This is a genomic window from Bacillus halotolerans (assembly GCF_004006435.1).
Classification (GTDB): Bacteria; Bacillota; Bacilli; order Bacillales; family Bacillaceae; genus Bacillus; species Bacillus halotolerans.
The window spans coordinates 1538015-1595228 of sequence record NZ_CP029364.1 but is presented as its reverse complement, the minus strand read 5'-3'; the positions used below and the strand labels follow the sequence as shown (position 1 = coordinate 1595228).

The following is a 57214-nucleotide window of genomic DNA, read 5'->3' as shown; positions in this document are numbered from 1 at the left end:
TGCTCCTGTATCATTGTGGGATGCCATTGACGGTATATATCCGCATGTGAAGAAGGTCATCTTTGAAAAGAGCGGGCACCAGCCGATGCTGGAGGAACCGCAGACCTTCGGGCAAAGCTTAATGGAATGGATAGAAAAATAAAAATCCCGCAGAGCTGATCTGCGGGATTTTCTTTATTATAAGATACCTTTCATCGCACGTTTGATGATCGGTGAGATCAGCAGCAGAATGCCGCCGAGTATGATAGAAATCAAGCCGATGGTACCGAAGTACGTTGTTTCAGGTATTTTATCAAACAACCCGGCTACTTGGGCATTGATCGCTTGGGCTGCTGCGTTAGTCAGAAACCACATACTCATTGTCTGTGCAGAGAATGCAGCTGGCGCCAGTTTTGTTGTCACGGATAAACCGACTGGTGACAGGCACAGCTCTCCAAGCACGACAAGCAGGAAGCTGAGAACGAGCCACAGCGGGCTTACGAGTGCTTCTTTCCCTTGCATAGCCGGGAATACCATAATGATAAATGACAATCCGGCTAAAATAATTCCGATTGAGAATTTAACTGGTGTAGATGGCTGGCGTTTGCCAAGCTTCATCCAAAGCCATGCGAAAATTGGCGCAAAAATGACGATAAACAAGGGGTTTAATGATTGGAACCAAGATGACTGAAGTTCTATTCCGCCCAATGAAAGTCTTATGCGTTCATCAGCGTATACCGCAAGAATGGTCGCTCCTTGTTCCTGAATGGCCCAGAACATGACAGCACCGATAAACAAAGGAACGTAAGCGGCAAGACGAGATTTTTCTGTTTTGTCCGCTTTTTTGCTTGTAAACATGATGATGAAATAAATAACAGGAATCAAAATACCGAGAATACTTACAAGGTCGATGAAACGGTTGATCGTCAGCACGCCTGTTTGTACAGAGATCATCACTGCGATCGCCACAATGATAACACCGATTCCGGTGCCAATTGCAGATTTTTTAGACAGCGGATTCGGCACATTTGAACCTGCAGGTCCGAGGTTTTTCTTTCTTGTCAAAGCAAATACGATAAGTCCAAGAAGCATTCCGACCGCGGCAGCTCCGAAGCCGAGATGATAGTTGTACTTCTGTCCGAGTGTTCCGACAATTAACGGCGCGAGTAAACCGCCGAGGTTAATCCCCATGTAGAAAATACTGAAACCTGAGTCGCGGCGCGGGTCTTCTTTCGTGTAAAGATCTCCAACGACGCTCGAAACGTTTGGTTTTAATAAGCCTGTTCCGATAATGATAAGCACCATGCTGATATAGAATGCTATCGCGCTGCCCGGATAGGCGAGTGCAATGTGGCCGAACATAATAAATATGCCGCCGTAAAACACGGTGTTTGCGGTACCGAATACCCGATCAGCGAGCCATCCGCCAATAATAGTGGACATGTATACGAGTGATCCGTAAATCGACATAATGGCAACCGCAGTGCCTTTGTCAAAGCCAAGCCCTCCGTTTACCGTCTCTGTATACAAATAGTAAAGCAAGATTGCTCTCATTCCATAGTAAGAGAAACGCTCCCAAAATTCGGTGAAAAATAGTGTAAATAGTCCTCGCGGGTGACCAAAGAACCCTTTTTGCGGGACGCTTTTAATGATACTTTCGTTATCAATCGAAGCCATGTCAGCCAAACCCTTTCTTAAAAAAGTGTATTATAAAAATCATATTCTTATATAATACTTGTGTCAATATAAATTATACTCATTTCAAGAAGTTCCAGAATGGAAAAACTATAAAGGTAGAAAGTAGTGAGTTTTTCCTGTTTCTTATGTTTCGTTTTGTTACATTTTCTAACGATAGTATTTCTTTATACTTTTTTAATAAAATTTTAGAGAAATGTACAAGCAGATCGGGCTGCCGCGAATATCATGGTAACAATCATGCGGGAGGAGGTTGGATCATTGGCTGAATTCATCTTGAATGCAGCAGATTTCGGTATTTCAGGGGACGGAAAAACGGATTCGACAGAACTGATTAATCAATGCCTCAGCGCGGCTGTTTCAAAGGGGTACCATACAGTCTGGTTCCCGAAAGGAACATATTTAATTGACGGGACGCTTGGAGGGGATGCGAACCAGGTGTTTCGCAACGCTGGGATTATTGTTCCCGGCAATCTTAATATCGTCATGGACCCTGAGTGTATCATCAAAGTCATTCCGAACAGCTCCTGGGGGTATTCTGCATTTTATGTAGGCAAGCAAGAGAATATAACCATTTCCGGTGGACAAATTATCGGCGAGCGCGACGAGCATACGTATGCGTCCGCGGGGATAAGGTCAACCCATGAATGGGGCTTCGGCATTTGTATTGAAGGGTGTTCGAATGTTGTTATTGATGATGTCAACATTTCTGATTTTACTGGAGATGGGATCATTATCAGTCCGCGGGGCTTAAAGACAAATAACGATTATCGAACATCAGAGCACATTACCATCCGCCGCTGTAAGGTTCGGCGATCGAGGAGAAATAACATTTCGATTACCGGATGTGACACAGTCACGGTGGAGGGCTGCGTGATTGAAGATGCCGGAACGGGAAATGGAACAGCGCCGAAATTCGGAATTGACATTGAAGGATATGGTGAAGGAAATATTGATTATGAGGAACCGCTCAATGTCTCGATTCGAAATAACTATTTTAATGGAAACGTTTCAAGTTCTGTGACTAATTTTAACGGGTACGGCATTTCAATAGAAGGAAACCACTCAGACAATACGATCAGCTATGGGTACGGCACTCAAACGGTCATTAAGGGGAATATTCTCAGAAGGGCGGAAGACGCGGCTGCGGCGCCTAGAGTCGGGATTACCGGATTGGGTGTTTCACAAGGAAAAGAAAGCAGTGATGCAGTGATCGCCGGCAACCTCATTACCGGATTTTCAACCGGAATTGATGTCAGAGGAAAGAGCGTTCTTGTCACGAACAACAAAATCAGCAATTTTGAAAACACAGGGATATTGGTTTATCAGTCTTCCGACGTAAAGGTAGACGGCAACCAGATTCAAAACGGGCTGTCTGAAACAAGGCGCAGTACCGGCCTTCGAGCGGTGCTGTCTGATAATACCGCATTTCTGAATAACTGTCTTATTCAAGTCATCGACGGGGTGAACATTTCAGGAGGCGATATGATCATTAAAGACAATGTGCTGAGAAAATTCAGCCGCGGCATTTGGATCGCTCAAGGAAGCGCGTTGATCGAAGGAAATACGCTTAACCCCGACGCGTTTGAAGCGGCCCTTGAATCGTATGCCGTTTCTGTCACAAACAATGCTGGCGCAATCATTAAAAACAATACATTTAAGAACTTTAAAAATTACCCGATTTACTGTACGACAAGTGCAAAAACCTCTATTATCGGAAACCACTTTGAAAGATCTCCTCTTTTAGTGACCATCTATATCAGCACCGGCGTTCATGACATTTTTGATAACACCCTTTCAGTCAATAGAACAGCCGGCAGACCGATTGTGATTTATCTCAACGGCTCCTCAGGCTCTATCATTTCAGGAAACACCATCAATAATCTCTCCGCAAGCACGGCGGTGGCCATTCAAACGGACACCTCAACCAATTCCACCATCATCGGAAATCGAATCATCAAAGGAACCATCACCAACAACAGCGGAGATAAGGTAAACGGCAATATGATCGTCTGAACAAAAGCGCCTCGCTCTAGGGGCTTTTTTTGTTCGATTTATAGATCACGAATATCTCTCTCACCAATAGCAAAACAAAAAATAAAAGCATCATCCATTCCGCAAACGATGTCATCTTGAAGCTGGACATATTATTATAAATGGCTTTTCCCAAACTGAATCCTTGAAGCATGTCCATGAAAACTGAAATCACCAACAAACAAATTAATAAAACAGCCGTTATGCCTAATATTTTCATCCTTCATCACCCTCCGCTTTTAGTGTCTATCTTTATGAGAGAGTTATACCCGCTCGCCAGTCACATGCATAATCTTAAGGCTGACAGGAAGAATATGAGAAAACGATAAGGAAAGGTATTTTGTGTATGCCGTCATTTTTTAAGCAAAAGAAAAATACCGAAACGAAAGACAGCCAGAAACAAGAAGATAAGAATCAGCAGAAGAAAGAAGAAGGGCCGATTCTGGCTTCTTCAAGTTTGGCGAAAAATGTGGCGGACATGAAGAAGAAAGTCGGAAGCAGCTCTGATGTCATTATTCGGGAAGTGAAAGCAGGGGAACAGGATGAAGTTCACCTGGCCATTATTTATATCGCGGGTTTGGTCGATAATAACACGATACATGAATCGTTAATCGAGCCTTTGATTCAGGATCAAACCATCCAAAATGCCCATGCGCTAAAGCAGATCCTTGAAAAAACGCTTCCGCTGGGCGGAGTAAAAGCTGAAAAGAGCTGGGACAAGCTGTTCACTGAATTGATGCTTGGAAATGCGCTGGTTTTTGCGGACGGTTCTGATGAGGCGCTTATCTGCAGCACCCAGGGGGGAGAGCACCGTTCCATACAAGAGCCGAGCACCCAGGTGTCATTCCGGGGCCCGCGCCAAGGGTTTACAGAGTCTTTGCAAACCAATATTTCCATGATTCGGCGATACATTAAAAATCCCAATGTATGGGTCGAAAAAATGAAAATCGGTTCTGTGACAAATACGGATATCGCGCTGATGTACATTCACGGCATTTGTGATGAAAAGGTGCTGAAGGAAGTGAGGCAGCGCCTGAAAAAAATAGACATTGACAGTATTTTAGAATCCGGATACATCGAGCAGCTGATCGAAGACGAAACGTTTACGACGTTTCCGACCATGTATCACACGGAACGCCCTGACGTCGTCGCAGGAAATCTATTAGAAGGAAGATTTGCAATCGTTGTGGACGGAACACCGTTTGTTCTGATTGCCCCAGCCTTATTTATTCAATTTTTTCAGTCGGTTGAAGATTATTATTCACGCTTTGACATTGCGACAAGTATACGGATTCTGCGGATATTTATCTTTTTTATTTCACTTGTCGCACCGGCTGTTTATGTGGCAGCCACGACGTTTCATCAGGAAATGATTCCGACACAGCTGTTAATCGTCATTGCTGCCCAGCGGGAAATCGTTCCTTTTCCGGCCGTTGTTGAAGCCATCACAATGGAGGTTGCTTTTGAGATTCTCAGGGAAGCTGGGGTCAGACTGCCGAGGGTTGTAGGATCGGCTGTTTCCATTGTAGGCGCGCTTGTTATCGGCCAAGCTGCTGTTCAGGCTGGTATCGTGTCTCCGGCTATGGTCATCATCGTTGCCATAACGGCCATTGCCAGCTTCGCAACGCCGGCGTTTGCCATGGCGATATCTGCCCGCCTCATTCGGTTTATGTTTATCATTGCTTCTGCCGTAATGGGTTTTTACGGGCTGGTATTAGGGATTATTATGATGTTTGTTCATTTATGCAGTCTGCGTTCCTTTGGTGTTCCTTATATGTCGCCGCTTGCGCCCTTTTCTTCACAAGGCGTGAAGGACACGCTGTTCCGTGTTCCTTGGTGGGCCGATCAGAAAAGACCTGAATCCATCAGCAAAAAAGATAAGGTCCGTCAGGGGAAAGACCAGCGTCCTCAGCCGGATGGTTCACGCGGAATGGTGAACAAAGAGTTGAGAGAAGGAGATCAAGATGATACGTAAACGTGTACTAGCCGTTATCATGCTTTTGAGCATCATTGTGCTGCCCGGCTGCTGGGATAAGCGCGAGCTGACAGATCTTGCGATTATATCGGCAATCGGCATTGATCGGACAAATCAAGGGAATTACGTACTGCACTTTCAGATTATCAATCCCGGAAACGTTGCCGGAGGGCTTCAGGGCGGCGGTGCGGGAGACAGGCCGCCTGTATCCGTCTATTCCATAGTAGGCGACAACATGACGGAAGCGCTCAGAAAAGCCTCTATGAAAGTATCCAGGCGGCTTTATTTTGCCCATACCAACCTGGTCGTGATCAGTGAAAAGCTGGCGAGAGAGGAAGGTTTGAATTTTGTGTTAGATAACCTTGACCGCGATACGGAATTCAGGACCACGGCAACGATTGTCATCGCCCATAAAACGAAAGCCGAAAATATCGTCAAAACGCTTACGCCGATTGATAAAATACCATCCAATAAAGTCAATAAAACACTCGACTTCACGCAAGCGCAATATGGGCGGGTGATTAAAACCAATATCCAAGATGTCTTGAAAACACTTGCCCTCACCACAGAAGCGCCGGTGATCCCCGGATACAGGATGATCGGGGATGATAAAAAAGGAGTCAGCCTGGAAAACACACAGGCGACTGACCCGCAAGCCATTCTTCAGGCGGACGGTTTGGCGGTATTCGATAAAAGAGGCCATTTAAAATATTGGATTGAAGATAAGGACAAAGCTGGGGTTGTCTGGCTTAAGAATCAAATCCAGCATACGTTTATTAATGCCGATTGGAAGAAGACAAAAGATGCGGTAAGCTTACAGGTCACGCATCAGACAACAAAGCTTAACCCGGAAATACGAAACGGCCGTCCCCGCATTCATGTTCACGTAACGGTTGAAGGCATAATAGACGCAGTAAAGTATCCATTTCATTTGTCTGACCCAAAGGTGTTAGCCGATATCGAAAAAGCACTCAACAAACAGCTGGAAAAGGAAATCAGCCATGCAGTTGAAAAGATAAAGGAACATAAAATCGACTTTATCGGATTCGGAGACACGATATACAGGAAGTATCCGAAGCAGTGGAAAAAAATGAGGGATACATGGGACAAAGAATATTTGCCTGATCTGCCTGTCGATGTAAAGGCGGAGACGTCTATCAGAAGAACGGGGCTGCGAAATAATCCGCTCAGAAACCAGCTTAATCATAAATAGGTCAAGAAAGGAGTAGTGACAGATGGAAAAAGCCAAAATCAGCATTAGGCAGCTGTTTGTCATGATGATCATTTTTGAGCTGGGCAGCTCCTTATTGATTACACCGGGAACGATGGCGGGCCGGGATGCCTGGATAGCAGTGCTATTAGGCTGTGCAGTTGGTTTATTTCTTTTTTACTTGTATCAGGGGATCTATCAATGCTATCCGGAGTTCTCTCCGAAAGAATACATGGATGATATGCTCGGCAAAAAGCTGAGCTGGTTCTTTTCGTTTCTTTATATCTTGTATTTTGCATATATTGCCGCCCGGGTGCTGCGTGATTTCGGAGAAATGCTGCTGACGTTTGCTTACCATGATACTCCGATTATCATCGTGAATGCTTTACTAATGGTGGTCAGCATATATGCCGTCAGAAAAGGAATTGAAGTGCTGGCGCGGGCGGGTGAGCTTCTCTTCGGGGCAATGTATCTATTGGGTGCGCTCGGTCTCGTGCTGATCATTGTATCGGGTTCCATAGATCTGAAAAATTTAAAACCGGTTTTAGCAGACGGGATTTTCCCTGTTATTCATTCTGTTTTTACACAAACCATGTACGTTCCGTTCGGTGAAATTGTTTTATTTGTAATGATTTTCCCTAATCTCAATGATCGCAAGAATGTCAAAAAAGTGGGGATGCTCGCTATGGTCATCAGCGGATTGGTTGTGGCGCTTACCGTAGCGATTAATATCAGTGTGCTTGATGTTGATCTGACATTGCGATCGCAGTTTCCGCTTTTAAGTACGATTCAGACAATCAAAGTGGAAGAATTTCTGGACCGGCTTGATATCTTTTTTATGCTGGCACTGATTATCGGCGGCTTCTTCAAAGTCAGCCTCTATCTGTATGCGGTGGTGGTGGGTGCGTCCACTCTTTTTAAGGAAAAAAATCCTTCACAGTTGGCATATCCAATGGGACTGGGCATACTCATCCTCTCTATCGCAATTGCCACCAACTTTTCAGAGCATTTAAATGAAGGGCTGAAAGTAGTGCCGCTGTACATTCATTTGCCCTTTCAAGTGCTGTTTCCATTATTTCTGTTTATCCTCGCTGTTTGGAAAAAGAAGAGAAGAGAGAAATCAAAGCAGGCTGAAAAACAGAAACAATAAAAAGAGCGGGGGGATGCAGCCGCCGCTCTTTTTACGTTCACTTCTATATAAAAGGGGGATTTAGGTTGCGCCCCTGTCTGCACTGGCAGAGGCGCGTTTTTGTTATACGACTGCGGCGTTTTCCGTCACAGTAAAGCTTCCTCGTGAAAGTCTGATGGTAATGTCAGATACCTTTGCAATTTGTTCATCATGCGTCACCATGATGATGCATTTATTTTCTTTGTGCGCCAAATCCTGAAAGAGCCGCACAATTTCTTTTGACGTATCCTCGTCAAGGTTTCCGGTCGGTTCATCGGCAACGATCAAGTCCGTGTCACAGCAAAACGCTCTTGTAATGGAAACACGCTGCTGCTGTCCGCCGCTTAATGTCAGCACCTTTTGCCGGGCTTGTTTTTCATTGATGCCGACCTTCTCCAGCATCTCCAAAGCATATGCTTCTTTATTCTTTTCCTTTGAACCTGTGATTTCCATGGCGGTTGTCACATTTTGAAGAGCTGTCATATATGGAAGCAGGTTGTACGCCTGAAAGACAATTGATACGTATTTATTTCTGAAATTCGTCAATCCGATTTTAGAAACAGCTTTTCCGCCATAAAGGATATGTCCTTCTTTAGGTGCGTCAAGTCCGCCTGCCAGAGACAGGAAGGTCGTTTTTCCTGTCCCTGAGGTGCCGACGATTGTATAAAATTTACCTTTTTCAAAGCTGATATTAATATCCTGAAACAAGGGCTGGCTTTTGTCTTTATACCAGTAGCCGACTTGTTGAAATTCTAATAAGCTCATTCGTTTCGCCTCTTTCTATTCCTGTTTTGTCAATATCGTTTTCGGGTGGAGCCGCAGTACTGAAATAGACGGCAGCAGCGTTGCAATGACAGCGATTAACATTCCGATTCCGCCGAGAACAAGCATATCGTTCATCGAAACTGCCACATTCAGTGAATCAATGACGTCCGCGTTTGAAGAGCTTTGGCCGAACATTCCGTGGCCCATGCCGCCCCCGCCGCCGGGCATTTGGGCGCTTGCAGTTTGTGTTGAATCAGTTGATGAACTGATCTGCTGGGATAAGAGCTGATTGCCGAGCTGGTTGGCGACCAGATTTCCAGTCACTGATGCAATGCCGATGGCCACAACTGCCACGATCAGAATCTCAGTTAAGAACTGGCCAATCAGCTTCCACCGTTTTTCACCGATAGCCATTAACACACCCATCTCATATTTGCGCTCTCTGATTGACATCATGACAATGAGGCCAAGAATGACAGCGCCTGCCACTGATACAAGGTACACAACGTTTTTAGAGAAAGAAGCTACATTTTCGATCGGGCCGACCATTTGCTGGTAAAGCTGATCGTTTGTATTTAAAGTAAACGTATCAAAGTCGATTGACGTTTTCTTCGCTGCTGTAACGAATGCATCAATATGTTCAGCATCGTCCATATCATAAACAGCTGAATCAATCGTGTTTTTATAATCGTCACCTTTCAGAGCCGCTGTTGCTGTGTAAGGTGTGTAAAGCTTATTGTAAGGATTTAAGAATGAGAAATTCTGGGCTTGGTCATCGCCTGAAGACGTTGTTTTATAAATACCGACAATCTTCAGTTTGACTGTTGTATCTTCGTCTGTTGCTGATTCTATTGTGATGGAATCCCCAACGATTACATCATTTTCTTCTGCTAATGTTTCATTGATCACTGTGACGTTTTTGCCGACATCAGATTTTGTAATCGCGCGCCCGTCTGTGATTTTTGAATCTCCGTCTGAGAATTCCTCTAACAGCGACGTGCTGATAACACCTTCAATCGAAAGATCGGCTTGAACCATTTGTTTTCCGCCTTGCATTGGAGCGCCTTTTGTATCGCTTGAGCTTGAGTCTGTGCTCGAATCACTAGAGCTTGAGCTTTCAATCGCATCGAAGTTTCCGGCGTTGGCTGAAGCTGACGTAATGAAGTTGTAGCTCTTCACATGATCAAGCGCTGTCAGCTTATTGGCATCAGACACTTTTATCGGTGTAGATTCGAAGCTGCGTTTTTCACCGCTGTCCTGCTGCTTCTCCATTTGTTTTTGGCGGTCAACTTGAAGCGTAACGCTTCCGCCCAGCTCCTGTCTGGCAAGGTCGCTGGATTTTTGAGCTGCTGACTGGATCGTGAGGCCAGACAGAACAAATATACAAATCACTGTAAACACAAATAACTGCAAAAACGTTTTTCCTTTTTTGGCCTTCATGTTCCAAAAAGCCCGTTTGATAAAATTCATTTATGTTCCTCCGTATAGGTATTTTTATAGATAAGACCGCCTGTGAGGCAGGCCCGCTTGTTGATAAATTTATAGTAGTCCAAAGGTATGAAAAAAATATGAACAATCTATTTCTAGTTGATGAAATAAAAACTAACAATTGTGAAACCCAAAATTCTCTGTATAAAATGGTGCTATTATATAGAAAAGCATCAAAACAATCGGAGGATCCAATGAAAATTTTAATGATAGAAGATAACGTAAGTGTTTGTACGATGACAGAGATGTTCTTTTTTAAAGAAGGTTTTGAAGCTGAATTTGTTCATAACGGTTTAGAGGGGTATCAGCGCTTTGCTGAAGAGAATTGGGATTTGGTGATTCTGGATATTATGCTTCCGTCTATGGACGGCGTAACCATCTGCAGAAAAATAAGAGAGACAAGCACGGTTCCGATTATCATGCTGACTGCCAGAGACACCGAATCAGATCAGGTGATCGGCTTTGAGATGGGTGCGGACGATTATGTGACGAAGCCATTCAGCCCGCTGACATTGGTTGCCCGCATCAAAGCCGTGAACAGAAGATATCAGGCGACGGGCAAGGCGGCAGCGGAAGAAGATACGATTGAATCGGAATGCTTTAAAATTAATAAAAAGACGAGAGAAGTATTTTTAAATGGGGAGCCTGTTGAAAACCTCACGCCTAAGGAGTTTGACCTGCTTTATTACCTTGTGCAGAACCCGCGGCAGGTGTTTTCCAGAGAGCAGCTGCTTGAGCAGGTATGGGGCTATCAGTTCTACGGAGACGAACGGACTGTCGATGTTCATATTAAACGGCTGCGGAAAAAGCTTGCAAGTGAGGACAGGCCTTTCCTATATACTGTATGGGGAGTAGGGTATAAATTTGATGAGGATTAAATATTTATATCAGCTGCTGCTGAGCCATGTCAGCATATTAATTTTAGCATTTGTTATCATTATTTCTCTTTTTTCTCACTTTGTGAAAGAGTTTGCCTACCAAAATAAAGTAGAGGAACTGACGTCATATGCGGTGCAGATTGCAAGCGAATTTCAAACCGGCCAGGTTGATATGCGCCGGCTGTACCCATATCAGGATATATTACGCACAAGAAAGACACAGTTTATCATCTTTAATGAAGCACAGCAGCCTTATTTTCACCCTGAAGACTTTCACCCACGGGAAAAGCTGAAGAAAGCGGAGTGGGAGAAGCTGAAAAAAGGGCAGGTGGTCATGAACAGAGCGGATGGCCGTTTTAACGATGAGGTTTCCCTTGTTGCACAGCCGATTTTTGTTAACAATGAATTTAAAGGCGCGGTACTGCTGATTTCTCCAATCAGCGGCGTAGAGCAAATGATTAACCAGGTCAACCTCTATATGTTTTACGCGATAATCAGCACGCTTGTCATTACCATTCTCGTCAGCTGGCTGCTTTCCAAATTCCATGTGAAACGCATTCAAAAGCTGAGAGAAGCAACGGATAAAGTAGCTTCCGGCGACTATGACATCCACTTGGAAAACGGCTACCGGGATGAAATCGGGGTGCTGGCGTCTGACTTTAATATCATGGCGAAAAAATTAAAGCAGTCGAGGGATGAAATCGACCGGCTTGAGAAGCGGAGAAGGCAGTTTATTGCCGATGTATCCCATGAATTAAGAACGCCGCTGACAACCATTAACGGTTTGGTTGAAGGGCTGGACAGCAATACGATTCCAGAGGAGAATAAAGAAAAATGCTTCTCGCTCATCAGTGAGGAAACGAAGCGAATGCTGCGTCTCGTAAAAGAAAATCTCGATTACGAAAAAATCAGATCACAGCAAATCACCCTGAACAAGCTTGACGTTCCGCTGATTGAAGTATTCGAAATCATGAAAGAGCACCTTGAACAGCAGGCGGAAGAAAAGCAAAATAAGCTGATGATTCAGGTGGAGGACAGCGTGATCGTTCATGCCGACTATGACCGGTTAATTCAAATCCTCGTGAACATTACAAAAAACAGCATCCAATTTACGCAGCAAGGTGACATTTGGCTGCGGGGAACAGAAGGATATAAAGAGACCATTATCGAAATTGAAGATACGGGAATCGGCATTTCAAAAGAGGATATCGAGCATATTTGGGAGCGGTTCTACAAAGCTGATATTTCAAGAACGAACACGGCGTACGGAGAATACGGCCTCGGCCTCTCCATCGTCAAGCAGCTTGTTGAAATGCATCAAGGTACAATAGACATTAAGAGTGAACAAGGGAAAGGCACAACATTCATTATCCGCCTTCCTTTACCTGCAAAACAGCAATCAATCATGTAAGGCGGCGGCATATCGTCAGATGCTGCCGCCTTCTTTCTAACAGCGCTTCGGTATTCCTTTTTTTATTGCGTGCTCCCGAAATAAAGATTGCGTGTTTTTCGGGTTAGGACAGTCTGTAAACATGATAAAATATGACATAAACAGTTTTTGATGGGAGAGGGTGAAGGAATGAAGAGCGGGGTAATTCCTTCTTCAGCGGTCGGTCAAAAAATTAACGAGTGGTACAAATATATCCGGACCTTCAGCGTGCCGGATGCCGAGGTGCTAAAAGCTGAAATCCAGCAGGAACTGAAACACATGCAGCATGATTCCAACTTGCTGTTATATTACTCACTAATGGAATTTCGCCACCAGCTTATGCTTGATTATCTCGAGCCGCTGGAGAAATTAAATATCGAAGACCAGCCAAGCCTGTCTGAATTATCACGAAATATAGACAGCAACCAAGCTGATCTGAAAGGGCTTCTCGATTATTATGTGAATTTTTTCCGCGGAATGTATGAGTTTGATAAGCGGGAATTTATTTCTGCCATTACATATTACAAACAGGCGGAGAAAAAACTTTCTTTTGTTTCCGATCATATTGAACGGGCTGAATTTTATTTTAAAATTGCGGAAGCTTATTATTATATGAAGCAAACGTACTTTTCATTGATTCATATCAAAAATGCATATGAAATTTATGTAGAGCAGGAAACCTATAATGTTCGGATAATCCAATGCCATTTCGTGTTCGGGGTTAACCTTATGGATGAGAGAAATTTTGAACAAGCCGCACGGCATTTCAAATTGGCGCTGGAGATGGCGGAAGCGGAACAAAAAGCCCAATTGGTCGGAAGAGCATTTTATAATTTAGGGCTGTGTTATTACAATCAAGACCTCCTCGACCCTGCCATTGAACATTTTGAGAAAGCGGTTTCCACTTTTGAAAACAGCAGAATCACCAATTCTCTGCCTCAAGCATATTTTTTAATAACACTTATTTATTATAAACGCGGAAAACATGAGAAGGCCTCGGAATATCACAAGAGGGGCTATGAATATGCTAAAGAAACAGACGATGCAGATTACGCGGTAAAATTTGAGTTTTTACAATCCCTATATCAGGCACAGCCCAATACAGAAGGAATCGAACGATGTTTCCGATATTTAAAAAATAAAAATATGTATGCTGATATAGAGGATTTAGGCCTAGAAGTAGCAAAATATTACTATGAACAAAAATGGTTTGAACTGTCTGCTTCCTACTTTCTTAGAGTTGAAGAGGCAAGAAAACAAATACAAAGGAGTGAAGGTTTGTATGAAATTGAAATCTAAGTTATTTGTTATTTGTTTGGCTGCAGCAGCTGTTTTTACAGCGGTTGGCGTCTCTGCACATGCTGAAGCATCCGACTTTCATGTCACAGAAAGAGGAATGACGTAAGAACCAGGCCCCTTCTCAATAAGAGAAGGGGTTTTCTTTTAAAGAAACAGCAACGCAGGATATGGACCTTACGGCGCCGCCTGATTCATGGAGATTCCTTTTTCTTAGTAGCCTCCGTTAAAAAACGCAGTTCCCACGATAATTAAGAGGATAAATAACACAACAATCAAAGCAAAAGAGTTTCCGTAACCAGACATCTGTGCCACCTCCTTGTGAGATTACTTTATGATATGCTGCATAAACGCGGCGGACAGGGCTTTCAGGATATAGATTGAAAAATAAAGAAAACAACTAAAAAACGCCGCATGACAATGATATTGTCTTACGGCGCTGTACTGCAGACTTAGAAGCCTCTTGTAAATGCAGTACCTACGATAATCAATAGAATAAACAATACAACGATCAAAGCGAAAGAACCGATGCCGTAACCGCCGCCATTAGAATATCCTGACATAAGGCTTTCACCTCCCTATGATGGATACTACAAAATGTGCGGACATGGCCGGATTGATAGGGATAATAGTGGACAAGGCAAAGAATGAACAATTCGGCTATCAAGGCGGACAATATAAAAAGCGGGCCCTGCCGCCCGCTTTTATGTATAGATTAAGAGACCAGCACACCCGCGAAAAACTCCCGGTATAATGCTTGGACGGCTTTTCTTTCTTCGGCTTCCTTTACGCCGAACATCATGCTCACTTCAGAAGATCCTTGGTTAATCATTTCGATATTTACTTTCGCCTCTGATAAGGCTTTGGCCGCTCTTGCCGTTGTGCCGACATTATGGCGCATTGCTTCTCCTACAACCATAATCAGCGCCAGATTGTGCTCGACAATGACTTCATCGGCATGAAGGTTCTCTTTAATCTGCTTCATTACGCTTCGTTCGGCCGAAGCATCCATTTGGCCCTGTCTTAAGATGATCGTCATGTCATCAATTCCCGATGGAACATGCTCATACGTCAAACCGTGTTCTTCTAGGATTTGAAGGGCTCTGCGGCCAAACCCGATTTCTCTGTTCATTAAATACTTGCTGATATAAATGCTGCAAAAGCCGGTATCGCTGGCAATGCCGACGACAGGGCCGTTAGTGTTATCGCGTTTGCTGACGACGCGTGTTCCGTTCGCCGACGGGTTGTTCGTATTTTTGATCTGTACGGGAATGCCCGCTCTGAAGGCCGGAATGAGCGCTTCATCATGAAACACTGAAAAGCCTGCGTACGACAGCTCGCGCATCTCTCTGTATGTCAGCTCGTGGATTTCCTTCGGGTTCTCAACAATGGAAGGATTAACAGAGTACACGGCATCTACATCAGTAAAGTTTTCGTACAGATCGGCCTGAAGACCGTTGGCCAAAATGGAGCCTGTAATATCAGAACCGCTCCGTGAGAATGTCATCACATCGCCATCCTTGCTGAACCCGAAAAAGCCGGGGAATATGATGAGGCCTTCACGCTCTCTCAGCTGAAAGAGATTTTGATACGATTCAGGCAGCACCTGCGCGTTGCCGGGTTCGTTTGTTACAAAAAGGCCGGCATCCTTCGGGTTCACATATTCCGCTTTCACGCCTTTGTGGCGGAAATAAGCGGCAATCAGCTTAGCGTTGTTATCCTCACCGCTTGCTTTGACTGCGTCCAAATATTGTACGGGATTGCTTTTATCTCCTTCTAAAAGCGTAAACAAATCATCACGGATTTTTTCTATAATACACGGCTCAAGCTGAAGCTCATTTGCGATCAGAGCATACCGTTCAATGACCGCTTCCGCCAGTTCAGGGGCGCTGCCGGATGATAAATACTGTTCAGCACATGCGATTAAGAGATCAGTCACTTTCGTATCCTCTGAATAGCGTTTGCCCGGAGCCGAAACCACTACAGCTTTGCGTGCGGGATCTGAGGTTACGATTTGAAACACCTTTTCAAGCTGTGCGCCTGAAGCGAGTGAGCTGCCTCCGAATTTAACGACCTTCATGTTTACATCTCCTAATGTTTAAAATTTTCACACAAATTTAGTATTTATTATCCCTCTTTCAGTTCTGTAAATCAAGGAGAAATTTCTTTGTGGAATGAACATTTGTATTTATAGAGAGGAATTGTGTCAGGTCTGATGACGAACCTGAAGCATAGTGAAGATAAATATGGTAAACAGACTAACGATTTGTGATGGGAAATGGTTTGAATGATTAGTAAAATTGAATAGATAACGAAGTTAATATTTTTAAAGAATATTGACTAACACTAGAAAAATGGTAATATGTAAATGATAATGATAATCAATTACTATATGGCCATATCGTTTTGAGTCCTTGCGGAGTAGGAGATACGTTCTTTTTGCTGTGAGGATGTAAGGAGGCAGCATGAAGCTACGTTACTTATTTTTTCTACTTATCATATTAGCAGTCACTTCTGTATTTATCGGCGTAGAAGATCTGTCGCCGCTTGATCTCTTTGATTTAAGCAAAGAAGAGGCGTCAACGCTCTTTGCCAGCCGTTTGCCGCGGCTGATCAGTATTCTAATCGCGGGCATGAGCATGAGCATCTGCGGGCTGATTATGCAGCAGATCACCAGAAACAAATTCGTGTCACCGACAACGGCCGGCACGATGGACTGGGCGAGGCTGGGAATCTTAATATCCTTGCTTCTGTTTACATCGGCAAGTCCTTTAATGAAAATGCTGATTGCTTTTGTCTTTGCTTTAGTCGGCAATTTTCTGTTTATGAAAATTCTTGAAAGAATCAAGTTTAACGACACCATCTTTATTCCGCTAGTCGGTTTAATGCTCGGGAATATCGTCAGCTCAATCGCGACGTTTATCGCGTATAAATATGACCTGATCCAGAACGTGTCATCATGGCTTCAGGGGGATTTCTCCTTAGTTGTGAAAGGGAGATACGAGCTTCTCTATCTGAGTATTCCGCTTGTCATCATTGCCTATGTTTATGCGGATAAATTTACAGTGGCGGGTATGGGAGAAAGCTTTTCTGTCAACCTCGGCCTCAAGTATAAACGGGTTGTGAACATCGGGCTCATTATCGTATCCCTGATTACGTCACTTGTTATTTTGACTGTCGGTATGCTTCCGTTTCTCGGTTTAATCATCCCGAACATTGTATCGATCTACAGAGGAGACAACCTGAAAAACAGCCTGCCGCACACTGCGCTGCTGGGAGCGGTTTTTGTTCTGTTTTGCGATATATTGGGCAGAGTCATTATCTTCCCATATGAAATCTCGATTGGTCTGATGGTCGGAATCATCGGCAGCGGCATTTTCCTGTTTATGCTGTTAAGGAGAAAAGCGTATGCGTAACCAGATGAAAATTGCGTTGCTCGTTGGTATAGCCGTTGTATGTATCGGTTTGTTTCTGTTTTATGACTTAGGCAATTGGGATTACACACTGCCGAGAAGAATCAAAAAAGTCGCTGCCATTATGCTGACAGGCGGAGCGATTGCGTTTTCGACGATGATCTTCCAAACCATCTCGAATAACCGCATCCTGACGCCCAGCATTTTAGGCCTTGATTCTCTCTATATGCTGATTCAGACCGTCATCATCTTTTTGTTCGGTTCTATGAATATCGTAATCATGAATAAAAACATCAACTTCATCATCTCTGTTTTGCTGATGGTGCTGTTTTCTTTTGTTCTCTATCAGATCATGTTCAAAGGTGAGGGGAAAAATATCTTCTTTCTTCTGCTCATCGGAATCGTGTTCGGCACGCTGTTCAGCAGTCTGTCTTCCTTTATGCAGATGCTGATTGATCCGAATGAGTTTCAGGTTGTGCAGGACAAAATGTTTGCCAGCTTTAACAACATCAACACTGATTTGTTATGGCTCGCCTTCATCATCTTCCTGCTGACCGGTATCTATGTCTGGCGTTTCACGAAATTTTTTGACGTGCTGTCACTCGGCCGTGAACACGCCGTCAATTTGGGCATTAACTACGACAAAGTTGTCAAACAGATGCTGATCGTGATCGCGATCCTTGTTTCTGTTTCTACAGCGCTTGTCGGCCCGATTATGTTCTTGGGGCTTCTCGTCGTCAACCTGGCGAGAGAATTTCTGAAAACATATCAGCATTCGTACTTAATCGCAGGTTCTGTTTTAATCAGCATTATTGCGTTAGTCGGGGGACAGTTTGTGGTTGAGAAAGTATTCACCTTCTCAACGACGCTGAGCGTTATTATTAATTTTGCCGGCGGGATTTATTTTATCTACTTGCTGTTAAAGGAGAATAAATCATGGTAGAGGTCAAAAATGTAAGCAAACAATATGGAGGGAAAGTTGTCCTTGAAGAGACGTCAGTCACGATTCAAAAAGGCAAAATCACCTCGTTTATCGGTCCTAACGGCGCCGGCAAAAGTACGCTGCTGTCTATTATGAGCCGCCTGATCAAAAAGGATTCCGGTGAGATTTTCATAGACGGAGAAGAGATCGGAACCTGCGACAGCAAAGAGCTTGCCAAAAAAATGAGTATTTTAAAGCAGGCGAACCAAATCAATATCAGACTGACCATCAAAGACCTTGTCAGCTTCGGCAGATTCCCCTATTCACAGGGCCGGCTGACAGAGGAAGACTGGGTTCATATCAACCAGGCGCTCAGTTATATGAAGCTGGAGGAGATTCAGGATAAGTACTTGGATCAGCTGAGCGGGGGACAGTGCCAAAGGGCTTTTATCGCAATGGTCATTGCCCAGGACACGGATTACATTTTTCTGGATGAGCCGCTGAACAACCTGGATATGAAACATTCAGTTGAAATTATGAAGCTTCTGAAGAGGCTGGTAGAGGAGCTTGGAAAAACAATCGTGATCGTAATTCACGATATCAACTTTGCTTCCGTCTACTCCGATCATATCGTTGCTTTGAAAAACGGCCGAATCGTAAAAGAGGGGCCGCCGAAGGAGATGATTGAAACCTCTGTGCTCGAAGAAATCTACGATATGACCATCCCGATTCAGACGATTGATAACCAAAGAATAGGTGTTTATTTTTCTTAATATACAGAAGAGGTGAAGAGCATGAAAAAGTTTGCAATTCTATTCATCGCATTGGTGACGGCTGTTGTCATTTCCGCTTGCGGAAACCAAAGCTCAAGCAGCAAAGGTTCTGACACGAAGAAAGAACAAATGACGGTGAAACACCAGCTGGACAAAAACGGCACAAAAGTGACAAAGAACCCTAAAAAAGTCGTTGTATTTGATTTAGGAAGCTTAGATACATTAGATAAATTAGGTCTTGATGATAAAGTAGCGGGCCTGCCGAAACAAGCCCTTCCTAAATATCTGTCCAAATTCAAAGATGACAAATATGCTGATGTCGGAAGCTTAAAAGAGCCAGACTTTGAAAAAGTAGCGGATTTAGACCCTGACCTGATCATTATCTCTGGCAGACAATCTGAGTCCTACAAAGAATTCTCTAATATTGCACCGACCATTTACCTTGGCGTAGATACAGCGAACTACATGGAATCATTTAAATCAGATGCACAAACAATCGGTAAAATCTTTGATAAAGAAGATGAAGTAAAAGACGAGCTCGCAACAATTGATAACTCAATTGCGGATCTTAAGAAAACAGCTGAAAAGAAAAACAAAAACGGCCTTGTGATGATGGCGAACGACGGAAAAATCAGCGCGTTCGGATCTAAATCAAGATACGGCCTGATCCATGACGTATTCGGGGTGACACCGGCTGATAAAAATATTAAAGCGTCTACTCACGGACAAAGCGTTTCATATGAGTACATTTCAAAAACAAACCCTGATTACCTGTTTGTTATTGACCGCGGTACAGCAATCGGAGAAACATCATCTACAAAACAAGTCGTTGAAAATGACTATGTGAAAAACGTAAACGCCGTGAAAAATAATCATGTCGTTTACCTTGATTCAGCTACTTGGTACTTATCAGGAGGCGGACTTGAGTCAATGACGCAAATGATTAAAGAAGTGAAAGACGGGTTAGAGAAGTAAAACCAAAAAGAGCCTCCGCTCTCAAAGCGGGGCTCTTTTTTTATAGGATCAGCGTGCCGGCTGCTGTTCGGCAGGGCGCTGAGGTTTCTTTAATGTAAAGGATAGAAGTAAGCCGGCAAGCGCGATGCAGGCTGCCACGATAAAAGCGGCGTTCATGCCGTGCAGAGCGGCGTGTTTTACATTTGTGGTTCCTGCATGTGCCGCCTGGTTGCTCATCACGGATACCAGGAGAGCAGTTCCGATGGAGCCGCCGACTTGGCGAACCGTATTGTTCATCGCTGTTCCGTGCGGAATCAGGTGGCGCGGCAGCGCATTGATTCCGGCTGTTGTCACAGGCATCATAATCATCGCTGTCCCTAAGAGACGAACGGTATATAAAACGACAATCCAAGCCAGTGACGTATGGTCAGTCAGCTGCATAAACGGAAGTGATGTCAGGAAGATGATACAGAAACCTGCAATCGCCAGGCCTCTTCCGCCGACACGGTCAAAAATTCTTCCGATAATCGGTGACATGAAGCCCATTACAATGGCTCCCGGAAGAAGCATAAGCCCTGTATCAAAGGCTGTGACGTCTCTGACGTTTTGTGTATACAGCGGCAGAATTGTTTCTGTACCAATTAATAATGCAAAGACAAGGGTTCCCAGCAGGGTTGTTAAGCTGAAGATACCAAACGTAAATACGCGGAATTCCAGCATCGGTTTTTCAAGCTTCATCTGTCTTGTAATAAATAAGAGCAGCGCGATCACGCCCACTAGCAGTGAAATCAGAACCGTTGAGCTGGTCCATCCGTAAGAGCCGACGCTTGAGAAGCCATAGAGCAGCCCGCCAAATCCAAGTGTCGACAGGATAACTGATAAAATATCAATCTGTGTTTTTCTTAATGTCGTCACGTTTTTCATAAGAATGATAGCGAGAAGCAAATCGATCACGGCAAACGGAAGAATGATATAAAACAATGATCTCCATGAGAAAGCTTCTACTGCCCATCCTGAAAGAGTCGGTCCGATCGCAGGCGCGAAGGAGATGACCAATCCGACCATACCCATAGCCTGGCCGCGCTTTTCAATCGGAAAGATCGTTAAAAATACTGTCTGCATGAGCGGCATCATAATGCCGGCTCCGGCTGCCTGAATGATACGGGCCGCCAGCAGAACCGGAAAGTTCGGGGCAAACGTGCCGACGATTGTTCCGGCAGTGAAAATACTCATCGCCGTAATGAGAAGCGTACGGCTCGTGAATTTTTCAATTAAAAACGCAGTAATCGGAATTAAAATACCGTTCGTTAACATAAATGAAGTCGTCAGCCATTGGGCTTGGTTTGCATCTATATGAAAATCCCTCATGATATGGGGGAGAGCGGTAATTAACAGTGTCTGGTTCAAAATGGCGACAAACGCCCCGGCTAACAAAATGCCGACAATGACAGAACGGTTAAACGGTTTTTTTTCAATACTTGTGTCCAATAAGATCCCTTCTTTTCTTTAAGTAATTAGCAGTGTTTTTAACATAGAAATTTGCTGTGTTAAAACACCGGTTTGTTCCAGATAGCCAATCAGTGATTTCAGTAAAAAGGCGCGGGGCTCTTCCTTTTTTGCTTCCTCTTCCAGCATGGCTGCAGCGGATGTCAGCTCATCGATATCATAATCCGCGGCGGGCAGGGAAGAGATGCCTTTATGTAATTCTTTCAGGCTTTCTGATAACAGGAGTGATTTATCCTTTGGCTGGTAGGAGGACGCCGATTGGATATAAAGCTCGATGGTCTCAGGCGGAATCAGGGACTGCCGTGTTTCTCTGTTTTTGACAATCTGATTGAGGGTGCTGATGATAAACGCTGCGATCGGGTCAAGCTCAAGCGGTTTTTCCTCTATTTTGATCAGCATTAAAAACTCACGCATCATGCCGTGAAGAATGATCACTAAATCCCATACAAACGGGAGAATGGTTTCTCCATACGCCTGGATCAGCGAATCGCGGTGCCAGCAGATAATCGTTGATCTGGTCTGATGGATATGCTGTTTTACACGGTCATTGTGCAGCTTGGGGTTTCCGTAGGTCAGCATATTAAAAAACTGCTGATTCCGCCTGAATCCTTCCAGCTCCATTTTGACCTTTTGAATCAAACGCTCCTCCGGTGTCAGTGCGGTATTTTCCTGCAGTCTTGATGCCGCGGCCACCATTTGCTTCTGGTTAAACGTCAGCAGCTCCAAAAGCAAATCTTCCTTCGACTGAAACAGCTTATATATCGAAGCTTTTGATATCTTACATTCTTCTGCGATTGCCTGCATGGAAACCGACGTAAAATCCTTTTCAGAAAAAAGCTTCCGCGCGGCTAACAAGATTTCTGTTTTTTTATCAAGCATCTCATGGCTTCCTTCTTTCTTGAACAATAGAAAACCCATTGGTTCACAGAAAACCAATGAGTAACATTGATAAAATTTTACCAAATAAACAAAATGAAAGTCAATGGATTTTATCCGGACAAATAAAAAGGCCTGCCGGAATTCCGACAGGCCGGGTGAGGCTTATTTTTCAACTTTAAACCCTTGTTTTTCGAGCATTTCACGAATATGCGGATAGTACAGGCGCTCATAGTATGAGGCGATGCCTTGTGACCAGTTTCGTGTTTCTTTTCCGTTGGTCCGGTTTTTCATGTATTCGGCCATTTGTTCATCATATGACTGAATGTGTGATGTCAGCTCGTCCTGCTGCAAATACGTTTCTTTATGATAAACCGCTGCCTTTGGAAGACGAGGTTTTTTCGCTGAACGATCAGCAGGATGGCCGATGACAAGACCTGATACAGGGAACACGTATTTCGGAAGCTGAAGCAGCTCGATCAATTCATTTGGGTTTCCCCGAACCGCGCCGATCGGAACAGTGCCAAGACCGAGTGATTCAGCTGCCGCTGTCGCCGTGCCAAGTGCGATGCCGGCATCTACAGCGCCGACAAGAACGGATTCTAGCCCGTTTGTGATTTCCATGTTGAAGTCATGCAGATCTTCAAGCGCAATTTTTGCCCGGTTGAAGTCTGCGCAGAAAAGCAAGAAAACTGGAGCTTGGTCAATCCAAGGCTGTCCGCCCGCCAGTTCGGAGATTTTCTTTTTCCGCTCTTTATCCTGAATCGCGATGACAGTCACTTGCTGCCCGTTGATAGAAGTAGGGGCTGATTGCACCGCTTGTATAATGTGGTCTAGCTGCTCTTCTGACACCGGCTCGTCCGTATAGCTGCGGATGGAGCGGTGATCTGTTAATGATTTGATTACTTCGTTCATGTGAGACATCCTTTCCTTACTCGCTGAGCTCTGTGCGTACAACATCAAGAGGAGCGCTCAGCAGTTCTTTGGCATTTGCTACAAATGCTTGGAAATGCGCAGTGTCATTGTGTGATTTCATCGCCGCTTCATCTTTCCATTGTTCAAGCATCACGAATGTATTTTCTTCGCCTACTTTTTCAAAAAGGTCGTATTGGGCGTTGCCTTCCTCGGCTCTTGAATGTTGAACGAGCGATTGTGCCTCGCTCAAGAATTCTTCGCGTTTTTCGGGTTTTACTTTCATATAAGCTTGTAATACGATCATGTAAATCTCCTCCATTTGTCTTTAAAATTTATTGTTCGAATTTGATCGAACTAAATGTACCATGTAATCAAAATCAGGTAAAGGAAAAACCCTCAAATAGTAAAATTGTCATTCTAATTGTTGTGTGATACATTTGTGTCATGAACATTCCAAACCATCCAGAAACAGAAACATTGCAGCTGACAAAGGTTCTTCACGCACTGAGTGATCCGCTACGTTTAGAGCTGGTGAAGCAATTGGCCGAAGCAAAAGAGAAAACGTGCAGCACCTGTGCTGATGTACAGGTTGCAAAGTCGACCTTGTCCCACCATTTTAAAGTATTAAGAGAATCGGGCATCGCTCAAGTACGCATAGAAGGAAAGCGCCGTTATTATTCGCTTCGCACAGAAGATCTTGAAAGGGCATTTCCGGGCCTGCTTGAAGCAGTGCTGAACGTGGACCAGGAGCGCTGGTAAATCAATCCCCTGAACAGGGGATTTTTTTATGTTCCATAAACAGCGCGGCGAAGTCTTTGCACACCTTCCTGAATGTCCTCTTCCCTCAGCCGTGCAAAGCCGATAATAAGCGCGGGTTTGTCCGGCTGCGGACGGCTTTCTTTTAAGCGAAACCGGCTCATCCCGAAGATTTCAAGCTGTTGGGCGGCGGCATGCGCGAGGATCTCTTGTTCTGTGCGGCAGGTGTAAAATTCAGTGACGAAATGCAGTCCCGCATTTGCCCCTTTTACTGTAATCTCCCCTCCAAACTCTGATTCTAATGCGCGGATGAGGCGTTCTCTCTTTTCTTTATAATGCTGCTTCATTTTTTTTATATGCTTCTGATATTCTCCGGACTCGATAAATTCCTGCAGGGCGAGCTGGGTGAGCGACGAGCATGTCTGCAGGTCATAGCCCCGCTTTTTGTATACCCGTAACAGCTTCGGCGGCAGCACCATGTAGCTGACCCGCAATCCGGGGAGAAGTGATTTTGAAAATGTGCCCATATAGATGATGTTTTGAAAGCGGTCAAGGCTTTGGAGCGCCGGGATACTGTCTACATCATATTTAAATTCGCTGTCATAATCATCCTCAATAATATAGCGGCTCGGCTGCTCCGCTGCCCAGTTCAGCAGCTGAATTCTCCGGGACACAGGCATAATTGTCCCGGCCGGGAATTGATGCGAAGGGGTAGTGATTAATACATCAGGCTTCTGTCTGATGATTTCAGAAATGGATATCCCTTTTTCATCAAGCATAATCGTCTTCACCTGTTTTCCGGCATGTTGCAAAAGCTGGTACATTCGCCTGTAGCCAGGCTCCTCCATCGCATACACCGCGTCCTGAGGCAAAAGCTCAGTCAGCAGCTGCATCAGCACCTGGGTGCCCGCCCCGATGACGATTTGTTCCGGCCGGCATTTCACACCCCGCGTCAGAGAGATGAGCCTTGTAATGGCGGCTCTTACCTCATATATGCCTTGCGGATGAGACATGTCGCCGAGCGTGCGGTGTGAGCGGGCAGCCGCTTTTTGCTCACAGCGAAACCAGCTTTTCATTGGAAAATGATCTGTATCGGCACTCATATGTGAAAAAGATATCCAATCGCTTTGATCGATATGAACCTCTTTCAGATCATCCGGCAGTGAAGATGAGGGCTGTTCCTCAGAGGGAAATGTGTCCAGCTGTTCGACGAAAAAACCCTTTCTTTCTTCAGCGTACAAATACCCTTCGGCGAGCAGCTGCTGATAGGCTGAATTCACAGAGTTTACGCTGACCTTCAGCTTTTCAGCCAGCTCTCGTTTGGAGGGAACCTTCGAGTGGGGCAGCAGATTATGGCTGAGGATTTCGTTTTTCAGCTTTTGATAAATCTGCTGATAGATATAATCTGCTTTTTCTGAGCGATCGAGAGTGATTGTGATGTCCATTGCGGTGTCTCCTTCTGGTACCATCAAAAAGTTATAATTGGTACTTTTCATCATACCAAAAAGAAGTCAGAATGGTAAGAAAATAATGACAGTGGGGGGATTCACATGAGTCAAACAACGGCATCAACTTTCACTACAGCAGAGTGGCAGCAAAAACGGGACCAATTTGTCTCAAAAGGTGTGAGCAACGGAAACCGCAGCCTGGCGGTAAAAGGAGAGGGAGCAGAGCTGTATGATTTGGACGGCCGGAGATTTATTGATTTTGCGGGTGCTATTGGAACTTTAAACGTCGGACACTCGCATCCGAAGGTGGTAGAAGCTGTGAAGCGGCAGGCGGAGGAGCTGATCCATCCGGGCTTTAACGTCATGATGTATCCGTCTTATATTGAATTAGCTGAAAAGCTTTGCGGCATTGCGCCTGGCACTCATGAGAAAAAAGCGATTTTCCTCAATTCCGGAGCGGAAGCGGTGGAAAACGCTGTGAAAATCGCCAGAAAGTATACCAAGCGCCAAGGCGTTGTCTCGTTTACACGCGGGTTCCACGGACGCACGAATATGACAATGAGCATGACAAGCAAGGTAAAGCCGTACAAATTCGGTTTCGGCCCATTTGCATCAGAAGTATACCAGGCGCCGTTTCCGTATTATTATCAGAAGCCTGCCGGACTGAGTGATGATGCATATGACGATATGGTCATTCAAGCGTTCAATGACTTCTTTATCGCAGCAGTTGCTCCTGAAACGGTAGCGTGTGTTGTGATGGAGCCGGTGCAGGGAGAAGGCGGATTCATTATTCCTTCTAAACGGTTTGTGCAGCACGTCGCTTCCTTCTGTAAAGAACACGGCATCGTCTTTGTAGCCGATGAAATTCAAACCGGATTTGCCAGAACGGGCACTTATTTCGCGATCGAGCACTTTGATGTCGTGCCAGACCTGATCACGGTTTCGAAATCTCTTGCGGCTGGGCTGCCGTTAAGCGGTGTGATCGGACGCGCGGAAATGCTTGATGCGGCGGCGCCCGGAGAGCTCGGCGGCACGTATGCGGGAAGTCCGCTTGGGTGCGCGGCGGCATTGGCTGTTTTGGACATTATTGAAGAAGAAGGCCTGAATGAACGTTCTGAGGAAATCGGCAGGATCATTGAAGAAAAAGCGCTTGAATGGAAAACAGAATACCCGTTTATCGGTGACATCCGCAGACTTGGGGCGATGGCAGCAATCGAGATCGTCAAAGACCCTGAAACACGTGAACCTGATAAAGCGAAAGCGGCAGCCATCGCAGCGTACGCGAATCAAAACGGATTGCTGCTGCTGACAGCCGGAATCAACGGCAATATCATCCGCTTCCTGACGCCGCTGGTTATTTCAGATGACCTTCTGAATGAAGGGCTCCACATTGTGGAAGCAGGTCTGCGAGCTTAATCATTGGAAAGACCGCACACGGGTCTGCTATCATTTTAAGTAAATCCAAGAATAGAAAGGAATGTTCAATATGCCAGATCAATTAACGGTCTACAACCCGGCTACAGGCGAGGCGATCAAAACGATTCCTCAGCAATCAGCCAAGGAAGTAGAAGAAGCCATTGAACGTTCACATCAAGCGTTTAAATCATGGTCTAAAACATCAGCGAACGAAAGAGCGTCTCTTTTGAAAAAGTGGTATGAGCTAATCGTTGAACATAAAGAAGAACTTGCAGATTTAATTACGAAGGAAAACGGAAAACCGTACCAGGAAGCTGTCGGAGAGGTGCTGTACGGCGCCGGTTATATCGAATGGTTCGCAGAGGAAGCGAAGCGTGTATACGGAAGAACCGTTCCGGCTCCGACAACCGGAAAACGAATTGTCGTGACGCGCCAGGCAGTCGGCCCAGTTGCCGCGATTACGCCTTGGAATTTCCCAAATGCGATGATTACACGTAAAGCGGCGCCTGCTCTTGCTGCCGGCTGTACGTTTATTATCAAGCCGGCGCCTGATACACCGCTGTCAGCCTATGAACTTGCACGCCTCGCATACGAAGCAGGTATTCCAAAAGACGTGCTTCAGGTTGTCATCGGTGATGGCGAGGAGATCGGAAACGTTTTTACAAGCAGTCCGAAAATCCGCAAAATCACCTTTACAGGATCAACACCTGTAGGGAAAATCCTGATGAAAAACAGCGCCGATACTGTGAAACACGTATCCATGGAGCTCGGCGGACATGCCCCGCTGATTGTGGATGAAGATGCAAACATTGATCTTGCTGTTGAACAGGCAATGGTGTCTAAATACCGAAACGCGGGTCAGACTTGCGTATGCGCCAACCGGCTCATCGTCCATGAATCCATCAAAGATGAATTTGCTGCGAAACTGAGCGAGCAAGTATCGAAGCTGAAGGTAGGAAACGGACTTGAGGAAGGCGTAGACGTCGGTCCGATTATCAACAAAAGGGGCTTTGAAAAAATCGTCAGCCAAATTGATGATGCGGTTGAAAAAGGAGCGAAGGTTGTCGCTGGGGGCACTTATGAACGAAACGATGATAAAGGCTGCTACTTTGTCAATCCGACAGTGCTCGCTGACGTCGATACGTCCATGAATATCATGCACGAGGAAACATTTGGCCCTGTTGCGCCAATCGTCACTTTTACAGATATTGATGAAGCAATTGAGCTCGCCAACGATACACCGTACGGCTTGGCTGCTTATTTCTTCACAGAAAATTACCGCCGCGGCATATATATTTCCGAGAACCTTGATTACGGAATTATCGGCTGGAATGACGGAGGACCGTCCGCGGTTCAAGCTCCTTTCGGCGGAATGAAAGAAAGCGGAATCGGCCGTGAAGGCGGTTCAGAAGGTATCGAACCATACCTTGAAACAAAATATATGTCCATCGGTTTATAAACGAAACGATATGCTCCTGAAGAGCTGCCGGAAGATCCGGCAGCTCTTTTTTTGTTTCAGCGAATAAACACATCAATTCCAGCCAAAATAACAGCAAATACATTTTGAAAGAAGGTTCCCCAACAATGGATTTATTTTTGGCTCTTCTCCCGGCTTTGTTTTGGGGGAGCATTGTTCTCTTCAATGTTAAATTAGGCGGCGGGCCGTATAGCCAAACACTGGGAACGACGATCGGGGCGTTAATTGTTTCTATCGTTATTTATTTGTTTGTCCAACCCGTCTTGTCCATGCGCATTTTTATCGTTGGAATTATATCCGGCTTATTTTGGTCACTTGGGCAGAGCAACCAGCTCAAAAGCATTCAGTTAATGGGTGTGTCCAAAACGATGCCGATATCCACAGGGATGCAGCTTGTTTCTACCTCACTGTTCGGCGTCATTGTTTTCCGAGAGTGGTCAACACCGATTTCGATTACACTTGGAGTCCTCGCTCTTATCTTTATTATTGTCGGTATCGTTCTCACGTCATTAGAAGATAAGAAAGACAAAAAAGATGGAGAGCCGAGCAACTTAAAAAAGGGCATTTTAATCCTTCTGGTCTCGACATTGGGTTATTTGATTTATGTCGTTGTCGCAAGATTATTTAATGTATCTGGATGGTCCGCCCTGTTGCCGCAGGCGATCGGGATGGTCATTGGAGGGGTCATTTTAACCTATAAGCACAAGCCCTTCAATAAGTATGCCATCCGAAATATTCTCCCGGGCTTAATCTGGGCAGGGGGAAATATGTTTTTGTTTATTTCTCAGCCGAAAGTCGGCGTTGCCACAAGCTTTTCTCTCTCTCAAATGGGAATTGTCATCTCGACGCTTGGCGGTATTTTCATCCTGCGTGAAAAGAAATCAAAACGCCAGCTGATTGCGATTGCGATCGGGATTGCACTGATTATTGCGGCTGCCGTATTTTTAGGAATCGCCAAAACGAATTCATAACAGTTAAGGAGGATGAATATGTATCCGGATTTAAAAGGAAAAGTCGTCGCTATCACAGGAGCTGCTTCAGGATTAGGAAAGGCAATGGCCATTCGCTTCGGCAAGGAGCAGGCGAAAGTGGTCATCAACTATTACAGTAATAAACAGGATCCAAACGAGGTAAAAGAAGAGGTCATCAAGGCGGGCGGTGAAGCCATTGTCGTCCAAGGAGACGTAACGAAAGAGGAAGATGTGAAAAACATCGTTCAAACAGCGATTAAAGAGTTCGGCACACTCGATATTATGATTAATAATGCCGGTCTTGAAAATCCCGTGCCGTCTCATGAAATGCCGCTCAAGGATTGGGAAAAAGTCATCAGCACGAACTTAACGGGCGCCTTTTTAGGAAGCCGTGAAGCGATTAAATATTTTGTTGAAAACGATATAAAAGGAAATGTCATTAATATGTCGAGCGTACATGAAGTGATTCCGTGGCCATTATTTGTTCACTATGCGGCAAGTAAAGGCGGAATCAAGCTGATGACGGAAACATTGGCGCTGGAATATGCGCCGAAAGGCATTCGTGTCAACAATATCGGGCCAGGCGCGATCAACACGCCAATCAATGCTGAAAAATTTGCTGATCCTAAGCAGAGAGCAGATGTAGAAAGCATGATTCCGATGGGATATATCGGTGAACCGGAGGAAATTGCGGCAGTGGCAGCCTGGCTTGCTTCGAAGGAAGCCAGCTACGTCACAGGCATTACGTTATTCGCGGACGGCGGTATGACACAATACCCTTCCTTCCAGGCAGGACGCGGATAAATCAAAAAAAAGCGACCCAGAACTCATCTGGATCGCTTTTTCTTTAGTCGCGCTTTTTCTTTACTAGAGCTGCAACAGATAAAATAATGGCTGCCGCAGACAGCACAATCGCTGTGATATCAAGAGCCGATGAACCTGAGTCTGCAGAAGCAGAATCATCTTTCGTTTGAGTGGCGCCGTGCTCGTCTGTTACTTCTTTGGATGTAGTGATTTTTGTAATGGCATGAGGCGTATCCGCATCTTCATCGCCTGTCCATTCAACAATGCTGCCGTCTTTGTAATATTGATAGGCATCCCAAGCGGCTTCCTCCGCTTTATCAGGGTTTTTGGCAACAAAGGTAAACTGCTGGAATTGGCCTTCCTGAATGCCTCTGTCAGTGGCTTCCCACGTCACGGACACTGATTTGTCGTCGTGTTTGGCAGTAGACACCTTCCAGCCCGGAACCGGTTCGTATTGCTGGAACTCAACATTCTTTGGCATTTTTAAAACAACCTTTGTTGTCGGCTGATTTTTTTCGGAAGGAACCTTCATTGTGTAGGTCTCCCATGAGCCTGCGGCGGATTCAGCCGGTTTTACTGACACGTGCGCGCTGGCAGGCGCCGTAAAGAATAAAAGAGAGCCGATAACAGCTGGACATAGTGTGAATGCGATTTTTTTCAACAACTCAAACACTCCTTTAATTTGTCTTTGTAAACATGATATTGATTTCGTTAAAGTCGCCGGTCAGTCCGTGGACTTTGATCTTCCAGTTTCCCTTTTCATTAATGGACAGGTTTTCAGTCTGGAAGATGCCATCTGTTTTTTCCTTCAATTGAAACGTGCTTTTGTTTTTGCTGCCTGACAGTCCCGTTTTATAAACGGTCAAGGTGATTTGCTGAATGTTTTTTACTGGGTCTCTGTTATGATCGGTAACCCTGAGTTCAAACTCGTTTTTGCCGGGCTGGTTCGGGCTGATGCTGAGAGAAACATTTTGCCCGTTTTCAATCGCTTTCGTTTGATAAAACGGTTCGGGTGCGGGCTCAGGCGGACTTGGCAGACTTGTAAATACGGCAGCTGTGATCAGGACAGCGATGCCGATTGCCCATTCCGCTTTTAGCGTGCGGGTGATTTTGGACCCCTGCCGTTTTCTGGTGAGCAGAAAATGAATACCGCCCAGAATCAGCATCAAAACAAACAGTCCGCTTTTGACTAACAAGGCTTGGCCATACGCCGTATGGAACAGTGAATCCATTGACCGAATGATGAAAAATCCATTGAGCAAGCCCGAGAACAAAATGACACCGACTGCTGTGAGCGCCCATGGAGAGAACCGTTTCACCGTCTCCCAAGCAAGCGTTTTGTCCGGCTGTCTCCACTCCTGTGACAGCAGTAAAACGATGGCCGCTATTCCGCCGATCCAGATGGAGGCGGCCGATAAATGAAGGAAATCCATCAGGATACCGACTGTCTTTTCTTCAACAACAGCGGCATGTCCGGTAAACGCTTTGGCAAGCAGGAGACCGAAAAAGAAAATGAGCGGCGCCGTCCAATATGCGAAGGACGCAAAACGCTTTTTGCGTAACACTGGGATGGCAGACAGGACAAGCAGTACATACAGCACGGCCTGAATCATCCAAATTGTGCCTCCCGCGGTTTCAAACAGCGTCTCCTTCATGTACCCCGGCTGAAAGGCATTGCCCCAGCCGCCGCCTGCATTCGCTTTTGTCTGTATCGGAAGCTGAAGCAGGAGCGCCAGCCCCAGCACAGTGACTGAGATGACAAGCAAACGCTTCGTCCGTTTGGCGAGTTTTTTTCCGTCCCCTTTATACCAGAAGAGATGGAAGAAAACGGTCCCGATAAACAGAGAAAAGGCTGTATACAGAATGGCGCGGTCTGCTGCTGTTCCCGGATTCAGGGCTGAGCCTGATGTTTTCTGGCTGCTGAACCCTCCATCCGCTTTTCCGATGCTGAACGGGATGACGCCGGAAACAGGGTGCCCGTCTGCCGAAACGGCATTCCATTCCGCTCTGTACACGTCATGAGGCAGATTCTTTTTCAGCTTCACGGTCATGATGTGATTGTTGTCTTTTTTGATCTCTGTTTTGTCCGTATCCACCCGGTCGCCGTCTGAATTATAGACTTTAATGTAGTGAAAGCCCTCTTCAACCGGTTCATTAAATTCAATGTCCACCTGTGCGGGAGCGCTTTTTAATTCACTGTTTTCTCCGGGTGAAGATTTGACAATATAGGCGTGAGCAAAGCTTGTTTTCGGCAGGAAAACAAGAAAAAGCAGAAGTATGATCCACCATCTGTTTCGTTGCATTACTCAGACACCACCTTCCGCTAATTATGTTGTGTTATTTCTTGGTGCAGGTGCAGCGCTTTTTTCTGTCCCTCAGCATGTCTTCCAGCGCTTGATCGAAGGTGCGGACGGCTCCGCCAAAGCCTTTTTGAAAACGTTCAGCATGGTCAAGAGTCGCAAACGGTATGGCCTGCGGCTGGCAGCAGTGCAGATTTAATTCAGCGTTTACAACAAAATAAGCCGAAGAGGCACTGACCGTAGTTTGTAACAGAAAGTCTTTGCAAATCAAATGAGAAACCTCTTCCGTTTTATCTGCATACCGCAAAAACGCGCAATGTGCGCAGCACAGCTGTTCAATGTCTTGTGTCATCGTGATCAGCTGGACCGAATAAGCCTGATTGGCCGGCTTTAGGCAATAGCTGCACATGTGATCAGCCTGAGGCGCACGGACTGGGAGCGTGATGCCGCCGGCCGTTTTTATCACCTGGTTTGATTGGACAAGCTGATTCACATCTCTGTATACTGTCATTTCTGACACACCGAACCGCTGACTGATATCAGAAATTCTGAGCGCGCCTTCTTTTTTCAGCCACTCAAGTATGTGCTGCTGTCTATTAATCGGAAGCATTCATACATCCCCTTCATTAAGATCTTCTTAAGCGTAGAGGATTTCAAAGACCGAGACAAGTATGCTGATGATAAAAAATGTGAAAATGTGTTGAACAGTAACAAAACGAAACAGAAGGGTCTCTGGTATAATGGACATATGAATGGAGAGTGAAAATACCATATGAAAGAAACAGTATGCCCGAACTGCGGCAAACCTTTGACAGGCGACATGGTCAGATCGTCAAATGTCCCGTGCCAATTTCGCTGCGGACACTGCCGGGAACGGCTTTACGAATATAAAGTATCAGCTCCGATTATGATTGTGTCTTTGGCACTCATCGTGCTGCTTATTTATCTTTTGATGCTCCTTCGCAATGCGGCAGGCTCAATGATTCCGGCCGTTCAGCATGTGCCGATGGCAGTTTTTGCGCTTGTGTGCGCCTATCCTGTATTTATTGTGAGTGAACGGATGATCGCGAAGCATGTGATTCAAAACGGCAAGATTATTTATAGAGGAAAGAGAAAAGGCTCCTAAAACAGGAGCCTTTTTATTTTTAAAAAATTGTCACACCCATGTGCCAAAGTCCTCTTTACTTTCAATTGTGCACACACTGTAAGCGTTTTAATATAGAGTCAAAGGGAAGCATCATTCTCTGACATTATCATTCTTTTAGCGACAAACAAAACAGGGAGGGTTTATATATGCAGCAAGAACACCAGCAAGGCGGCATGAAAGTGAAAGTTCAGCGCTTTGGCAGTTATTTGAGCGGAATGATCATGCCGAATATCGGCGCGTTTATCGCGTGGGGTATCATTACCGCTTTGTTTATTCCGGCGGGATGGTTTCCGAATGAGCAGCTGAATACGCTGGTCAGCCCGATGATTACGTATTTACTGCCGCTTTTGATAGCGTATACAGGCGGAAAAATGATTTACGACCACCGCGGCGGAGTCGTCGGTGCGACGGCGGCAATCGGGGTAATTGTCGGGTCGGATATTCCGATGTTTCTAGGCGCGATGATAATGGGGCCGCTGGGCGGATATCTCATTAAGCAAACTGATAAATTATTCAAGGACAAAGTAAAACAAGGCTTTGAGATGCTGATTAACAACTTTACGGCAGGAATTGTCGGCGCGGCTTTAACGATTCTCGCGTTTTATGCGATCGGCCCAGTCGTTCTGACGTTAAATAAATTACTGGCAGCCGGTGTAGAGGTCATTGTACACGCTAACTTACTGCCTGTTGCAAGCGTTTTCGTGGAACCGGCGAAGGTCTTGTTCCTAAATAACGCGATCAACCACGGTATCTTAAGCCCGATTGGAATCGAGCAGGCAGCCAATACCGGAAAGTCAATTCTGTTTTTAGTAGAAGCAAACCCTGGACCGGGGCTCGGCATTTTGCTCGCGTATATGTTCTTTGGAAAAGGATCTTCAAAATCAACGGCTCCTGGAGCGGCAATCATTCATTTCTTCGGGGGGATTCACGAAATTTACTTCCCGTACATTTTAATGAAGCCGGCATTGATTCTGGCAGCGATTGCAGGCGGAGCAAGCGGACTCCTAACGTTCTCTATCTTTAATGCCGGTCTAGTTGCAGCATCGTCACCAGGCAGCATTATCGCATTGATGGCCATGACGCCAAGAGGCGGATACTTCGGCGTGCTGGCAGGCGTATTGGTCGCTGCAGCCGTTTCGTTTATCGTGTCAGCTGTGATCCTGAAGTCTTCGAAAGCAAGCGAAGAAGATCTCGCAGCGGCAACAGAAAAAATGCAGTCCATGAAGGGGAAGAAAAGCCAAGCTGCCGCTGCTTTAGAGGCAGAACAAGCAAAAGCTGAGGAAGCGTCTGAGCTGTCTCCTGAAAGCGTCAATAACATTATTTTCGCATGTGACGCCGGAATGGGCTCAAGCGCGATGGGGGCCTCGATTTTAAGAAACAAAGTCAAAAAAGCAGACCTGGATATCAGTGTGACCAACACGGCGATTAACAATCTGCCGAGCGATGCGGATATTGTCATTACCCACAAAGACTTAACAGATCGAGCAAAGGCAAAGCTGCCAAATGCGACGCACATATCAGTGGAGAACTTCTTAAACAGTCCGAAATATGACGAGCTTATTGAAAAGCTAAAAAAGTAATCTCATAGAAAGAGAGTGATACTCATGCAAGTACTCGCAAAAGAAAACATCAAACTCAATCAAACGGTTGCAACAAAAGAAGAAGCGATCAGATTGGCGGGCCAAACGCTGATTGACAACGGCTACGTGACAGACGATTATATTGAAAAAATGTTTGAACGGGAAGAAACATCTTCTACCTTTATGGGGAATTTTATTGCCATCCCCCACGGCACAGAAGATGCCAAAAGCGAAGTGCTTCACTCAGGGATTTCAATCATTCAAATTCCTGGCGGAGTAGAGTATGGAGAAGGAAACACAGCCAAAGTCGTATTCGGCATTGCCGGAAAAAATAACGAGCATTTAGACATTTTGTCTAACATCGCCATCATCTGCTCAGAAGAAGAAAACATTGAACGCCTGATTTCTGCGAAAAGCGAAGAAGATTTGATCGCGATTTTTAACGAGGTGAACTAGCATGATTGCCTTACATTTCGGTGCGGGTAATATCGGGAGGGGCTTTATCGGTACGCTGCTTCACCACTCCGGCTATGAAGTGGTGTTTGCGGATGTAAATGACACGATGGTCGGCCTCCTTAATGAAAAACGGGCATACACTGTTGAACTCGCAGAAGAAGGGCGTTCATCAGAGGTGATCGGCCCGGTCAGCGCCATCAACAGCGGCAGCCAGCCGGAGGAGCTGTATCGGCTGATCAATGAGGCGGCGCTCATCACGACGGCTGTCGGCCCGAATGTATTAAAGCTGATTGCCCCGTCTATCGCAGAAGGCTTAAGACGAAGAAGCTCTGCCGACACACTGAATATCATTGCCTGTGAAAATATGATTGGCGGAAGCAGCTTCTTAAAAAAAGAAGTATACAGCCACTTAACAGAGGCGGAGCAGGAGGCTATCGACAACACTGTCGGATTCCCAAATTCCGCGGTTGACCGGATCGTGCCGATTCAGCATCATGAAGATCCGCTCAAAGTGTCGGTTGAGCCGTTCTTTGAATGGGTCATCGACGAATCAGGCTTTATAGGGGAAACACCGGCAATAAAAGGGGCGCTGTTTGTTGATGATTTAACGCCGTACATCGAACGAAAGCTGTTTACCGTTAATACCGGGCATGCTGTAACGGCCTATGTCGGCTATCAGCGCGGATTAAAAACGATAAAAGAAGCGATCGATCATCCGGAAATCCGCCGTGTTGTTCACTCGGCGCTGCTTGAAACCGGTGATTATCTCATTAAAACGTATGGATTTAAGCAATCAGAACACGAGCAATATATTAAAAAAATCATCGGCCGCTTTGAAAATGAATTCATCACCGACGATGTGACCCGTGTGGCGAGATCGCCGCTCAGAAAGCTTGGAGAAAATGACAGGCTTGTAGGTCCGGCGAAGAAAATCAAAGAGCCGAATGCGCTGGCAGAAGGCATTGCTGCGGCGCTGCGATTCGACTTTGCCGGTGATCCGGAAGCGGTCGAGCTGCAAGCGCTGATCGCGGAAAAAGGATACAGCGGAGTGCTTCACGAGGTGTGCGGTATTCCGTCTCATGAACCGCTGCATGCCATCGTTTTAAAAAAACTGAATCAATAACCGGACCCGTGACTATACGTCACGGGCTTTTTTTACCATCTCGCAATCTAGTATAATAGAAAACGCTTACGATAACAGGGGGAGGAGAATGACGATGAAACAATTCGAGATTGCGGCAATACCGGGAGACGGAGTAGGAAAAGAGGTTGTGACTGCTGCTGAGAAAGTGCTTCATACAGCAGCTGAGGTTCACGGAGGTTTGTCATTCTCATTTACGTCATTTCCATGGAGCTGTGACTATTATATGGAGCACGGCGAAATGATGCCTGAGAACGGAATACATACGCTCACTCAATTTGAAGCGGTTTTCTTGGGGGCGGTCGGAAATCAGAAACTGGTTCCAGACCATATTTCTTTATGGGGGCTGCTGCTGAAGATCCGGAGAGAGCTTGAGCTTTCCATTAATATGAGACCAGCCAAACAAATGGCCGGCATCACGTCGCCGCTGCGGCATCCGAACGATTTTGATCTAGTGGTGATTCGCGAGAACAGTGAAGGTGAATACAGTGAAATCGGCGGACGCATTCACAGGGGTGACGATGAAATCGCCATCCAGAATGCCGTGTTTACGAGAAAAGCGACAGAACGTGTCATGCGTTTTGCCTTCGAATTGGCGAAAAAACGGCGCGGTCATGTGACAAGCGCAACAAAGTCCAACGGAATTTATCACGCGATGCCGTTTTGGGATGAAGTCTTTCAGCAGACTGCGGCTGATTATAGCGGAATCGAAACGTCATCCCAGCATATTGATGCGTTGGCCGCTACGCGTCCGGAAACGTTTGATGTCATTGTGGCGAGCAACCTGTTCGGTGATATTTTAACCGACATCAGCTCGAGCCTGATGGGAAGCATTGGCATTGCGCCGTCTGCGAACATTAACCCGTCTGGCAAGTACCCATCCATGTTCGAACCGGTTCATGGCTCAGCTCCGGATATTGCCGGCAAAGGCCTTGCCAACCCAATCGGCCAGATTTGGACAGCCAAGCTGATGCTTGACCATTTCGGAGAGGAAGAACTGGGGGCAAAGATCCTCAATGTGATGGAACGAGTCACGGCTGACGGCATTAAAACACGCGACATTGGCGGACAAAGCACGACGGAAGAGGTCACTGACGAAATTTGTGTGCGTTTAAGAAACTTATAAACATGCAGGCCGGGACGAATGGTTGCCCCGGCCGTTTACAAAAATTTCAACAGATCACTAACCAAGAAGATCCAAATGCTGTATAATGACATGGAATTCTTAGGAAGGTATCAGGTGGAAGAAGTTGAACGCAAAAACGATCACATTAAAGAAAAAATCAAAAACCAAATGGATTGTACTCAGTACTGCATGTATTCTAGCTTTCATTTTCATGATCAGAATGGCGTTTTATATGCCCTATCTCGTTGAAGGTTCATCAATGGCTCCGACGCTAAAAGACTCAGAACGAATGTTGGTTGACAAAGCAGCCAAATATACAGGCGGATTTCATAGAGGCGACATCATCGTGATTCATGACGAAAAGAGCGGCCGTTCATTTATAAAACGGTTAATCGGTTTGCCTGGCGACTCAATTATCATGAAGGATGATCAGCTATACATAAACGGTAAGAAAGTCGACGAACCGTATCTAAAGGAGCATAAACAAGAAATGCAAGCGTCAGGGGAAAATCTCACGAGTGATTTTGAAGCTGAGGTTCCTGCCGGCAAATATTTTGTAATGGGAGATAACCGTCTCAATTCGGTGGACAGCAGAAATGGAATGGGGATGCCTTCTGATGAAGATATCATTGGTACGGAGACTCTAGTCTTTTATCCGTTCAGTGAGATAAGAGTAGCAAAATGAATACATACGCAAAAAAGAGATAATGCTTGATGAAATGAAAGAAAGGGTGGAGAACGATGAAACCATATATGCTGCCTCACCGCTACCCATTTTTATTGATTGACGGCGTGACGGAAAGCGAGCCCGGCAAGCATGCAGCTGCTTATAAGCTGGTCAGTGAGAACGACTGGTTTATCACTGACACGCAAACAGAAATGCCGTTTTCACTTGTGATTGAAGCACTTGCGCAAACCGCGGCTTTTACAGGAATTACAGATGAAAACAGCTTGGGCTTATTGTCTTCCGTGAAGAAAGCGGAAAAGCTGGGCGCGGCCATACCCGGTGACCGGCTTGATCTTACGTTTGAAGTCACGCGCAACCGGCGCGGGTTTGTGTTTGGACATGCCAAGGCGTCAGTGGGCGGGCAGCCTGTTGCTGAAGCGGAAATCGGCATCTATATTGAAAAATGAAAAAAACCCTTCACTACGATTTGTGAGGGGTTCTATTATTTCGTATCGTAATCCCGTTCGCTTTGTGAGTCATCTCGTTGCTGCCGCTTCTGTTTTTCATCATTCATGTTTTCCTTCAGCTCTTCATTCGGTATCGGATCGGTTAAGTCATTATGTTCGGGGTTTTCATTAGGGCGGTTCTGCTGTTTTCTCTCTTTCATGTTTTATCACCTCACCATTTGTTTTCCTCTAATGTCTCCACTTGAAACATGTGAAATGGCTGTTTTGTTCCGCTGGGTATAATGTATTAGAATAGAACCAGAACAACTAAAAGATAAAGAGAGGTACATATATGTCTGTTCAAAGAGAAGATGTGAATATCAAGCTGATTGCTATTGATATGGACGGAACACTGCTGAATGACGAGCAGCTGATTTCAGACGAAAACCGCAACGCGATTCGTGAGGCGGAGGATAAAGGTGTTTACGTGGTCATCAGTACGGGCCGGACGCTGATGACGTGCCGGGAGCTGGCTGAGTCGCTGAAGCTGTCGTCTTTTTTAATCACGGCTAACGGCAGCGAAATCTGGGACTCGAATTTTAATTTAGTGGAACGCAAGCTGCTCCACACGGATCACATCAAAATGATGTGGGATTTGCGGAATAAGCACAACACTAATTTCTGGGCTTCAACTGTTAACAAAGTGTGGAGAGGCGAGTTCCCGGAAAACATCACTGATCATGAATGGCTTAAATTCGGATTTGACATAGAGGATGACGACATCCGAAACGAAGTGCTGGCGGAGCTCAGAAAAAATAAAGAGCTCGAAATCACAAACTCAAGCCCGACAAACATCGAGGTCAACGCGCTCGGCATCAACAAAGCCGCAGCCCTTGCGAAGGTTTCTGAAAAACTCGGCTTTACGATGGAAAATGTCATGGCGATGGGCGACAGCCTGAATGATATCGCGATGATCAAAGAAGCCGGACTGGGCGTAGCGATGGGCAATGCCCAAGACGTCGTGAAGGAAACGGCTGATTGGATCACTGATACAAATATAGAAGATGGTGTCGCTAAAGCGATACGTCATTGGGTACTATAAGAAAAGAGTCCTGAGATAAGGACTCTTTTCTTTTTTTTTATCAGGGAGATTTTCTTCTAGGACCATGGTAGGTTTTCTAACAAAGTTATTTCACAAACTGATATGATTGAATATAATGAAATAAAGTTCAAAAATTCGGAATAGTCGTTCCGAATTTCGGAACAATAAAATACATAAAGCAATCGTTTGCTTGGCAGGAGGGATTCTGTGTTTCAAGTTGATTTAAATTGTGATTTAGGGGAAAGCTTCGGAGCCTATACGATAGGTCTTGATCAAGATATTTTAGAGTTTGTTACTTCAGCGAATGTCGCATGCGGATTTCATGCAGGGGATCCAAGTGTCATGCGGAAAACAGTTGCCCTTGCTGCTGAAAAAGGCGTGAAAATCGGCGCTCACCCGGGACTCCCGGATTTGCTCGGCTTCGGCCGCCGAAATATGGCGATTTCTCCAGAGGAAGCATATGATCTTGTGGTTTATCAAATTGGCGCCTTGTCAGGGTTTTTAAAAGCGGAAGGACTTCACATGCAGCACGTCAAGCCGCACGGCGCTTTGTACAATATGGCCGCAGTCGATCAGAAGCTATCGGACGCCATTGCAAAAGCTGTCTGCAAGGTAGATCCAGGACTGATTCTTTTCGGCCTTGCTGAGAGCGAGCTTGTAAAAGCGGGAGAACGGATCGGGCTTCAAACAGCAAGTGAAGTGTTCGCCGACAGAACATACCAAGCGGACGGGACGCTCACGCCGCGCTCCCAGCCGGACGCACTCATTGAAAGCGATGATGCTGCCGTCACTCAGGTGATCAAAATGGTGAAAGAAGGGACGGTCAAATCTCAGCAAGGACATGATGTGTCATTAAAAGCAGATACAGTTTGCATTCATGGAGATGGAGCCCACGCGCTGACGTTTGCGCAAAAAATACGAAAAGAGCTTAAAGCGGCCGGAATCGAAGTGACTGCTATTTCAGCGCAGGAGTAATCAGAAGGAGGAAAATAGATGGAGCAGCAGAAAAAAACAGCAGGGAAAAAAACGGGCAGCTGGTCATTGCTGATGGGGGCCGCCTTCTTAATGGCGACATCAGCAATCGGCCCGGGATTCCTGACACAAACCGCAACATTCACAAACACACTCGCAGCAAGCTTCGGTTTTGTTATTTTCATTTCTATTATTTTGGATATCTTCGCTCAAACCAACGTATGGCGCATCATTGCGGTCTCAGGAAAAAGGGGCCAGGAGATTGCGAATATGGTGCTTCCCGGACTGGGATATTTTATCGCCATTCTCGTCGTGCTTGGCGGACTTGCCTTTAATATCGGGAATATCGGAGGGGCTGGGCTCGGACTTCAAGTCTTGTTCGGTATTACACCAGAAACAGGCGCCTTAATCAGCGCCGTCATCGCCATTCTGATTTTTGTCATCAAGGAAGCAGGAAAAGCGATGGACCGTTTTACGCAAATCGCGGGTTTTGTCATGATTATTTTAACTGTCTTTGTTGCGGTCACCACAGCGCCGCCGGTCGGACAGGCTGTGGCTAACACGTTTGTCCCTGAACATATCAGTATATTTGCAATTGTCACATTAGTCGGCGGAACCGTCGGGGGATATATCACATTTGCCGGCGGACATCGTTTGCTTGATGCAGGGATTAAAGGCAAGGAATCCATCCCCCAGGTGACAAAAAGCTCAGTTATTGGCATTTTAATTACATCCATCATGCGGATCGCCCTTTTCTTAGCTGTGCTCGGCGTTGTTTCAAAAGGCCTGCACATTGATGAAAGTAACCCGGCGGCCTCTGTGTTCCAGCTGGCAGCGGGAAATGTCGGTTATAAAATTTTCGGATTGATCATGTGGTCAGCGGCCATTACGTCTGTTATCGGAGCCGCTTATACATCTGTTTCGTTTTTTAAAACCTTTTCTCCAAAAATTGAAAAGAATTCACGCGGCATTATTATAGGATTTATTGTCGTTTCTACATTAGCCTTCGTCACCATCGGCCAGCCGGCAAAAATTCTCGTGCTTGTCGGATCTCTGAACGGTTTGATTCTGCCGATTGCGCTTGGAACGCTGCTTATTGCCGCATATAAGAAAAACATTGTCGGTGATTATAAGCATCCGCTTTGGCTGACAGGCTCAGGTGCGCTGGTTGTCATCGTCATGGCGATTATGGGCGTCTACACGTTATTTACACAACTTCCTCAATTGTGGAGCTGATAAGAGTGGATCATTTGAACAAGATGGCGCCAAGAGATGTGCGCGCGCTTATACGAGAGGGGAAAATAAACGGGCCGACCGCCGGAATGTCCGGCGGCTATGCTCAAGCGAACCTTGTGATTTTGAAAAAAGATCTGGCATTTGACTTTCTGCTGTTTTGCCAGCGGAATCCAAAACCCTGTCCGGTGCTGGATGTGACGGAATCCGGTTCGCCTGTGCCGTCGCTTGCAGCGCCAGATGCGGATATCAGAACGGATTTTCCAAAATACCGTGTATACAGGCACGGTGTTTTGGCAGATGAGGTATCTGATATTACGCCATACTGGGAGGACGATTTTGTCGGCTTTCTGATCGGATGCAGTTTCTCTTTTGAACAAGCGCTGATCAATCATGGAATACCCGTCAGACATATCGACGAGGGGACGAACGTTCCAATGTACAAAACGAATATAGATTGTGTTCCGGCGGGGCCGTTTCATGGACAGATGGTTGTCAGTATGAGACCGGTTCCTGAACGGCTCGCTGTACGCGCCGCACAGGTGACCTCGCGTTTTCCGGCTGTGCACGGAGGACCGATTCATATCGGCAATCCAAAAGCGATCGGCATACAGGATTTGAGCAATCCAGATTTCGGAGATGCCGTTTCTGTTCGTGAAGGCGAGGTTCCTCTATTTTGGGCATGCGGGGTAACTCCGCAAGCTGTGGCTATGAATGTAAAACCTGAAATGGTCATCACACATGCGCCGGGGCATATGCTCATCACAGATATTCGAGACGAGTCGCTTGCGGTGCTGTAACCTCTCGTCCTCCTGATGAACGAGAAATAAACGAGGTGAGAAAGATGACTGAACGATTACAAATCGAACAGCTCGGTGATTCTGCAATGATGATCCGATTTGGAGAAGAAATAAGCGAGCAAGTAAACGGTCTTGTCCATGCCGCTGCCGCTTATATAGAAGAACAGCCGTTTCCGGGATTCATTGAATGTATCCCGGCTTTTACGAGTCTTACCGTATTTTATGATATATATGAAGTGTATAAGCATTTGCCTCAAGGCATCAGCTCGCCTTTTGAGAAGGTGAAACGCGATATTCATAAGCGGCTCGGAGAATTAACGGCTGATTATGAAAGCAGCCGCCGCATCGTTGAAATTCCCGTCTGCTATGGCGGTGAATTCGGGCCTGATTTAGAAGAGGTGGCGAAGATCAATCATCTCACACCCGAAGAGGTCATTGAGATTCATACAGGCGGTGAATATGTGGTGTATATGCTGGGCTTTGCACCGGGGTTTCCTTTCTTAGGCGGGATGTCCAAACGCATTGCAGCTCCAAGGAAATCATCGCCAAGACCATCGATTCCCGCCGGTTCAGTCGGAATTGCGGGACTGCAAACAGGCGTTTATCCGATTTCGACACCGGGCGGCTGGCAGCTGATTGGCAAAACGCCGCTGGCTCTATTCCGGCCGCAGGAAAACCCGCCAACGTTATTAAGAGCAGGAGATATTGTTACATTTGTCCGCATCTCAGAGGATGACTATCACGCCTATAAGGAGGAGTCCAATTGAGCATGAAAGTGTTAAAGCCCGGACTGCTCACAACGGTTCAGGATATAGGCAGAACGGGGTATCAAAAATACGGCGTGCTGGCAAGCGGCGCCATGGACACGGTATCGCTTCGAATCGCAAATCTGCTGATCGGAAACAGCGAAAAAGAAGCCGGCCTTGAAATTACGCTGATGGGTCCCGGCCCGTCGCTTTATGTGTCAGAACCAATGCTGATTGCCGTAACAGGAGCGGACTTTACCCTGCGTGTGAATGATGAGGAAGCGCCTCTTTGGAAACCTGTGCTCGTTAAGGGAAACAGCACGGTCACCTTCGGCCCCTGCAAACTCGGCAGCCGCGCTTATTTGGCGACAGCCGGCGGCTTCAATGTACCTGCTGTGATGGAAAGCAAAAGCACGTATGTCAGAGCGGGCATCGGCGGATTTCACGGAAGAGCGCTTCAGAAGGAAGATGAACTGCCGATCGGAGAGATGTCATCTCTTTCGAAAACCATCGTCTCCCGCTTGAGCCAACACCTTGGCCAGCGAGGATTTGCGGCGCCGAACTGGTCAGTCAGCCGATACAGATTTCTGCCGTTAAAAAAGAATCCGGTGATCCGAGTGCTGGAAGGAAAACAATTCTCTTTTTTCACAGAAGAATCGAAAACGCGGTTTTATGAAGAAACGTTTCGTGTCACTCCGCAGTCCGATCGTATGGGCTACAGGCTCAAAGTGGAACCGCTTGAATTGAAGGCGCCGCTTGAGATGGTGTCAGAGGCGGTTACATTTGGGACAGTTCAGGTGCCGCCTGACGGCAATCCGATTATCCTGCTTGCAGACCGGCAGACGACGGGAGGTTATCCGAGGATCGCTCACATCATTTCAGCTGATCTTCCGATTGCCTCGCAAATCATGCCGGGTGAGCACGTCCAATTTGAGCCTGTATCCCTTCAGGAAGCGGAAGCGCTTTTCATTGAACGGGAAGCGCATCTAAAAGAACTGAAAACAAGAATGAAAATGGAATGGCTGACATAACAAAGGGGATGGAATGATGCAGAATAAAAACAAAACCGTAGTGAAATCTATGGCGCTGCTCAATTTGTTTTTGCATGAACCAAGCCTTACTTTAAGCGAACTCGTTTCCCTGTCAGGAATGCCGAAAACCTCTGTTCACCGAATGGTCAGCTCACTGGAAGAAATGGGGTTCCTCAATCGAGACCCATCCGGCGTTTATACGCTGGGACTGGTGTTTTTGGAATTCGGACAGCTTGTCGCGGACAGACTCGATATCAGAAAAATAGCCAAGCCTGTGATGGAAGAGCTTTGCCGCGATGTAGATGAAGCCGTTCATTTGATCATGAGGGACGGAAATGAAGCGATCTACGTGGAGAAGATTGAAGGGACACAGACCGTTCGCCTCTACACTGCAATCGGCCGGCGTTCTCCTCTGTACGCCGGGGCATGTGCCCGGAGCATTTTGTCCTTTCTGCCCCGTGAAGAAATTGAAGCGTACATCAAACAGACAGAGCTCATTCCGATCGGTTCAGGGACCATTACAGATCCGTCAAAGCTTCTTGAGGCCATTGAGGCCTCGGTGCAAAACGGCTATACCGTCAGCTATTCAGAACTTGAAAACTATACGGCCGCTATTGGCGCGCCGATTTTTAACCATCATCACCAGGTGGCGGCCGGCATCAGTATTGCAGGGTTTGAAGCGAGATTTACAGAAGACAGGCTGCCATACTTAACGGAAAAGGTAAAACAAGCCGCTTTGCAGATTTCCAGAAAAATAGGGTATCCATAAGTAGCCGATCTTTTCTCTGCTGCGTACATTAACGTATCGACGTTCATGAGTGGAGGAAAGATCATGGTGCTTCAGTATACAGCGCTCGGAGATTCTTTAACGACGGGGAGAGGCTCTGGGCTGTTTTCTGCAGGATTTGTCCAGCGCTTCAGAGACATGATGGAAGCCGATCTGAAATCAAAAACAGCCGTATCGGTTTTCGCCAAATCCGGTCTTGATACAGAGGAAATCCTCGGGCTCCTGTCATATCCCTATGTGCAAAAACAAATTCAAGCCGCTGATATGATTACGATCACAGGGTGCGGAAATGATCTCATTGAATCTGTATTATCCTATCAATCTTCTCAGGATGAAACGATTTTCAGCCGTGCGTCCGCGCATTGTCATGAGAATTTTGAAAAGATGATTGCCCAAATCGCCAATATCAAAGGGTCAGATCCATCACCTTACGCCATCCGTGTTTTTAATTTATACAACCCGTTTCCCGGCATTGGCATTGCTGATCAATGGATTACTTCATTTAATTCGCATTTGAAAACGCTGGCAACAGCACCTCATGTTAAAATCGCTGATGTTTACAGTGTCTTTAAAGGGAAAGAGCAGGAATACCTGTCTTTCGACGGTGTCCATCCGAATAGCAGCGGCTATCAGGCAATGGCCGAAGTGCTCCGAGGAATAGGTTATCGAGAATTATCAGTTTCATAGAAAACGCGCCTGATCACTGGCGCGTTTTTTATATGAATTCAAATATTAAAAGAAACTTAAATTTCCCCGTCTCATGTTCTATATACAAAAAAAGTGCGCTAGAATAATGGAGGGCAAAGGCAAATATAGGCATAACGCTCAATATTTCGTATATAAGGAAGGATGGTCCTTTTGTTTCGCATTTTTAAAATGTCTTTTGCGGTTATCATTATCATACTGGCGCTTATCGCTTTTAACTATACGGAACACACCTCTGTTATCCAATCGGTCATGCTCGTTTTCCTGGGCGCTGTCATGTTTATTCAGGGGCTTGAAGAACGCAAAAAAGAAAACGACAGCTCAGGAGCATTTAACATCTATACTGCCGTTTTCGTTTGGTCTGTTTCTCTCATCGGTTTTACGCTTTATATGATATAAATCTATGATACATCCAGAAAATGTTCAACCGTTGGGAACGGCGTATAGAACCGGTGCAGCAAGGCTTTCCACTCTTTGTACTCGGAAGACCCGCGAAAGCCTTCAGTGTGGTCCTCAAGCGTTTCCCACTCTACGAGCAGCAGGTACTTATGTGTTTCTTCCATACATTTTGATAAAGAATGTGTGATATAGCCCTTCATTCCGGCAATGATCGGCGCCGCCAGCCGGAACGCGTCCTCAAATTCTTGTTCAAGCCCCTCTTTAATATGAAGCATAGCTGCTTCTCTGACCATGCGATCCCTTCTTTCCTCTTTTCAAATAGTTTACAGGAAACGAAAGGAGATTTCTGCAAAATCGATGAACCTTTTCCTTCATTTTCAAAAAAATCTTGCACGTACTAATTCATTTAAGAGAAAATAACAAGTGGAAGGCAGGGGAAAGTCATGTGTAAAAAGTGTATTCTACTATTATTTCTATGTATCGGGCTGATCGGATTAATCGGATGCTCCAAAACAGATTCACCAGAGGACCGAATGGAAGCATTCGTAAAACAGTGGAACGATCAGCAATTCGATGACATGTATCAAAGCCTGACCAAAGATGTAAAAAAAGAAATCTCCAAAAAGGATTTCGTCAGCAGATATAAAACCATCTATGAGCAGGCAGGCGTAAAAAATCTGAAAGTCACTGCGGGAAAAGTGGACGAGGATGATAAAGACAATAAAACGATGAAGCACATCCCATACAAAGTCAGCATGGACACAAATGCGGGCAAAGTCAGCTTTAAAAATACCGCTGTGCTGAAAAAAGAAAAAACAGATGATGAGGAGTCATGGAATATAGATTGGGACCCATCGTTTATTTTCAAGCAGCTGGCTGATGACAAAACCGTTCAAATCGCCAGCATTGAACCGAAACGCGGCCAAATCTACGATAAAAACGGGAAAGGCTTAGCCGTCAACACAGATGTTCCAGAAATCGGAATTATTCCCGGAGAACTTGGCGATAAAAAAGAGAAAGTCATAAAAGAGCTCGCGAAAAAACTGGATGTAACTGAAGATGACATCAACCAGAAGCTGAAACAAAGCTGGGTCAAAGATGATTCATTCGTGCCGGTCAAAAAAGTAAAACCGGACGAAGAAAAGTTAGTGTCTGAGGTGACGTCATTAAAAGGCGTCACAAGAACAAATGTCAGCTCGCGCTATTATCCGTATGGCGAAAAAACAGCCCATCTGACAGGCTACGTTCGCGCGATTACGGCGGAAGAACTGAAGAAAAAGAAAGACGGAACATACAGCGATACGTCAAACATCGGAATCGCAGGTCTTGAAAATGTGTATGAAGATAAGCTCAGAGGCACAACAGGATGGAAAATCTACGTTCCGCAAACCGGCGAAGTCATCGCTGAAACGAAAGCGAAAGACGGTGAGGATTTACATCTCACAATTGATATCAAAACGCAAACAAAGCTTTATGACGAGCTGAAGGATGACAGCGGGGCGGCAGTCGCACTGCAGCCGCAGACAGGTGAAACACTGGCTCTTGTCAGCGCGCCTTCTTACGATCCAAACGGATTTATCTTCGGATGGAGCGATAAAGAATGGAAAAAACTAAACGAAGACAAAAACAATCCGTTTTCGGCGAAATTCAACAAAACATATGCACCAGGATCCACGATTAAACCGATCGCTGCTGCTATCGGCCTGAAAAACGGCACGCTTAAAGCCGCAGAGAAGAAAACTATCAAAGGGAAACAGTGGCAGAAAGATTCAAGCTGGGGCGGCTATTCTGTTACACGAGTGTCTGACAGCTTAGAGCAAGTGGATTTGGAACATGCCCTGATCACGTCAGACAATATTTACTTTGCGCAAAACGCGCTTGATATGGGAGCGGACACCTTTACAAAAGGCATGAAAACATTTGGGTTTGCAGAGGATATTCCATTTGAATTCCCAGTCCAGCAATCGTCAATCGCAAACGACAAGCTTGACTCAGACATTTTGCTTGCGGATACAGGCTACGGACAGGGACAAATGCAGATGTCTCCGCTTCACCTAGCGGCAGCTTACACGCCATTTGTCGATAATGGAGACCTCGTGAAACCGACGCTTATCAAGAAAGACTCACAAACCGCTGATGTCTGGCACAAACAAGTGCTCACAAAAGAAGGAGCCGCCGATATTACAAAAGGGTTGAAAGGCGTAGTCGAAGATGAGCGCGGGTCAGCGTATCAGCCTGTCGTAAAAGGAATCACTGTGGCTGGAAAAACGGGAACAGCCGAGCTGAAAAAATCAAAGGATGATAAAGACGGCACCGAAAATGGCTGGTTCGTCGGCTATGACTATAAAAACAAAGACCTGCTTGTCGCGATGATGATTCAAAATGTTCAAGATCACGGCGGCAGCCACTACGTAGTCGAAAAAGCAAAAAAGCAATTTCAATCGAAATAAAACCTTTTTAACGGGAGTGAAAGGAAAAAGGGCGTCTGAGGCCGAATGATCTAGTAAGGGGCAAAAACCCGGTTTATAAAGAAAAGAGGGATTTTGCATGCAGCGTATTCATTTGGCGGAGGATCTTCAATTTTCAAGAGTGATACACGGGCTTTGGCGTCTGAATGAATGGAACTATTCAGACGCTGAGCTGCTCAGTCTCATTGAGTGGTGTGTCGATCAAGGCATTACCACCTTTGATCATGCGGATATTTACGGGGGCTACACGTGCGAAAAAGGGTTTGGAAATGCTCTTGCCCTTTCACCCGGATTAAGGGAAAACATAGAGCTGGTCACAAAATGCGGCATCGTTCTTGAATCACCTGAACGCCCTGCTCACAGATCGCACCATTATAATACAAGCAAAACACACATTCTCGCGTCTGTTGAACAGTCGCTTTTGAATCTCAGAACGGATTATATCGATGTGCTGCTGATTCACAGACCGGACCCGCTCATGGACCCGGAAGGAGTGGCTGAGGCGTTTCATGCGCTGAAAAGCTCCGGGAAGGTCAGATATTTCGGTGTGTCGAACTTTAAAGGCCATCAATATCGGATGCTGGAATCGTATCTGCCTGAAAAGCTTGTCACCAATCAGATTGAGCTTTCCGCATATGAATTAGAAAATATTCAGGACGGCACATTGAACCTGTGTCAGGAAAAACGGATTTCTCCGATGGCCTGGTCGCCGCTTGCAGGCGGTAAAGTATTCGCCGGAAACACGGAAAAAGATCGGCGCATTCGCACGGCGCTTGAAACTGTTCAGGCTGAAATCGGTGCTGCCTCATTGGACGAGGTGATGTACGCATGGCTGTTCACGCATCCGGCCGGCATCATGCCGATTGTCGGAAGCGGAAAACGCGAGCGTATTTCCGCCGCGGTAAACGCCTTGGCGTATAAGCTTGATCAGGATCAGTGGTTCCGTATTTATACAGCCGTACAAGGCCACGATATACCATAAAGAAAAAGCATCAGCATAACGGCTGATGCTTTTTCAATATTGTCACACCGCTTAGTGCCAAATTCCCATTTATAAGTGATTGAATCCTGTTTGAAAGCGTTTTATATTAATATAGAAACCCTCTTTTTTTCCTCTTCCTATATCTCCATGCGACTTCATCCGCACATCACGAATGTCTGGAGGCCTTTTTATGTATATGACTGCAAGAGAACAAAAGCTTTTAAAGCATTTATTACTACTGAACCGATATGTAACCGTAACGGAGCTGGCTGAGCTGATGGAAGTGAGCACCAGAACCATTCACAGGGAGCTGAAATCAATCAAGCCGCTGATGGAGACTGTGGGGCTCAAGCTCGATAAACAGCCCGGCAAAGGCTTGAAGGCGGTAGGAAGTCCCGAAGATAAACAAAAGCTGCTCACCGAGCTGTCACATGAACAGCATGAATACAGCGCCGACGAACGAAAACTGCTGATTCTCTGTTCGCTATTAGAGTCCCAAGAACCGGTGAAGCTGTACACGCTCGCTCATGATCTGCAGGTCACCAATGCTACGGTCAGCTACGATTTAGATGAGCTGGAGAAATGGATTTCTCCGTTCGGGTTAACACTGATCCGAAAAAGAGGCTTTGGCATCCAGCTCATGGGGCCAGAGAACGCGAAACGAAAAATTGTCGGCAATCTGATTGTGAACCGCCTCGATATCCAAATGTTTTTGGAAGCGGTTGAATTAAACATTAAAGGAAAAGCCGATTCCTCCGAGAAGATGTTCGGGGTTGTCAGCAAAGGCGAGCTGTTAAAAATGGAGCGGATTTTATTCCAGCTGAAAGAAAAAATCGCATTTTCTCTATCTGACAGCTCCTATATAGCGCTTGTCGTTCATCTGACGTTTGCGATCGAACGCATTAAACTTGGCGAGACGATCAGCATGGAAGAGAGCGAGCTTGATGAACTCAAGAGTGCAAAAGAATACAGCTCCGCTCTGGAAATCGCGGGCGAGCTTGAACGTGCTTTCGGCGTAACGATCCCGGAAGCGGAGGTCGGCTATATTACGATCCATCTGCGAAGCGCCAACCGCAAATACAAAACAGAATACAGAGCGCAGGAAATAGAGCTTGAAACAGCCTTGCAAACAAAACGGCTGATCGCTTTTATTTCAGAAAAAATCAGAATGGATCTGACGAAAAACTACTCTTTATATGAAGGTTTGATTGCCCATTTGGAGCCGGCCATCAGCCGCATGAAAGAAAACATCGACATCTATAATCCAATGAAGGAACAGATCAAGCGCGATTATTTTCTGCTGTATATGGCGATAGAAGAGGGCGTGGAAAAATTTTTCCCGGACATGTCCTTTTCTGATGATGAAATCGCCTTTATCGTTCTTCACTTCGGTTCAGCGCTTGAAATCAAAAAAGAAGAAGCAAAAGTGAAAGCGCTTGTTGTCTGCTCAAGCGGAATCGGTTCTTCGAAAATGCTTGCTTCGAGATTGAAGAAAGAGCTGCCTGAAATTGAATCGTTTGATATGTCATCACTGATCGAGCTGAAGGACCGCGACACTCATGCCTATGATATGATTGTGTCCACTGTGCCGATCCCTTATCAAAACATCGACTATATTATGGTCAGCCCGCTTTTAAATGAGGAAGACGCAAACCAGGTGAAGCAGTATATCAAGCGGAAAATCCCGCTCATTCTTGAGAAAAAAAGAAGCCCGAAGGAAGAAACGCGGCAAGCCGACATCCCTGACATGCTGGCAGCGGCGGAAAGCGTGGGACGATACATGGCGGTGATTCAAGACGTCTTGCGCCATTTTTCACTCACTGAAATGAAAACAAAGCCGGATCACGGCATGCTGCTGTTTGAGCTTTTTCAACAGCTGAAAGAGGATGGCCTCATCCGAGATCCGAAAAAAGCGGCGGATTGCCTTGCAGAACGCGAAAAACAAGGGGGATTGGGCATACCGGGTACAAACATGGCGCTTTATCATCTCAAAAATGATCATATCGTCCTGCCTTTTTTCAAAATGTATGACCTCAGCACATCTTTTGAAGTTAATGGCATGGACGGAAATACCCTCGATATGACAAGAATTCTCGTCATGATGGCACCGGCCACATTATCAGCTGAAGGCTCAGAGATTTTGAGTGCGATCAGCTCTGCCATTATTGAAAGCGGAGAAAGCATGGCGGGCTTTCAGGAGGAAGGGGAACGAGAACTGTATCAGCGTTTAAACCGCATCTTTTTCACATGGATGAAAGAAAAAAACATCCCGTAATCACCTATTTCACACGCCAAAAAAAGGCGTGTGTTTTTGTATGGATGCAGCACAAAATAAAAAAATGCGGGACTATTTTATCATTCTGTAATGGAATAATTCCAAAATGAAATAGTTTTACAAGTTATCTTTTTTGGGTTAAAATGGGTGAGGTAAGGAAGATAATCTAACAAATTATTGAAGATTCAAGAGAATATAGGAGATGACAATATGGAAACATTACAGCATCTGATTCTGCATGACATGCCGGATAGCGAAGAAATAGAAGCTGTAAAAAGCGGAGCCCACACACTGACATATGCAGCATATCACAAACGGATCAATCAGCTGGCGAATGCTCTGCTTCAAAAAGGAATTCAAAAAGGCGACCGTGTGGCTTTACTTTGCAAAAATGGCCACCCCGCATCAACCATTATGTTTGCCGCACTTGAAATCGGGGCCGTTGTAGTGCCCGTCAGCTGGCAGCTGAAACCATACGAGATGACAGGCATTTTAAAAGCAAGTGAACCGAAAGCATTGTTTTACGGAACGGAATTTAAAGAGATAATGGATGAAGTGCTGCCTGAGCTGTCTTCTGTGCGTTTGATCATGGAAACAGGAACAGCGTATGAGACGTCTCCAGTGTTTGAAGCGCTTTTTGCAGGACCTGATCATTTACCAAAAGCAGAAACGGTTTCTCCGGATGATACAGCGCTTCTGATGTTTACGTCAGGGACAACAGGAAACCCGAAAAGATGCATGATCACCCATGGCGGTATATATAATTACGTATCAAAGTCAAATAGCTCAAGCGCACGAATGAAAAATCTGCGTTTTCTTGCGTGCCACCCGATTTATCATACAAGCGCGCTTATTTGTATCATGCTTGGAACGTTTGCGGGAACCACGTTTATTTTTACAAAGGATCAAGATCCCGTTCGTATGCTGAAGGTCATTGAAGAAGAAAAAATTCAAACGATTATGGCCCTTCCTGTGTTTTACACATATTTGCTTGAGGCGTGGGAAGAACATCAAACCGATCTGTCCTCGCTCATCATTTTGATGACAGGCGGAACAAAAGTGCCTAGCAGCCTGATTCAGCGGTATCTTGATATCGGCATCCAGCTCGCTCACGGTTATGGAAGCACAGAAGCTTGGGGAATCAGCACATGGGTTCCTGAAATGGGAATGGATAAAGCGGCCTCTGCCGGTAAACCCGTTGCTGATGTTCAAGTCAAGGTAGAAGATCCTGAGACGAGAGAAGAGCTGCCGCAAGGTGAAATCGGAGAAATCGTGGTGCACAGCCCATTCTTATTTAAAGGCTATGAGGAAAACCCTGAAGCGACAGCAAAAGTGCTGCAAAACGGCTGGTTCAGAACCGGAGATTCAGGCTACGTGGATGAGGACGGCTTTATCTTCATCACCGGACGCTACAAGGATGTCATTATTTACGGAGGCGACAATGTCTATCCTGATCAGGTTGAAGAAGTCATCCAGCAGATCCCGGGCATCCTTGAAACAGCAGTGGTCGGGATACCGGATCAGCTGTACGGAGAAAAACCAAAAGCCTTTATCGTCACTAACAGCACTCAGGAAATAACAGAAGCGGATGTCATTGCATTTTGTAAAGAACGCTTGTCCGCATACAAAATTCCTGAAATCGAATTCGTAAAGGAACTTCCGAAAAATAATCTCGGCAAAGTGAAAAAAGACGTCTTGCGCAAGCAAGCCGTACATTCATAAAAGAAAAAGCCCGTCATTTATGTGACGGGCTTTTTTGCGGTTGCACAGACTGAAAGCTCAGGTTTAATATCTTTATATTGGATATCAATATCTTTGAAGCCTGCCGCTTTCAGGTCAGCGAGCATCTGTTTACCGAACGATTCAGTTTTCTCGGGACCGGCATCTGCTTCCCGGGGCTGCATCGTAATGGCTGCTTTGCCGCCAGGTTTTAATGCTTGAAAAATCTGTTTGATGCCTTCTTGCTGGTCTTTCCAAATCGTATAGTTGTTAACGGAAATGACTTTATCGTAATACGCGGCGGGGAGGGGGAACGTTTCAATGCTGCCCTGTATCAGGCGAACACGGTCTGTTTTTAATCTGTGTGCAGCCAGCTTCAGCATAGTTTCTGATATATCAATCCCATGAATATGAACGCTCTTTTCGCGTTTCAGCATCTGCTTCATGCAGTATCCCGGTCCAAAACCGACTTCTAGAATGCGGTCTCCGCGTGTTAAGCCAAGCTGATCTATTGTCCACTGATTCAGTGTTTTATTTTCAGCAGCCATGATGTATCCGGCAAGTATGCCGAACATCCCCTTCGGTCTGCTGAATTTTTTAGAAAGCATGTTAATCATTCAGCAACCTCCTTTTCACATCATTTTCCTCCTTGCGTTTCATGTGAAACATTTTTCTGATAAAGCATTCCGAAGGTGCTCATCCATGTTTACCCAGAGTATGCACGAGGTACACAACAAATAGACATGAAAAACAAAGGAGGAGAATCATCATGGCAAACTATCCGAAAGAACTGCCGGCACAAACCCAAAATCGCCAGCCGGGAATCGAAAGCGAAATGAATCCAAGTCCGGTATATGAATACGAGCATTATAAAGGTGCGGATAAATTAAAAGGAAAAGTCGCACTCATTACAGGCGGTGACAGCGGAATCGGACGTGCGGTATCTGTCGCTTACGCAAAGGAAGGCGCTGACATCGCCATTGTATATAAGGATGAGCAGGGAGATGCTGAAGATACAAAAAAACGCGTTGAACAAGAAGGCGTGAAATGTCTCTTAATCCCCGGAGATGTGGGCGAAGAGGAGTTCTGTAATGAAGCGGTTGAAAAAACAGTCAATGAACTCGGCCGTCTGGATATCCTTGTGAACAATGCCGGTGAGCAGCATCCGAAGGAAAGCATCAAAGATATTTCAAGCGAACAGCTTCACCGCACATTCAAAACAAACTTTTATTCACAATTTTATTTGACTAAAAAAGCAATTGATTATATGAAACCAGGCAGCGCGATCATCAATACGACTTCCATTAACCCTTATCGCGGTAATCCGACGCTGATTGATTATACGGCAACGAAAGGCGCGATCAATGCCTTTACAAGAACAATGGCGCAGGCACTTGTCAAAGACGGTATCCGTGTAAATGCGGTAGCGCCGGGACCAATCTGGACACCGTTAATTCCGTCTACATTCTCAGAAGATACAGTCGCTCAATTTGGGCAAAATACGCCGATGGGCCGTCCGGGTCAGCCTGTTGAGCATGTCGGCTGCTATGTGCTGCTGGCATCAGATGAATCATCCTATATGACAGGACAAACGCTGCATGTAAATGGCGGAGATTTTGTGACGACGTAAGAGGGAGTGAGGAAATGAGCATCATGAAAGAAGAAGTAAACAGCTACTATCAAAAAGCCGGTATTGTCTTAACGGATGATGAAGTAGAACAAATTCAGCTCATGGACTACGGCTTGGGAAAAGAACGAAAATCCGGGCTCCAGCTCTTTGTCTATGTGAATACAGACCGTTATTGTTCAAAGGAACTGGTGCTGTTTCCGGGACAGACTTGCCCGGAGCATCGCCATCCGCCGGTTGACGGGCAGGAAGGCAAGCAGGAGACCTTCCGCTGCCGCTACGGAAAAGTGTATCTTTATGTTGAAGGAGAAAAAACGCAGCTTCCAAAGGTTCTTCCTCCTCAAGAGGATAGAGAATACTATACAGTCTGGCATGAGATCGAGCTTGAACCCGGCGGGCAATATACAATTCCGCCGAACACGAAGCATTGGTTCCAGGCCGGGGAGGAAGGCGCAGTCGTAACGGAAATGTCTTCAACTAGCACAGACAAACACGATATCTTTACCGATCCTAGAATTTAAGGATGAGGCTTAAAAAGCCCATCCTTTTTTTATATTGAAAAAAACGGAAACACCGTTATAATGGGTAAAAAAGGAAAGAGGGCGAAGGAGATGTTCACCTGCAGTGTAAACGAGCACATTACCATCCGGTTATTGGAGCCAAAGGATGCGGATCGGCTGGCAGCGATCATTCATGAGAACCAACAGCGAATCAGCCAATGGCTATTCTGGGCTGAAAATCCAAGTGATGCCGAAACGTACAGGGAAACCCTCATTCCGGATTGGCGGCGTCAGTATGCTGACCTGAACGGAATCGAAGCGGGGATTCTGTATGACGGCAGCTTGTGCGGCATGATTGGCCTGCATAACCTTGACCAAGTGAATAAAAAAGCGGAAATTGGCTATTGGATTGACGGGGAATACGAAGGAAAAGGCATTATCACTGCCGCCTGCCGTGCACTCATCACATATGCTTTTCAGGACCTGGAATTGAATCGGGTTGCCATCTGCGCGGCTGTCGGAAATCACAAAAGCAGAGCGATCCCGGAGCGCCTCGGCTTTCAAGAGGAAAGAACAGCAAGGGAAGGTATATTCATTAAAGGCAAGTTCCACGACCTCGTCTATTACAGTCTGTTAAAGCGTGAATGGGAAGCAGAAAAATAAAGAGCGCATTTTCTTGTTTAAATCGTTCCCGGATGTGGAAAAGTAACAGCGGAGACGTTAAAAAGGAGTGATTCGAGATGAATCAGCAAGATATTAAACAAAAAGTGCTTGATGTTCTAGATCACCATAAAGTAGGTTCGCTCGCAACGGTTCAAAAGGGCAAACCGCATTCCCGCTACATGACTTTTTTCCAT

Annotated in this window: 59 protein-coding genes and 1 pseudogene (2 of these 60 cut by a window edge); 42 read left to right on the top strand and 18 right to left on the bottom strand. The window is 45.7% G+C overall.

What is annotated here, in order from left to right:
- Window positions 1–142, top strand: partial view of an alpha/beta fold hydrolase gene (locus tag DIC78_RS08125; protein ID WP_106022281.1) — the end only. It extends 704 nt beyond the left edge of the window; only the last 142 of its 846 coding nucleotides appear in the window; its start codon lies beyond the left edge, outside the window; the stop codon is at window positions 140–142.
- 35 nt (window positions 143–177) lie between these two features.
- On the opposite strand, the gene DIC78_RS08120 is transcribed toward DIC78_RS08125, so the two are convergent.
- Window positions 178–1656: a peptide MFS transporter gene (locus tag DIC78_RS08120; protein WP_044161897.1), complete on the bottom strand. Its 1479-nt coding sequence runs from the start codon at window positions 1654–1656 to the stop codon at window positions 178–180.
- A 279-nt stretch (window positions 1657–1935) separates the two neighbouring features.
- Between DIC78_RS08120 and DIC78_RS08115 the strand changes: the two genes are divergently transcribed.
- Window positions 1936–3690: a right-handed parallel beta-helix repeat-containing protein gene (locus DIC78_RS08115; protein ID WP_106021031.1), complete on the top strand. Its 1755-nt coding sequence runs from the start codon at window positions 1936–1938 to the stop codon at window positions 3688–3690.
- Between the two features lie 16 nt (window positions 3691–3706).
- On the opposite strand, the gene DIC78_RS08110 is transcribed toward DIC78_RS08115, so the two are convergent.
- Window positions 3707–3928 carry a YczF family membrane protein gene (locus DIC78_RS08110; RefSeq protein ID WP_024120204.1) on the bottom strand — a complete coding sequence of 74 codons (222 nt, stop codon included), beginning with the start codon at window positions 3926–3928 and terminating at the stop codon, window positions 3707–3709.
- 126 nt (window positions 3929–4054) lie between these two features.
- Here DIC78_RS08110 and gerKA point away from each other — a divergent pair, with 126 nt between their 5' ends.
- The 3 genes from gerKA to DIC78_RS08095 are packed head-to-tail and all read left to right on the top strand — an operon-like array spanning window position 4055 to window position 8043.
- On the top strand, window positions 4055–5683 hold the full coding sequence (gerKA, locus tag DIC78_RS08105; protein ID WP_127695988.1) for a spore germination protein GerKA: 1629 nt from the start codon (window positions 4055–4057) through the stop codon (window positions 5681–5683).
- Window positions 5673–6896: a Ger(x)C family spore germination protein gene (locus tag DIC78_RS08100; protein ID WP_127695986.1), complete on the top strand. Its 1224-nt coding sequence runs from the start codon at window positions 5673–5675 to the stop codon at window positions 6894–6896. Before gerKA ends, DIC78_RS08100 begins: the two co-directional genes overlap by 11 nt.
- Window positions 6897–6918: 22 nt before the next feature.
- A complete protein-coding gene (locus DIC78_RS08095; RefSeq protein ID WP_101863982.1) occupies window positions 6919–8043 on the top strand; it encodes an endospore germination permease GerKB in 1125 nt (374 codons plus the stop codon).
- Window positions 8044–8145: 102 nt separating this feature from the next.
- Here the strand turns inward: DIC78_RS08095 and DIC78_RS08090 are convergent, their stop codons facing one another.
- The gene (locus DIC78_RS08090) at window positions 8146–8826 is read right to left on the bottom strand and encodes an ABC transporter ATP-binding protein (protein WP_103671922.1); all 681 of its coding nucleotides are present in this window, start codon (window positions 8824–8826) and stop codon (window positions 8146–8148) included.
- Window positions 8827–8841: 15 nt separating this feature from the next.
- A complete protein-coding gene (locus tag DIC78_RS08085; RefSeq protein WP_106022285.1) occupies window positions 8842–10296 on the bottom strand; it encodes an ABC transporter permease in 1455 nt (484 codons plus the stop codon).
- A 212-nt stretch (window positions 10297–10508) separates the two neighbouring features.
- Here DIC78_RS08085 and DIC78_RS08080 point away from each other — a divergent pair, with 212 nt between their 5' ends.
- The 4 genes from DIC78_RS08080 to phrC all read left to right on the top strand — a co-directional run bounded on the left by DIC78_RS08080 (window position 10509) and on the right by phrC (window position 14026).
- Window positions 10509–11192, top strand: coding sequence for a two-component system response regulator YclJ (locus DIC78_RS08080; protein ID WP_127695984.1), 684 nt, complete (start codon window positions 10509–10511; stop codon window positions 11190–11192).
- Entirely contained in the window at window positions 11179–12603 is a 1425-nt protein-coding gene (locus DIC78_RS08075; RefSeq protein ID WP_101860980.1) for a two-component system sensor histidine kinase YclK, read from the top strand. Before DIC78_RS08080 ends, DIC78_RS08075 begins: the two co-directional genes overlap by 14 nt.
- Before the next feature lie 168 nt (window positions 12604–12771).
- Entirely contained in the window at window positions 12772–13920 is a 1149-nt protein-coding gene (gene rapC / locus DIC78_RS08070; RefSeq protein WP_024120212.1) for a response regulator aspartate phosphatase RapC, read from the top strand.
- Window positions 13904–14026 (top strand): phosphatase RapC inhibitor PhrC, encoded by a 123-nt coding sequence (gene phrC, locus DIC78_RS08065; RefSeq protein ID WP_010333023.1) that lies wholly within the window; start codon window positions 13904–13906, stop codon window positions 14024–14026. The genes rapC and phrC overlap by 17 nt, the downstream gene beginning before the upstream one ends.
- Window positions 14027–14130: 104 nt before the next feature.
- Here the strand turns inward: phrC and DIC78_RS08060 are convergent, their stop codons facing one another.
- From DIC78_RS08060 to DIC78_RS08050, 3 genes are all read right to left on the bottom strand, one after another.
- The gene (locus DIC78_RS08060) at window positions 14131–14223 is read right to left on the bottom strand and encodes a YjcZ family sporulation protein (protein ID WP_024120214.1); all 93 of its coding nucleotides are present in this window, start codon (window positions 14221–14223) and stop codon (window positions 14131–14133) included.
- A gap of 146 nt (window positions 14224–14369) precedes the next feature.
- The gene (locus DIC78_RS08055) at window positions 14370–14480 is read right to left on the bottom strand and encodes a YjcZ family sporulation protein (protein ID WP_106021023.1); all 111 of its coding nucleotides are present in this window, start codon (window positions 14478–14480) and stop codon (window positions 14370–14372) included.
- Between the two features lie 152 nt (window positions 14481–14632).
- A complete protein-coding gene (locus DIC78_RS08050) occupies window positions 14633–15997 on the bottom strand; it encodes an aspartate kinase (protein WP_095714086.1) in 1365 nt (454 codons plus the stop codon).
- 385 nt (window positions 15998–16382) lie between these two features.
- Between DIC78_RS08050 and yclN the strand changes: the two genes are divergently transcribed.
- Genes yclN through DIC78_RS08030 form a run of 4 tightly spaced genes read left to right on the top strand, consistent with a single transcriptional unit; the run spans window position 16383 to window position 20000 of the window.
- Window positions 16383–17333 (top strand): petrobactin ABC transporter permease YclN, encoded by a 951-nt coding sequence (yclN, locus tag DIC78_RS08045; RefSeq protein ID WP_010333025.1) that lies wholly within the window; start codon window positions 16383–16385, stop codon window positions 17331–17333.
- Window positions 17326–18273: a petrobactin ABC transporter permease YclO gene (gene yclO / locus DIC78_RS08040; RefSeq protein WP_127695982.1), complete on the top strand. Its 948-nt coding sequence runs from the start codon at window positions 17326–17328 to the stop codon at window positions 18271–18273. The genes yclN and yclO overlap by 8 nt, the downstream gene beginning before the upstream one ends.
- Entirely contained in the window at window positions 18267–19025 is a 759-nt protein-coding gene (gene yclP, locus DIC78_RS08035) for a petrobactin ABC transporter ATP-binding protein YclP (RefSeq protein ID WP_106021019.1), read from the top strand. Before yclO ends, yclP begins: the two co-directional genes overlap by 7 nt.
- 21 nt (window positions 19026–19046) lie before the next feature.
- Complete coding sequence (locus tag DIC78_RS08030; RefSeq protein ID WP_127695980.1) at window positions 19047–20000, top strand: siderophore ABC transporter substrate-binding protein; 954 nt, start codon at window positions 19047–19049, stop codon at window positions 19998–20000.
- A gap of 48 nt (window positions 20001–20048) precedes the next feature.
- Here DIC78_RS08030 and DIC78_RS08025 read toward each other — a convergent pair whose 3' ends face one another.
- From DIC78_RS08025 to DIC78_RS08010, 4 genes are all read right to left on the bottom strand, one after another.
- Window positions 20049–21467 (bottom strand): MDR family MFS transporter, encoded by a 1419-nt coding sequence (locus DIC78_RS08025; RefSeq protein WP_095714088.1) that lies wholly within the window; start codon window positions 21465–21467, stop codon window positions 20049–20051.
- Window positions 21468–21485: 18 nt separating this feature from the next.
- Window positions 21486–22364, bottom strand: a complete 879-nt coding sequence (locus tag DIC78_RS08020) for a TetR/AcrR family transcriptional regulator (protein ID WP_127695978.1) — start codon at window positions 22362–22364, stop codon at window positions 21486–21488.
- A 162-nt stretch (window positions 22365–22526) separates the two neighbouring features.
- Entirely contained in the window at window positions 22527–23276 is a 750-nt protein-coding gene (locus DIC78_RS08015; protein WP_010333031.1) for an NADPH-dependent oxidoreductase, read from the bottom strand.
- A gap of 16 nt (window positions 23277–23292) precedes the next feature.
- On the bottom strand, window positions 23293–23580 hold the full coding sequence (locus tag DIC78_RS08010) for a putative quinol monooxygenase (protein ID WP_044161872.1): 288 nt from the start codon (window positions 23578–23580) through the stop codon (window positions 23293–23295).
- A gap of 140 nt (window positions 23581–23720) precedes the next feature.
- Here DIC78_RS08010 and DIC78_RS08005 point away from each other — a divergent pair, with 140 nt between their 5' ends.
- Window positions 23721–24035, top strand: a complete 315-nt coding sequence (locus DIC78_RS08005) for an ArsR/SmtB family transcription factor (protein ID WP_024120224.1) — start codon at window positions 23721–23723, stop codon at window positions 24033–24035.
- Between the two features lies 1 nt (window position 24036).
- On the opposite strand, the pseudogene gabR reads toward DIC78_RS08005, so the two are convergent.
- Window positions 24037–25477: pseudogene (gene gabR / locus DIC78_RS08000) on the bottom strand (MocR-like transcriptional regulator GabR).
- A 105-nt stretch (window positions 25478–25582) separates the two neighbouring features.
- Between gabR and gabT the strand changes: the two are divergent.
- From gabT to gdh, 4 genes are all read left to right on the top strand, one after another.
- Entirely contained in the window at window positions 25583–26896 is a 1314-nt protein-coding gene (gene gabT, locus DIC78_RS07995; protein WP_106021014.1) for a 4-aminobutyrate--2-oxoglutarate transaminase, read from the top strand.
- A 70-nt stretch (window positions 26897–26966) separates the two neighbouring features.
- Entirely contained in the window at window positions 26967–28355 is a 1389-nt protein-coding gene (gene gabD / locus DIC78_RS07990) for a succinate-semialdehyde dehydrogenase (RefSeq protein WP_127695974.1), read from the top strand.
- A gap of 125 nt (window positions 28356–28480) precedes the next feature.
- Entirely contained in the window at window positions 28481–29344 is an 864-nt protein-coding gene (gene glcU, locus DIC78_RS07985) for a glucose uptake protein GlcU (protein ID WP_024120228.1), read from the top strand.
- A gap of 18 nt (window positions 29345–29362) precedes the next feature.
- Window positions 29363–30148 (top strand): glucose 1-dehydrogenase, encoded by a 786-nt coding sequence (gdh, locus tag DIC78_RS07980; protein ID WP_044161863.1) that lies wholly within the window; start codon window positions 29363–29365, stop codon window positions 30146–30148.
- Window positions 30149–30191: 43 nt separating this feature from the next.
- Here gdh and DIC78_RS07975 read toward each other — a convergent pair whose 3' ends face one another.
- The 3 genes from DIC78_RS07975 to DIC78_RS07965 are packed head-to-tail and all read right to left on the bottom strand — an operon-like array spanning window position 30192 to window position 33058.
- The gene (locus DIC78_RS07975; RefSeq protein WP_127695972.1) at window positions 30192–30812 is read right to left on the bottom strand and encodes a YcnI family copper-binding membrane protein; all 621 of its coding nucleotides are present in this window, start codon (window positions 30810–30812) and stop codon (window positions 30192–30194) included.
- Window positions 30813–30825: 13 nt separating this feature from the next.
- Entirely contained in the window at window positions 30826–32451 is a 1626-nt protein-coding gene (locus DIC78_RS07970; protein ID WP_127695970.1) for a copper transporter YcnJ, read from the bottom strand.
- Between the two features lie 34 nt (window positions 32452–32485).
- Entirely contained in the window at window positions 32486–33058 is a 573-nt protein-coding gene (locus DIC78_RS07965) for a copper uptake transcriptional regulator CutR (RefSeq protein ID WP_106022292.1), read from the bottom strand.
- A gap of 162 nt (window positions 33059–33220) precedes the next feature.
- Here DIC78_RS07965 and DIC78_RS07960 point away from each other — a divergent pair, with 162 nt between their 5' ends.
- The 7 genes from DIC78_RS07960 to DIC78_RS07930 all read left to right on the top strand — a co-directional run bounded on the left by DIC78_RS07960 (window position 33221) and on the right by DIC78_RS07930 (window position 39032).
- Entirely contained in the window at window positions 33221–33574 is a 354-nt protein-coding gene (locus tag DIC78_RS07960; RefSeq protein WP_106022293.1) for a hypothetical protein, read from the top strand.
- Between the two features lie 167 nt (window positions 33575–33741).
- Window positions 33742–35175: a PTS mannitol transporter subunit IIBC gene (locus DIC78_RS07955; RefSeq protein ID WP_127695968.1), complete on the top strand. Its 1434-nt coding sequence runs from the start codon at window positions 33742–33744 to the stop codon at window positions 35173–35175.
- A 24-nt stretch (window positions 35176–35199) separates the two neighbouring features.
- Window positions 35200–35631, top strand: a complete 432-nt coding sequence (locus DIC78_RS21780) for a PTS mannitol transporter subunit IIA (RefSeq protein WP_059291950.1) — start codon at window positions 35200–35202, stop codon at window positions 35629–35631.
- A 1-nt stretch (window position 35632) separates the two neighbouring features.
- On the top strand, window positions 35633–36754 hold the full coding sequence (locus DIC78_RS07945; RefSeq protein ID WP_127695966.1) for a mannitol-1-phosphate 5-dehydrogenase: 1122 nt from the start codon (window positions 35633–35635) through the stop codon (window positions 36752–36754).
- Window positions 36755–36842: 88 nt separating this feature from the next.
- Window positions 36843–37898 (top strand): tartrate dehydrogenase, encoded by a 1056-nt coding sequence (locus tag DIC78_RS07940; RefSeq protein ID WP_127695964.1) that lies wholly within the window; start codon window positions 36843–36845, stop codon window positions 37896–37898.
- Between the two features lie 124 nt (window positions 37899–38022).
- Complete coding sequence (sipU, locus tag DIC78_RS07935) at window positions 38023–38583, top strand: signal peptidase I sipU (RefSeq protein ID WP_127695962.1); 561 nt, start codon at window positions 38023–38025, stop codon at window positions 38581–38583.
- Window positions 38584–38639: 56 nt separating this feature from the next.
- Window positions 38640–39032 (top strand): 3-hydroxyacyl-ACP dehydratase FabZ family protein, encoded by a 393-nt coding sequence (locus DIC78_RS07930; RefSeq protein ID WP_024120239.1) that lies wholly within the window; start codon window positions 38640–38642, stop codon window positions 39030–39032.
- Between the two features lie 35 nt (window positions 39033–39067).
- On the opposite strand, the gene DIC78_RS07925 is transcribed toward DIC78_RS07930, so the two are convergent.
- Window positions 39068–39232 (bottom strand): hypothetical protein, encoded by a 165-nt coding sequence (locus DIC78_RS07925; RefSeq protein WP_024120240.1) that lies wholly within the window; start codon window positions 39230–39232, stop codon window positions 39068–39070.
- Window positions 39233–39363: 131 nt separating this feature from the next.
- Between DIC78_RS07925 and DIC78_RS07920 the strand changes: the two genes are divergently transcribed.
- From DIC78_RS07920 to DIC78_RS07880, 9 genes are all read left to right on the top strand, one after another.
- Window positions 39364–40113, top strand: coding sequence for a Cof-type HAD-IIB family hydrolase (locus tag DIC78_RS07920; protein ID WP_024120241.1), 750 nt, complete (start codon window positions 39364–39366; stop codon window positions 40111–40113).
- A 207-nt stretch (window positions 40114–40320) separates the two neighbouring features.
- Window positions 40321–41088 carry a 5-oxoprolinase subunit PpxA gene (pxpA, locus tag DIC78_RS07915; protein WP_127695960.1) on the top strand — a complete coding sequence of 256 codons (768 nt, stop codon included), beginning with the start codon at window positions 40321–40323 and terminating at the stop codon, window positions 41086–41088.
- A gap of 18 nt (window positions 41089–41106) precedes the next feature.
- On the top strand, window positions 41107–42321 hold the full coding sequence (locus tag DIC78_RS07910; protein WP_105991490.1) for an NRAMP family divalent metal transporter: 1215 nt from the start codon (window positions 41107–41109) through the stop codon (window positions 42319–42321).
- A 23-nt stretch (window positions 42322–42344) separates the two neighbouring features.
- The gene (locus tag DIC78_RS07905; protein ID WP_127696918.1) at window positions 42345–43118 is read left to right on the top strand and encodes a putative hydro-lyase; all 774 of its coding nucleotides are present in this window, start codon (window positions 42345–42347) and stop codon (window positions 43116–43118) included.
- Between the two features lie 44 nt (window positions 43119–43162).
- Window positions 43163–43885 carry a 5-oxoprolinase subunit PxpB gene (gene pxpB, locus DIC78_RS07900; protein ID WP_127695958.1) on the top strand — a complete coding sequence of 241 codons (723 nt, stop codon included), beginning with the start codon at window positions 43163–43165 and terminating at the stop codon, window positions 43883–43885.
- A 2-nt stretch (window positions 43886–43887) separates the two neighbouring features.
- Window positions 43888–44895, top strand: coding sequence for a 5-oxoprolinase subunit C family protein (locus DIC78_RS07895; RefSeq protein WP_127696917.1), 1008 nt, complete (start codon window positions 43888–43890; stop codon window positions 44893–44895).
- Window positions 44896–44911: 16 nt separating this feature from the next.
- A complete protein-coding gene (locus DIC78_RS07890; RefSeq protein WP_101864002.1) occupies window positions 44912–45664 on the top strand; it encodes an IclR family transcriptional regulator in 753 nt (250 codons plus the stop codon).
- Window positions 45665–45727: 63 nt separating this feature from the next.
- Complete coding sequence (gene lipC / locus DIC78_RS07885) at window positions 45728–46369, top strand: spore germination lipase LipC (protein ID WP_106020990.1); 642 nt, start codon at window positions 45728–45730, stop codon at window positions 46367–46369.
- 171 nt (window positions 46370–46540) lie between these two features.
- On the top strand, window positions 46541–46786 hold the full coding sequence (locus DIC78_RS07880) for a YczI family protein (protein WP_010333057.1): 246 nt from the start codon (window positions 46541–46543) through the stop codon (window positions 46784–46786).
- Between the two features lie 2 nt (window positions 46787–46788).
- Here DIC78_RS07880 and DIC78_RS07875 read toward each other — a convergent pair whose 3' ends face one another.
- Window positions 46789–47079 (bottom strand): antibiotic biosynthesis monooxygenase family protein, encoded by a 291-nt coding sequence (locus DIC78_RS07875; protein ID WP_024120249.1) that lies wholly within the window; start codon window positions 47077–47079, stop codon window positions 46789–46791.
- Between the two features lie 150 nt (window positions 47080–47229).
- Here DIC78_RS07875 and DIC78_RS07870 point away from each other — a divergent pair, with 150 nt between their 5' ends.
- The 4 genes from DIC78_RS07870 to DIC78_RS07855 all read left to right on the top strand — a co-directional run bounded on the left by DIC78_RS07870 (window position 47230) and on the right by DIC78_RS07855 (window position 54233).
- Window positions 47230–49236 (top strand): penicillin-binding transpeptidase domain-containing protein, encoded by a 2007-nt coding sequence (locus DIC78_RS07870; protein ID WP_024120250.1) that lies wholly within the window; start codon window positions 47230–47232, stop codon window positions 49234–49236.
- 97 nt (window positions 49237–49333) lie between these two features.
- Window positions 49334–50236 carry an aldo/keto reductase gene (locus tag DIC78_RS07865; RefSeq protein ID WP_095714100.1) on the top strand — a complete coding sequence of 301 codons (903 nt, stop codon included), beginning with the start codon at window positions 49334–49336 and terminating at the stop codon, window positions 50234–50236.
- Window positions 50237–50426: 190 nt separating this feature from the next.
- Window positions 50427–52511 (top strand): BglG family transcription antiterminator, encoded by a 2085-nt coding sequence (locus DIC78_RS07860; protein ID WP_106020988.1) that lies wholly within the window; start codon window positions 50427–50429, stop codon window positions 52509–52511.
- Window positions 52512–52721: 210 nt separating this feature from the next.
- Window positions 52722–54233, top strand: coding sequence for a class I adenylate-forming enzyme family protein (locus DIC78_RS07855; protein WP_106020986.1), 1512 nt, complete (start codon window positions 52722–52724; stop codon window positions 54231–54233).
- A 17-nt stretch (window positions 54234–54250) separates the two neighbouring features.
- On the opposite strand, the gene DIC78_RS07850 is transcribed toward DIC78_RS07855, so the two are convergent.
- The gene (locus DIC78_RS07850; RefSeq protein WP_174754406.1) at window positions 54251–54847 is read right to left on the bottom strand and encodes a class I SAM-dependent methyltransferase; all 597 of its coding nucleotides are present in this window, start codon (window positions 54845–54847) and stop codon (window positions 54251–54253) included.
- Window positions 54848–54999: 152 nt separating this feature from the next.
- On the opposite strand from DIC78_RS07850, the gene DIC78_RS07845 reads away from it, so the two are divergent.
- From DIC78_RS07845 to DIC78_RS07830, 4 genes are all read left to right on the top strand, one after another.
- Window positions 55000–55860: an SDR family oxidoreductase gene (locus tag DIC78_RS07845; protein WP_095714102.1), complete on the top strand. Its 861-nt coding sequence runs from the start codon at window positions 55000–55002 to the stop codon at window positions 55858–55860.
- Between the two features lie 14 nt (window positions 55861–55874).
- Entirely contained in the window at window positions 55875–56378 is a 504-nt protein-coding gene (gene lyxE / locus DIC78_RS07840; protein WP_106020984.1) for a D-lyxose ketol-isomerase, read from the top strand.
- Window positions 56379–56468: 90 nt separating this feature from the next.
- On the top strand, window positions 56469–57020 hold the full coding sequence (locus tag DIC78_RS07835) for a GNAT family N-acetyltransferase (protein WP_105991485.1): 552 nt from the start codon (window positions 56469–56471) through the stop codon (window positions 57018–57020).
- Between the two features lie 77 nt (window positions 57021–57097).
- On the top strand, window positions 57098–57214 hold the start of the coding sequence (locus tag DIC78_RS07830) for a pyridoxamine 5'-phosphate oxidase family protein (RefSeq protein ID WP_024120258.1). 306 nt of this gene lie beyond the right edge of the window; the window shows 117 of its 423 coding nt (coding positions 1–117); its start codon is at window positions 57098–57100; its stop codon lies beyond the right edge, outside the window.

Coding starts and splice junctions, on each gene's coding strand:
- DIC78_RS08010 (WP_044161872.1), bottom strand. CDS start 23,580: ATGATCGTATTACAAGCTTATATGAAAGTAAAACCCGAAAAACGCGAA.
- DIC78_RS08015 (WP_010333031.1), bottom strand. CDS start 23,276: ATGAACGAAGTAATCAAATCATTAACAGATCACCGCTCCATCCGCAGC.
- phrC (WP_010333023.1), top strand. CDS start 13,904: ATGAAATTGAAATCTAAGTTATTTGTTATTTGTTTGGCTGCAGCAGCT.
- DIC78_RS07895 (WP_127696917.1), top strand. CDS start 43,888: ATGAAAGTGTTAAAGCCCGGACTGCTCACAACGGTTCAGGATATAGGC.
- gdh (WP_044161863.1), top strand. CDS start 29,363: ATGTATCCGGATTTAAAAGGAAAAGTCGTCGCTATCACAGGAGCTGCT.
- DIC78_RS08050 (WP_095714086.1), bottom strand. CDS start 15,997: ATGAAGGTCGTTAAATTCGGAGGCAGCTCACTCGCTTCAGGCGCACAG.
- DIC78_RS08095 (WP_101863982.1), top strand. CDS start 6,919: ATGGAAAAAGCCAAAATCAGCATTAGGCAGCTGTTTGTCATGATGATC.
- DIC78_RS08060 (WP_024120214.1), bottom strand. CDS start 14,223: ATGTCTGGTTACGGAAACTCTTTTGCTTTGATTGTTGTGTTATTTATC.
- DIC78_RS08020 (WP_127695978.1), bottom strand. CDS start 22,364: ATGCTTGATAAAAAAACAGAAATCTTGTTAGCCGCGCGGAAGCTTTTT.
- DIC78_RS07870 (WP_024120250.1), top strand. CDS start 47,230: ATGTGTAAAAAGTGTATTCTACTATTATTTCTATGTATCGGGCTGATC.
- glcU (WP_024120228.1), top strand. CDS start 28,481: ATGGATTTATTTTTGGCTCTTCTCCCGGCTTTGTTTTGGGGGAGCATT.
- DIC78_RS08100 (WP_127695986.1), top strand. CDS start 5,673: ATGATACGTAAACGTGTACTAGCCGTTATCATGCTTTTGAGCATCATT.
- DIC78_RS08080 (WP_127695984.1), top strand. CDS start 10,509: ATGAAAATTTTAATGATAGAAGATAACGTAAGTGTTTGTACGATGACA.
- DIC78_RS07855 (WP_106020986.1), top strand. CDS start 52,722: ATGGAAACATTACAGCATCTGATTCTGCATGACATGCCGGATAGCGAA.
- DIC78_RS07890 (WP_101864002.1), top strand. CDS start 44,912: ATGCAGAATAAAAACAAAACCGTAGTGAAATCTATGGCGCTGCTCAAT.
- yclP (WP_106021019.1), top strand. CDS start 18,267: ATGGTAGAGGTCAAAAATGTAAGCAAACAATATGGAGGGAAAGTTGTC.
- DIC78_RS07860 (WP_106020988.1), top strand. CDS start 50,427: ATGTATATGACTGCAAGAGAACAAAAGCTTTTAAAGCATTTATTACTA.
- DIC78_RS08110 (WP_024120204.1), bottom strand. CDS start 3,928: ATGAAAATATTAGGCATAACGGCTGTTTTATTAATTTGTTTGTTGGTG.
- DIC78_RS07965 (WP_106022292.1), bottom strand. CDS start 33,058: ATGCTTCCGATTAATAGACAGCAGCACATACTTGAGTGGCTGAAAAAA.
- gabD (WP_127695974.1), top strand. CDS start 26,967: ATGCCAGATCAATTAACGGTCTACAACCCGGCTACAGGCGAGGCGATC.
- lipC (WP_106020990.1), top strand. CDS start 45,728: ATGGTGCTTCAGTATACAGCGCTCGGAGATTCTTTAACGACGGGGAGA.
- DIC78_RS07940 (WP_127695964.1), top strand. CDS start 36,843: ATGACGATGAAACAATTCGAGATTGCGGCAATACCGGGAGACGGAGTA.
- rapC (WP_024120212.1), top strand. CDS start 12,772: ATGAAGAGCGGGGTAATTCCTTCTTCAGCGGTCGGTCAAAAAATTAAC.
- DIC78_RS08085 (WP_106022285.1), bottom strand. CDS start 10,296: ATGAATTTTATCAAACGGGCTTTTTGGAACATGAAGGCCAAAAAAGGA.
- DIC78_RS07910 (WP_105991490.1), top strand. CDS start 41,107: ATGGAGCAGCAGAAAAAAACAGCAGGGAAAAAAACGGGCAGCTGGTCA.
- DIC78_RS07875 (WP_024120249.1), bottom strand. CDS start 47,079: ATGGTCAGAGAAGCAGCTATGCTTCATATTAAAGAGGGGCTTGAACAA.
- DIC78_RS21780 (WP_059291950.1), top strand. CDS start 35,200: ATGCAAGTACTCGCAAAAGAAAACATCAAACTCAATCAAACGGTTGCA.
- DIC78_RS07970 (WP_127695970.1), bottom strand. CDS start 32,451: ATGCAACGAAACAGATGGTGGATCATACTTCTGCTTTTTCTTGTTTTC.
- DIC78_RS07925 (WP_024120240.1), bottom strand. CDS start 39,232: ATGAAAGAGAGAAAACAGCAGAACCGCCCTAATGAAAACCCCGAACAT.
- DIC78_RS07920 (WP_024120241.1), top strand. CDS start 39,364: ATGTCTGTTCAAAGAGAAGATGTGAATATCAAGCTGATTGCTATTGAT.
- DIC78_RS07905 (WP_127696918.1), top strand. CDS start 42,345: ATGGCGCCAAGAGATGTGCGCGCGCTTATACGAGAGGGGAAAATAAAC.
- DIC78_RS07955 (WP_127695968.1), top strand. CDS start 33,742: ATGCAGCAAGAACACCAGCAAGGCGGCATGAAAGTGAAAGTTCAGCGC.
- yclN (WP_010333025.1), top strand. CDS start 16,383: ATGAAGCTACGTTACTTATTTTTTCTACTTATCATATTAGCAGTCACT.
- gabT (WP_106021014.1), top strand. CDS start 25,583: ATGAGTCAAACAACGGCATCAACTTTCACTACAGCAGAGTGGCAGCAA.
- DIC78_RS07945 (WP_127695966.1), top strand. CDS start 35,633: ATGATTGCCTTACATTTCGGTGCGGGTAATATCGGGAGGGGCTTTATC.
- DIC78_RS07930 (WP_024120239.1), top strand. CDS start 38,640: ATGAAACCATATATGCTGCCTCACCGCTACCCATTTTTATTGATTGAC.
- DIC78_RS08055 (WP_106021023.1), bottom strand. CDS start 14,480: ATGTCAGGATATTCTAATGGCGGCGGTTACGGCATCGGTTCTTTCGCT.
- DIC78_RS08090 (WP_103671922.1), bottom strand. CDS start 8,826: ATGAGCTTATTAGAATTTCAACAAGTCGGCTACTGGTATAAAGACAAA.
- DIC78_RS07850 (WP_174754406.1), bottom strand. CDS start 54,847: ATGATTAACATGCTTTCTAAAAAATTCAGCAGACCGAAGGGGATGTTC.
- DIC78_RS07960 (WP_106022293.1), top strand. CDS start 33,221: ATGAAAGAAACAGTATGCCCGAACTGCGGCAAACCTTTGACAGGCGAC.
- lyxE (WP_106020984.1), top strand. CDS start 55,875: ATGAGCATCATGAAAGAAGAAGTAAACAGCTACTATCAAAAAGCCGGT.
- DIC78_RS08005 (WP_024120224.1), top strand. CDS start 23,721: ATGAACATTCCAAACCATCCAGAAACAGAAACATTGCAGCTGACAAAG.
- yclO (WP_127695982.1), top strand. CDS start 17,326: ATGCGTAACCAGATGAAAATTGCGTTGCTCGTTGGTATAGCCGTTGTA.
- DIC78_RS08120 (WP_044161897.1), bottom strand. CDS start 1,656: ATGGCTTCGATTGATAACGAAAGTATCATTAAAAGCGTCCCGCAAAAA.
- pxpB (WP_127695958.1), top strand. CDS start 43,163: ATGACTGAACGATTACAAATCGAACAGCTCGGTGATTCTGCAATGATG.
- DIC78_RS07865 (WP_095714100.1), top strand. CDS start 49,334: ATGCAGCGTATTCATTTGGCGGAGGATCTTCAATTTTCAAGAGTGATA.
- DIC78_RS07845 (WP_095714102.1), top strand. CDS start 55,000: ATGGCAAACTATCCGAAAGAACTGCCGGCACAAACCCAAAATCGCCAG.
- gerKA (WP_127695988.1), top strand. CDS start 4,055: ATGCCGTCATTTTTTAAGCAAAAGAAAAATACCGAAACGAAAGACAGC.
- DIC78_RS07835 (WP_105991485.1), top strand. CDS start 56,469: ATGTTCACCTGCAGTGTAAACGAGCACATTACCATCCGGTTATTGGAG.
- DIC78_RS08030 (WP_127695980.1), top strand. CDS start 19,047: ATGAAAAAGTTTGCAATTCTATTCATCGCATTGGTGACGGCTGTTGTC.